Source organism: Paenibacillus sp. cl130 (assembly GCF_900116035.1).
In the GTDB taxonomy this organism is placed as follows: domain Bacteria; phylum Bacillota; class Bacilli; order Paenibacillales; family Paenibacillaceae; genus Paenibacillus; species Paenibacillus polymyxa_B.
Genome location: NZ_FOYG01000009.1, coordinates 173,014 through 230,684, shown reverse-complemented (window position 1 = coordinate 230,684; position 57,671 = coordinate 173,014). Strand labels below are relative to the sequence as shown.

51 protein-coding genes, 3 tRNA genes and 1 other RNA gene (1 of these 55 running past the window's edge) are annotated in these 57,671 nt (G+C 44.9%); 49 read left to right on the top strand and 6 right to left on the bottom strand.

Annotated features, from left to right (window positions below; translation table 11 throughout):
• From BM358_RS22315 to BM358_RS22185, 27 genes are all read left to right on the top strand, one after another.
• Positions 1 to 72: transfer RNA gene (locus tag BM358_RS22315), tRNA-Tyr, on the top strand; it begins 14 nt to the left of the window's first position.
• A gap of 7 nt (positions 73 to 79) precedes the next feature.
• Positions 80 to 152: transfer RNA gene (locus tag BM358_RS22310), tRNA-Lys, on the top strand.
• A gap of 159 nt (positions 153 to 311) precedes the next feature.
• The gene (locus BM358_RS22305) at positions 312 to 1,454 is read left to right on the top strand and encodes a PucR family transcriptional regulator (RefSeq protein WP_028541866.1); all 1,143 of its coding nucleotides are present in this window, start codon (positions 312 to 314) and stop codon (positions 1,452 to 1,454) included.
• A gap of 102 nt (positions 1,455 to 1,556) precedes the next feature.
• Positions 1,557 to 2,681 carry an ABC transporter ATP-binding protein gene (locus BM358_RS22300; protein ID WP_028541867.1) on the top strand — a complete coding sequence of 375 codons (1,125 nt, stop codon included), beginning with the start codon at positions 1,557 to 1,559 and terminating at the stop codon, positions 2,679 to 2,681.
• Positions 2,682 to 3,030: 349 nt separating this feature from the next.
• Positions 3,031 to 3,969, top strand: coding sequence for an HPr(Ser) kinase/phosphatase (hprK, locus tag BM358_RS22295; protein WP_013308232.1), 939 nt, complete (start codon positions 3,031 to 3,033; stop codon positions 3,967 to 3,969).
• 43 nt (positions 3,970 to 4,012) lie between these two features.
• Positions 4,013 to 5,068 carry a prolipoprotein diacylglyceryl transferase gene (gene lgt / locus BM358_RS22290; RefSeq protein WP_023986466.1) on the top strand — a complete coding sequence of 352 codons (1,056 nt, stop codon included), beginning with the start codon at positions 4,013 to 4,015 and terminating at the stop codon, positions 5,066 to 5,068.
• A complete protein-coding gene (gene ppaX, locus BM358_RS22285; RefSeq protein WP_028541868.1) occupies positions 5,065 to 5,718 on the top strand; it encodes a pyrophosphatase PpaX in 654 nt (217 codons plus the stop codon). Before lgt ends, ppaX begins: the two co-directional genes overlap by 4 nt.
• Complete coding sequence (locus BM358_RS22280) at positions 5,715 to 6,212, top strand: acyltransferase (RefSeq protein ID WP_028541869.1); 498 nt, start codon at positions 5,715 to 5,717, stop codon at positions 6,210 to 6,212. Before ppaX ends, BM358_RS22280 begins: the two co-directional genes overlap by 4 nt.
• A 142-nt stretch (positions 6,213 to 6,354) precedes the next feature.
• On the top strand, positions 6,355 to 7,506 hold the full coding sequence (locus BM358_RS22275) for an acyltransferase (protein WP_028541870.1): 1,152 nt from the start codon (positions 6,355 to 6,357) through the stop codon (positions 7,504 to 7,506).
• A gap of 337 nt (positions 7,507 to 7,843) precedes the next feature.
• Positions 7,844 to 9,049, top strand: a complete 1,206-nt coding sequence (locus tag BM358_RS22270) for an ATP phosphoribosyltransferase regulatory subunit (RefSeq protein WP_028541871.1) — start codon at positions 7,844 to 7,846, stop codon at positions 9,047 to 9,049.
• Positions 9,046 to 9,690: an ATP phosphoribosyltransferase gene (gene hisG / locus BM358_RS22265; protein ID WP_023986475.1), complete on the top strand. Its 645-nt coding sequence runs from the start codon at positions 9,046 to 9,048 to the stop codon at positions 9,688 to 9,690. Before BM358_RS22270 ends, hisG begins: the two co-directional genes overlap by 4 nt.
• Positions 9,691 to 9,758: 68 nt before the next feature.
• Positions 9,759 to 11,072, top strand: coding sequence for a histidinol dehydrogenase (gene hisD, locus BM358_RS22260; protein WP_028541872.1), 1,314 nt, complete (start codon positions 9,759 to 9,761; stop codon positions 11,070 to 11,072).
• On the top strand, positions 11,056 to 11,664 hold the full coding sequence (gene hisB / locus BM358_RS22255; protein WP_013308245.1) for an imidazoleglycerol-phosphate dehydratase HisB: 609 nt from the start codon (positions 11,056 to 11,058) through the stop codon (positions 11,662 to 11,664). The genes hisD and hisB overlap by 17 nt, the downstream gene beginning before the upstream one ends.
• A gap of 3 nt (positions 11,665 to 11,667) precedes the next feature.
• A complete protein-coding gene (gene hisH / locus BM358_RS22250) occupies positions 11,668 to 12,297 on the top strand; it encodes an imidazole glycerol phosphate synthase subunit HisH (protein WP_028541873.1) in 630 nt (209 codons plus the stop codon).
• Positions 12,298 to 12,392: 95 nt separating this feature from the next.
• Entirely contained in the window at positions 12,393 to 13,124 is a 732-nt protein-coding gene (gene hisA / locus BM358_RS22245; protein WP_023986478.1) for a 1-(5-phosphoribosyl)-5-[(5-phosphoribosylamino)methylideneamino]imidazole-4-carboxamide isomerase, read from the top strand.
• A gap of 11 nt (positions 13,125 to 13,135) precedes the next feature.
• Complete coding sequence (gene hisF, locus BM358_RS22240) at positions 13,136 to 13,894, top strand: imidazole glycerol phosphate synthase subunit HisF (protein WP_013308248.1); 759 nt, start codon at positions 13,136 to 13,138, stop codon at positions 13,892 to 13,894.
• Positions 13,891 to 14,622: a bifunctional phosphoribosyl-AMP cyclohydrolase/phosphoribosyl-ATP diphosphatase HisIE gene (gene hisIE, locus BM358_RS22235; RefSeq protein ID WP_028541874.1), complete on the top strand. Its 732-nt coding sequence runs from the start codon at positions 13,891 to 13,893 to the stop codon at positions 14,620 to 14,622. The genes hisF and hisIE overlap by 4 nt, the downstream gene beginning before the upstream one ends.
• A 36-nt stretch (positions 14,623 to 14,658) precedes the next feature.
• Positions 14,659 to 15,483, top strand: coding sequence for a histidinol-phosphatase HisJ (gene hisJ / locus BM358_RS22230; protein ID WP_023986481.1), 825 nt, complete (start codon positions 14,659 to 14,661; stop codon positions 15,481 to 15,483).
• Positions 15,484 to 15,720: 237 nt separating this feature from the next.
• Positions 15,721 to 17,490 (top strand): tetratricopeptide repeat protein, encoded by a 1,770-nt coding sequence (locus tag BM358_RS22225; RefSeq protein WP_023986482.1) that lies wholly within the window; start codon positions 15,721 to 15,723, stop codon positions 17,488 to 17,490.
• Positions 17,491 to 17,529: 39 nt separating this feature from the next.
• Positions 17,530 to 18,483, top strand: a complete 954-nt coding sequence (gene trxB / locus BM358_RS22220) for a thioredoxin-disulfide reductase (protein ID WP_013308252.1) — start codon at positions 17,530 to 17,532, stop codon at positions 18,481 to 18,483.
• 406 nt (positions 18,484 to 18,889) lie between these two features.
• Complete coding sequence (locus tag BM358_RS22215; RefSeq protein ID WP_023986484.1) at positions 18,890 to 19,840, top strand: ROK family glucokinase; 951 nt, start codon at positions 18,890 to 18,892, stop codon at positions 19,838 to 19,840.
• A 72-nt stretch (positions 19,841 to 19,912) separates the two neighbouring features.
• Entirely contained in the window at positions 19,913 to 20,812 is a 900-nt protein-coding gene (gene rapZ / locus BM358_RS22210) for an RNase adapter RapZ (RefSeq protein ID WP_013308254.1), read from the top strand.
• A gap of 12 nt (positions 20,813 to 20,824) precedes the next feature.
• A complete protein-coding gene (gene yvcK, locus BM358_RS22205) occupies positions 20,825 to 21,811 on the top strand; it encodes a gluconeogenesis factor YvcK family protein (RefSeq protein ID WP_023986485.1) in 987 nt (328 codons plus the stop codon).
• Positions 21,812 to 21,816: 5 nt separating this feature from the next.
• Complete coding sequence (gene whiA, locus BM358_RS22200; RefSeq protein ID WP_013308256.1) at positions 21,817 to 22,761, top strand: DNA-binding protein WhiA; 945 nt, start codon at positions 21,817 to 21,819, stop codon at positions 22,759 to 22,761.
• Positions 22,762 to 22,897: 136 nt separating this feature from the next.
• Entirely contained in the window at positions 22,898 to 23,167 is a 270-nt protein-coding gene (locus BM358_RS22195) for an HPr family phosphocarrier protein (protein WP_013368811.1), read from the top strand.
• A 272-nt stretch (positions 23,168 to 23,439) separates the two neighbouring features.
• Positions 23,440 to 24,201, top strand: a complete 762-nt coding sequence (locus tag BM358_RS22190; RefSeq protein WP_013308258.1) for an SIMPL domain-containing protein — start codon at positions 23,440 to 23,442, stop codon at positions 24,199 to 24,201.
• A gap of 239 nt (positions 24,202 to 24,440) precedes the next feature.
• The gene (locus BM358_RS22185) at positions 24,441 to 25,550 is read left to right on the top strand and encodes a PdaC/SigV domain-containing protein (protein WP_028541875.1); all 1,110 of its coding nucleotides are present in this window, start codon (positions 24,441 to 24,443) and stop codon (positions 25,548 to 25,550) included.
• A gap of 126 nt (positions 25,551 to 25,676) precedes the next feature.
• On the opposite strand, the gene clpP is transcribed toward BM358_RS22185, so the two are convergent.
• Both clpP and BM358_RS22175 read right to left on the bottom strand, forming a co-directional pair.
• Positions 25,677 to 26,273, bottom strand: coding sequence for an ATP-dependent Clp endopeptidase proteolytic subunit ClpP (gene clpP, locus BM358_RS22180; RefSeq protein WP_013368815.1), 597 nt, complete (start codon positions 26,271 to 26,273; stop codon positions 25,677 to 25,679).
• Between the two features lie 210 nt (positions 26,274 to 26,483).
• Positions 26,484 to 26,558: transfer RNA gene (locus BM358_RS22175), tRNA-Arg, on the bottom strand.
• 269 nt (positions 26,559 to 26,827) lie between these two features.
• Here BM358_RS22175 and BM358_RS22170 point away from each other — a divergent pair.
• From BM358_RS22170 to ssrA, 10 genes are all read left to right on the top strand, one after another.
• A complete protein-coding gene (locus tag BM358_RS22170; protein WP_023986487.1) occupies positions 26,828 to 27,865 on the top strand; it encodes a sugar-binding transcriptional regulator in 1,038 nt (345 codons plus the stop codon).
• 94 nt (positions 27,866 to 27,959) lie between these two features.
• Positions 27,960 to 28,970, top strand: coding sequence for a type I glyceraldehyde-3-phosphate dehydrogenase (gene gap / locus BM358_RS22165; RefSeq protein WP_023986488.1), 1,011 nt, complete (start codon positions 27,960 to 27,962; stop codon positions 28,968 to 28,970).
• 120 nt (positions 28,971 to 29,090) lie between these two features.
• Positions 29,091 to 30,272: a phosphoglycerate kinase gene (gene pgk / locus BM358_RS22160; RefSeq protein ID WP_025722932.1), complete on the top strand. Its 1,182-nt coding sequence runs from the start codon at positions 29,091 to 29,093 to the stop codon at positions 30,270 to 30,272.
• A gap of 59 nt (positions 30,273 to 30,331) precedes the next feature.
• Positions 30,332 to 31,084: a triose-phosphate isomerase gene (gene tpiA / locus BM358_RS22155; RefSeq protein ID WP_023986490.1), complete on the top strand. Its 753-nt coding sequence runs from the start codon at positions 30,332 to 30,334 to the stop codon at positions 31,082 to 31,084.
• Between the two features lies 1 nt (position 31,085).
• Positions 31,086 to 32,630: a 2,3-bisphosphoglycerate-independent phosphoglycerate mutase gene (gene gpmI / locus BM358_RS22150; protein ID WP_028541876.1), complete on the top strand. Its 1,545-nt coding sequence runs from the start codon at positions 31,086 to 31,088 to the stop codon at positions 32,628 to 32,630.
• A gap of 63 nt (positions 32,631 to 32,693) precedes the next feature.
• A complete protein-coding gene (gene eno / locus BM358_RS22145) occupies positions 32,694 to 33,980 on the top strand; it encodes a phosphopyruvate hydratase (protein ID WP_013308266.1) in 1,287 nt (428 codons plus the stop codon).
• A 339-nt stretch (positions 33,981 to 34,319) separates the two neighbouring features.
• Complete coding sequence (gene secG / locus BM358_RS22140) at positions 34,320 to 34,553, top strand: preprotein translocase subunit SecG (protein WP_013308268.1); 234 nt, start codon at positions 34,320 to 34,322, stop codon at positions 34,551 to 34,553.
• A gap of 188 nt (positions 34,554 to 34,741) precedes the next feature.
• Entirely contained in the window at positions 34,742 to 37,366 is a 2,625-nt protein-coding gene (gene rnr / locus BM358_RS22135) for a ribonuclease R (RefSeq protein WP_028541877.1), read from the top strand.
• A 279-nt stretch (positions 37,367 to 37,645) separates the two neighbouring features.
• On the top strand, positions 37,646 to 38,125 hold the full coding sequence (gene smpB / locus BM358_RS22130; protein ID WP_013308270.1) for an SsrA-binding protein SmpB: 480 nt from the start codon (positions 37,646 to 37,648) through the stop codon (positions 38,123 to 38,125).
• Between the two features lie 248 nt (positions 38,126 to 38,373).
• Positions 38,374 to 38,738, top strand: a transfer-messenger RNA (tmRNA) gene (ssrA, locus tag BM358_RS22125).
• Positions 38,739 to 38,874: 136 nt separating this feature from the next.
• On the opposite strand, the gene BM358_RS22120 is transcribed toward ssrA, so the two are convergent.
• The gene (locus BM358_RS22120) at positions 38,875 to 42,318 is read right to left on the bottom strand and encodes an nSTAND3 domain-containing NTPase (RefSeq protein WP_028541878.1); all 3,444 of its coding nucleotides are present in this window, start codon (positions 42,316 to 42,318) and stop codon (positions 38,875 to 38,877) included.
• Positions 42,319 to 42,672: 354 nt separating this feature from the next.
• Here BM358_RS22120 and BM358_RS22115 point away from each other — a divergent pair, with 354 nt between their 5' ends.
• The 3 genes from BM358_RS22115 (at position 42,673) to BM358_RS22105 (ending at position 44,391) form a co-directional block, all read left to right on the top strand.
• Positions 42,673 to 42,900 carry a DUF896 domain-containing protein gene (locus BM358_RS22115; RefSeq protein WP_028541879.1) on the top strand — a complete coding sequence of 76 codons (228 nt, stop codon included), beginning with the start codon at positions 42,673 to 42,675 and terminating at the stop codon, positions 42,898 to 42,900.
• A 67-nt stretch (positions 42,901 to 42,967) separates the two neighbouring features.
• Complete coding sequence (locus BM358_RS22110) at positions 42,968 to 43,366, top strand: DoxX family protein (RefSeq protein ID WP_028541880.1); 399 nt, start codon at positions 42,968 to 42,970, stop codon at positions 43,364 to 43,366.
• A gap of 74 nt (positions 43,367 to 43,440) precedes the next feature.
• Positions 43,441 to 44,391 (top strand): ring-cleaving dioxygenase, encoded by a 951-nt coding sequence (locus BM358_RS22105; protein WP_028541881.1) that lies wholly within the window; start codon positions 43,441 to 43,443, stop codon positions 44,389 to 44,391.
• A gap of 238 nt (positions 44,392 to 44,629) precedes the next feature.
• Here the strand turns inward: BM358_RS22105 and BM358_RS22100 are convergent, their stop codons facing one another.
• Positions 44,630 to 44,977: a winged helix-turn-helix transcriptional regulator gene (locus BM358_RS22100; RefSeq protein ID WP_028541882.1), complete on the bottom strand. Its 348-nt coding sequence runs from the start codon at positions 44,975 to 44,977 to the stop codon at positions 44,630 to 44,632.
• Positions 44,978 to 45,152: 175 nt separating this feature from the next.
• On the opposite strand from BM358_RS22100, the gene BM358_RS22095 reads away from it, so the two are divergent.
• Complete coding sequence (locus tag BM358_RS22095; RefSeq protein ID WP_049828444.1) at positions 45,153 to 45,800, top strand: NAD(P)H-dependent oxidoreductase; 648 nt, start codon at positions 45,153 to 45,155, stop codon at positions 45,798 to 45,800.
• 295 nt (positions 45,801 to 46,095) lie between these two features.
• On the opposite strand, the gene BM358_RS22090 is transcribed toward BM358_RS22095, so the two are convergent.
• On the bottom strand, positions 46,096 to 46,569 hold the full coding sequence (locus tag BM358_RS22090) for a tautomerase family protein (RefSeq protein WP_023986499.1): 474 nt from the start codon (positions 46,567 to 46,569) through the stop codon (positions 46,096 to 46,098).
• 284 nt (positions 46,570 to 46,853) lie between these two features.
• Between BM358_RS22090 and BM358_RS22085 the strand changes: the two genes are divergently transcribed.
• Positions 46,854 to 47,411: a PadR family transcriptional regulator gene (locus tag BM358_RS22085; RefSeq protein WP_023986500.1), complete on the top strand. Its 558-nt coding sequence runs from the start codon at positions 46,854 to 46,856 to the stop codon at positions 47,409 to 47,411.
• Between the two features lie 222 nt (positions 47,412 to 47,633).
• On the opposite strand, the gene BM358_RS22080 is transcribed toward BM358_RS22085, so the two are convergent.
• Positions 47,634 to 48,785, bottom strand: coding sequence for a glycosyltransferase family 2 protein (locus tag BM358_RS22080; RefSeq protein WP_028541883.1), 1,152 nt, complete (start codon positions 48,783 to 48,785; stop codon positions 47,634 to 47,636).
• Between the two features lie 352 nt (positions 48,786 to 49,137).
• On the opposite strand from BM358_RS22080, the gene BM358_RS22075 reads away from it, so the two are divergent.
• From BM358_RS22075 to BM358_RS22045, 7 genes are all read left to right on the top strand, one after another.
• Positions 49,138 to 49,860, top strand: coding sequence for a GntR family transcriptional regulator (locus tag BM358_RS22075; protein ID WP_023986502.1), 723 nt, complete (start codon positions 49,138 to 49,140; stop codon positions 49,858 to 49,860).
• A gap of 294 nt (positions 49,861 to 50,154) precedes the next feature.
• Entirely contained in the window at positions 50,155 to 52,539 is a 2,385-nt protein-coding gene (locus BM358_RS22070) for a phosphoketolase family protein (RefSeq protein ID WP_028541884.1), read from the top strand.
• Positions 52,540 to 52,814: 275 nt separating this feature from the next.
• The gene (locus BM358_RS22065; RefSeq protein WP_023986504.1) at positions 52,815 to 53,657 is read left to right on the top strand and encodes an aldo/keto reductase; all 843 of its coding nucleotides are present in this window, start codon (positions 52,815 to 52,817) and stop codon (positions 53,655 to 53,657) included.
• A 183-nt stretch (positions 53,658 to 53,840) separates the two neighbouring features.
• Positions 53,841 to 54,500 (top strand): PspA/IM30 family protein, encoded by a 660-nt coding sequence (locus tag BM358_RS22060; RefSeq protein WP_028541885.1) that lies wholly within the window; start codon positions 53,841 to 53,843, stop codon positions 54,498 to 54,500.
• Between the two features lie 26 nt (positions 54,501 to 54,526).
• A complete protein-coding gene (locus BM358_RS22055) occupies positions 54,527 to 55,561 on the top strand; it encodes a TFIIB-type zinc ribbon-containing protein (RefSeq protein ID WP_023986506.1) in 1,035 nt (344 codons plus the stop codon).
• The gene (locus BM358_RS22050; RefSeq protein ID WP_028541886.1) at positions 55,558 to 56,352 is read left to right on the top strand and encodes a TPM domain-containing protein; all 795 of its coding nucleotides are present in this window, start codon (positions 55,558 to 55,560) and stop codon (positions 56,350 to 56,352) included. The genes BM358_RS22055 and BM358_RS22050 overlap by 4 nt, the downstream gene beginning before the upstream one ends.
• A 140-nt stretch (positions 56,353 to 56,492) precedes the next feature.
• A complete protein-coding gene (locus BM358_RS22045) occupies positions 56,493 to 57,485 on the top strand; it encodes an SPFH domain-containing protein (RefSeq protein WP_028541887.1) in 993 nt (330 codons plus the stop codon).
• Positions 57,486 to 57,671 lie beyond the last annotated feature (186 nt).

Here is a 57,671-nt window from a genome sequence, read left to right as displayed (position 1 = left end):
GTGGCCAAACGCATCAGACTGTAAATCTGCTCCCTTACGGGTTCGGTGGTTCGAATCCATCATCCTCCACCAGTTTTACGAGCCATTAGCTCAGTTGGTAGAGCACCTGACTTTTAATCAGGGTGTCGAAGGTTCGAGTCCTTCATGGCTCATCAGAAGTCATCAACTATAGGTTGATGGCTTTTTTTGTATTGTTTTAAGTTATGTTTTTATATAGCTTTTTTATTTTACGGTATCGACAGGTTATAATGAGTTCATTATGTTCGCTCAGTGCTTATTCTATATTCTAAAAAAAGTGAAGTGGTGATCGCGTGACTCTGGATACAGAATGGATTCAGCAACAGCTTCAGAATATTATTCAAGCGCCTTTTACCATAGTGCCTTGGTGCCCGGAAGTGATGGCAGAGGGAGAGACAGCCGATTCAGTTATTCCGGATAGATCGTTTGTCCGTGACAACAAGTTATATTTTCCGTTTCGTGCGTCGGCAGGTGAACTGGCTGCCTTTGTGGTAGAGGCCAGATATTTGACGGATCGAGAACGGAAACTGGTAGAAGCGCTATTGGGGAACATGGAGCAGGTCTGGCAGAACGGTCCACAATTGTCGGACAACCCGATTTATAGCGAGGAAGAGCGGATGAATCGTTTTGGACAATGGCTCATACAGCAGGCTGCCAATTTAAACAGGGAAGAAGAGGTTCCTGATGAATTGCAGCTTCGTGATTCGCTATCAGCGTGTATGGTTCCGATTTTACTGAATGGCGAGGGAACACAGGAGGGGGCTATTACTTATACGCAGCTTCATCGATTGTTCGCGAGCTATTTTGGAGGGGATGTGTTACTTACTCCATTGGACGAACAGTCTTGGCTGATTATGGCTAAAAAGGAGCTTTTATTAGGAGCTGACGATGAACGGGATAAAGACACTGAGTCCAGGGATGCAGATTTTACGGAATCGCTGGAGGAGGTTCTTACGGCTTTTAGCTTGGGCCTATATGAGCTTATTGCGAATGAGTGGGTGGGTGTATTCCATTTGGCGGTTTCTAAGCCTTCGATCCCTTTGCAAAGTCTTCCCCAAGAGCTGAATTTGTTATGGGAGACGATACATCTGGGCAAGATTTTTCATGTAACAGAGCACATCCACTTTTCATGGGAGCTTCATTTAGAAAGGCTGTTAAACCGCATTCCCAAGGAACAACGCGTACTATTTTTAGAGCAGGTAATGAAATCATCTGTCATACTGGAAGACTCAGAAACGATGGCTACATTAGATATCTTTTTTCAATTGGATTGTAATGTGAGTGAGACAGCTAAGCGTCTGTATGTGCATCGAAATACGTTGATTTACCGTTTGGATAAGATCAAACAGGAGACCGGATTGGACGTGCGGACGTTTAATGATGCGGTTTTGGTCAAGCTCTATCTCCTATTGTACAAAGTGACAAAAAGGAAATAGCATCTTTGTGCAGTTTGCGAATAGCCACGCTACAAGGACTAGGGTAAGATACAAGTAAGAAATGTATTCGATTTCATAACTCGATCTTAGGAGGCAAAAGCTATGGCTGGTGTACGTTTAGAGCATATTTTCAAGCAATATCCGGGTGCAGATAAAGCTACGGTTGTTGATGTCAATTTGGACATTCGAGATAAAGAATTCCTCGTATTGGTTGGTCCCTCCGGTTGCGGGAAGTCTACTACACTTCGTATGATTGCTGGTCTGGAGGAAATTTCAGATGGTAAATTGTACATTGGGGATCGTGTTGTGAACGACGTGGCTCCAAAGGACCGCGATATCGCGATGGTATTCCAATCCTACGCCCTGTATCCGCACATGAGCGTGTACCAGAACATGGCGTTCGGTCTGAAACTGCGCAAAGTTAAGAAAGAAGAAATCGACAAGAAAGTACGCGAAGCTGCCAAAATACTCGATATCGAGCACTTGCTGGAACGTAAACCTAAGGCGCTGTCCGGTGGTCAACGCCAACGTGTCGCTCTGGGCCGTGCGATTGTCCGCGATCCTCAAGTCTTCCTGATGGATGAGCCGCTCTCCAACTTGGATGCTAAACTTCGTGGTCAAATGCGTGCTGAAATCACTAAACTGGTTAAACGCCTTGAAACCACTTGTATCTATGTAACACATGACCAAATTGAAGCCATGACGATGGGTGATCGGATTGTCGTTATGAAGGATGGTATCATTCAACAAGCTGCATCCCCGGATGAACTGTACAACCGTCCAGTGAATCTGTTCGTTGCTGGTTTTATCGGCTCTCCTACGATGAACTTTATCACAGGTCAGCTGGTTGAAAAAGAAGGTGCATTGCATTTTACTGCGCCGGGTCTGGATCTGTTCGTACCAGAAGGTAAAGGACAGATTTTAAAAGCGAAGGGCTATATCGGCAAAGATGTGATCTTGGGTATCCGTCCTGAGGATATTCATGAAGAGCCTGTATTCTTGGAGGCTTCTCCGAATACAATCTTTACATCCACTGTGGATGTAACAGAAAATCTCGGTCATGAAATGCTGTTGTACCTGAGCGGTGCCGGAAATGATACGATTATTGCCCGTGTAGACGGACGTTCCAATACTCGTGATGGTGTCAAAGCGAAGTTGGCTGTTGATATGAACAAGGTTCATATTTTTGATAAGGAATCGGAATTGAGTATTCTGGTTGGCGAATAAAATTTGCCTCTGGAAGAGAGTCGCAGTTTTCCCCAAGCGGAGAACTGCGACTCTTTTTGTATATCGCATACGGCTACTAGCTTCGGCATTGCATTCATTGGAAAATTCCGATACGATGGGTACAATGGTACAGGTCTAGATGCAGGCAAGGTTCGTTGGCAAGGGTCCTAGATGGGATCAATCCAGCTGTCGGAATAGAGTTAGCCTGGAACCATAGTGTTAAATCAAATGGAGTGTGGATTGATGCAGTGCAGCATAGACTGGCGTTGGGCTGTATGGTTAATAGGGTAAAGCTACATAAATCAAATGACGTATAGAATCCGGTGTTGCAGATGAAGGGGAGAATACAATGGCTAAACAGGTAAAGGTATCCGAGCTTGTACAGCAGTTTCAAATGGAAGTTATTTCTGGTGAAAAAGGTCTGCGAAGACTGATCACAGTGGATGATTTGAATCGCCCAGGTCTGGAGATGGCCGGGTATTTTGAATATCATACACAGGAGCGGGTACAGCTTCTGGGAAGGTCTGAGTTGGCTTTTCTGGGGATGCTGCCTCCTGAGGAGCGACGGGATCGGATGGAGCGTCTGTGTACAGAGCTGACTCCATGTATTATCATCACACGTGGTCTGGAGGTACCGGCTGAGTTAGTGGAGGCGAGCGCAGAGCGAGATATTCCTGTACTGCGTACTAATATGGCGACGACGATTTTATCAAGCCGCATCACAGGCTTTCTCGAAAGAAAGCTGGCTCCTACGGCGACCATTCATGGTGTACTGTGTGACGTGTATGGCGTGGGAATGCTTATCACAGGAAGTAGCGGAATTGGTAAAAGTGAAACGGCACTGGAACTTGTTAAACGTGGACATCGCTTGGTAGCAGATGATGCGGTAGAAATTCGGCAAACGTCCGATTTTCAGCTGCATGGTACAGCACCTGAGCTGATACGTCACCTGTTGGAAATTCGTGGCGTGGGCATTATTAATGTGATGACGCTGTTTGGGGCCGGTGCAGTTCGTAATAACAAGCGGATTACATTGGTTGTTCGTCTGGAGGCATGGCAGCAGGACAAGCAGTATGATCGTCTTGGTCTCGATGAGGAAACGACACGCATTATTGATACAGATGTTCCACTGGTTACAATCCCAGTTCGTCCGGGCCGAAACTTGGCTGTTATTATCGAGGTGGCGGCGATGAACTATCGTTTGAAACAAATGGGCGTTAATGCAGCCCTGCAATTTACAAACAAGCTGACTGCTACGATTTCTGAAGATATGGAAGAGATGGATTAAGGTTTGTTCGTTTGCAAGGAAGAACGAGGAGTGAGAGAAACATATGTCAACGGCAACATTACTGCTGAATCCGATCGCTTTTTCAATCGGGGCAATCAAGGTCCACTGGTATGGGCTTATTTTGGGGCTGGCGGCGCTTGTGGGTTTATATCTCGCCATCCGTGAAGGAAAAAGATTCGGTATTCCGCAGGACTTTTTTATGGATATGCTGCTTCTGGGTGTTCCATCAGCTATTATTGGAGCGCGTATTTATTATGTAGCCTTCAAATGGGAAGACTACCGAGATAATCTATGGGATGTTTTCAAAATTTGGAACGGCGGTATTGCGATATACGGTGCCTTGATCGGGGCCATTATATGTGCGGTCATTTATTTCCGGTATAAAGGGTATAACTTCTGGCGTATCGCTGATATTTGTGCACCAGGCCTACTGATCGGTCAAGCGATTGGACGCTGGGGTAATTTTGTCAATCAGGAAGCCTACGGTGGACCGACGGAAGAAACATTTTTGCGAAATCAGCTCCATCTGCCGGATTTCATTGTGAATCAGATGAACGTTAACGGGGTTTTCCATCACCCTACATTTTTATATGAATCACTGTGGAGTATTGTCGGTGTGATTTTGCTGCTCGTCATTCGTCGTATGAAATTTGTACGTGCAGGCGAAATGTTTGCGTTTTACTTCATTTGGTACTCGATTGGCCGCTTTTTCATCGAGCGTGTACGGACGGATAGTTTGGCTTTTCAGGGACCAGATTGGCTGGCTTCCTTTGTGAATGCTTTGTGGTCTCCTATGGTGTGGTTAGGGTTTGAACCAGGGCATCTGGACCCGAGTTACGGTAATGTACGGATCTCGCAATTGCTGCCTATTTTCATTGTGGTAGCCGCCGTGATTTTCATTTTGGTTCGTCGCCGGAAGGGCACATCTGTTGCTCGGTATAGCGATCCGATTATCTCCAGCAAAGCGGGGATTGATCAGGTACCTGACGTGACGCCAGAACAGGTATCCCGTCCAGGACAGGGCGCGGTTCCTCCAACAGCTACGACGGATAAGCTACCTAAGGAAGACACGGACGAGGACAAGAAGGAGCATCTATGATAAATACGATTTTGTTTGATTTAGACGGCACCATCATGGATACGAATGAGTTGATTATCAGCACATTTCTACACATTTTGAATCATCCGGATGCTGATCCGCTGACGCGGGAGCATATTATTCCTCATATGGGTGGAACGCTGGACGATCAACTCCGTACTTTTTCGGGATTAACGGATGTATCTGGGTTAGTTAAGGACTACCGTGCTTATAATCAGATTCATCATGATCAAATGGTGAAGCCATTTCCATATGTCATTGAGGTTATTCAGGAGTTGCGTGCGCGAGGAATTAAGCTGGGGGTTGTGACAACCAAAATACGACCATCCACGTTACGTGTACTTAACCTGTTCAATCTGACCTCCTCTATGGACTATATTGTGACGGTAGACGATGTGGAGCATCCAAAGCCACACGCTGAGCCAGTGCTCAAGGCATTGGCAGGTTTGAATGCTGAAGCAGAGCATACATTGATGGTCGGAGACAGTTCTTTTGATATTTTGTCAGCTCAGGCAGCAGGTGTGAAATCGGCTGGTGTAGCTTGGTCGCTCAAGGGTGAGGAAACTCTGCGCGGATATGGGCCAGACTACATGTTGCATGATATGCGGGATTTGCTGAAGCTGGAGCTTCAAGGTGTCAATGTATCGTGAGAAAGGTGAACCGCTATCCTGTAGAAGGTCCCAATGCGTTGTGGCAGATTTATCGGACGGTGAGCCGCTGGAAAGGCATTAAGAACTTTATTTTTATACAGATTGCCCGGTATTGTCCTGTGCTTTCTCTGAAAAACGTCATTTACCGCAGAATGCTGGGGATGAAGGTGGGGCAACATGCGGCCTTCGGCCTGATGGTGATGGTAGATGTTTTTTTTCCGGAGCATATTACGATAGGGAACAATTCGGTCATTGGATATAACACGACGATACTGGCTCACGAATACCTCATAGAGGAGTATCGTATCGGTAAAGTGGTGATTGGTGATCATGTGTTGATCGGCGCCAACACAACCATTTTGCCGGGTGTGACCATCGGTGACGGAGCTATCGTAGCGGCCGGAGCGGTCGTGCATAAAGACGTGCCCGCAGGTGCATTTGTGGGTGGCAATCCGTTACGTGATTTAAGACGCTCTGGTGTGAATGAGCAGTAAATAGCACAATAGAAAGGCCCCTTATGTATTAAGGGGTCTTTCTTGCATTGTTTTTCTGTATAATAAGTGGGGTAATGCATGTTAATTATGTTTAAAAATTGATAACAGACATATTTGCAAGGCGATATGGGAGCGTGTTGATTTGGTCAAAAAAGAACGTATACCAGAGCTTGATATTTACCGGGGAATATTAATTGCAGCCGTTGTTACCATTCATGCGACTTCAATGGCTTTAATTGATGCGCGTCATTCTCTATTGTTTTATCCTTTTTTATTTTTAAATGTGTTTAGTAGCTTTGCAGTGCCCGTATTTATTTTTGTGAGCGGGTTTGTTTTATTTTACAATTATGTTGATAGGCCGCTTCGTGGTAAGAATATGCTTATATTTTTCCGAAAAAGACTGATGTTTATTGTGTTACCGTACGTTTTGTTTTCTCTTGTGTATTATTTGACCTTGGTAACACGTGGGTTGATGCCGCTCAGTGATCTTCCGCTCGTGCTGTTAACGGGAAAGGCATACACGCATTTGTATTATGTCATCATCATCATCCAATTTTATTTGGTCTTTCCGCTGTTGCTGTGGGGAGTGCAGCGTTTACGCCATTCGATATCGAGCCCACGGAGAGCGGCCTTTGTCATTTTGATAGTAGGGTTAGTCATTCAATGGGGGTTTGTATTGCTGAACAAATACGTTTGGCAAGAGGAAAGAGGAAGTCTTGCGATTACGTATATCAGTTATTTTGCCTTGGGTGCAGCTGTAGCAATTGGATATGAAGGGTTTAAAAAGTGGCTTTTACCGGTGTCAGGTACGGCAATTAGTCGCAGTCAGTTGATCAGTTGGTGGGGCTTGTGGGTGGCTTGGCTACTCCTGGGTATAGCTTATGTGCAAATATGGTTTGTAGCATACCGCAAAGCCATCTATGCAGACTCGCTGATCTATGAACTGCTCCATAATGCATATGCCCTCGTCTCTGCGCTGGTGCTGTTTCAGTTCTCGGTCTTATTATATCGTCATACTAACGATAGGCTGCGAATGTTAATCAGTTGGCTGGGGGCATGCTCATTCGGCATTTATTTACTTCACCCAGCGTTATTGCGGGTGTATCGCAAGTTGGATTTCCAAGGAACGCCGGTAGAATATATCTTCTCTGTTGCGGGTGGATGGTTGTTGGCGCTGTTTGGCTCATGGCTGATTGTGACGTTGTGTTTTCGATATGTACCATTTGCATGGATCGGTTTGGGCACGGTTCCAAAGTTTCCTTCCCGGAGTAAAGATGAACAGATAAATAGCTAAATATTTTGATTTGGACTGTTAGCTTAAAGCTGGCAGTCTTTTTTTAGAGTACAGAATTTATAAGTTTTCAGTGGAGCTGAACAACTCTATATGCACAAAAATTACCGTAAGCGCGGTCTTGCTCCGGAGAATACGTTGATAGATGTTTTTCATATAGGATTCATGTATTTTGCATTGGATAAAATATAGAGAGGGGCAGCCACTTGGCTAATCCGTAAAAAAGGGCTGCGCCGTTCGGTTGACGTTCACAAGTAGGGCATGATAATATATCGAATATACTTTAGTTTGTTAGCACTTTACCATGATAAAGATATTGTGAAATCATGAGGTGATAGAGATGTCTAAGCCAAAAGGATTTGAGATCCCTGTAGGGGTTCGAGATTATCTTCCGCGTGCAGTGTCGAAGCTGCGGGCCATTGAACTGAATGTACTCGAATGCATGGAGCGTTGGGGTTACCGCCAGATTATGACGCCTACGATGGAATACTACGATACGGTGGGAGTGGCTAGTTCTACTTCCGATCGGAAGCTGTTTAAATTGCTCAATAACCGGGGAACCACGTTGGTGCTGCGATCGGATATGACCGCTCCGATTGCACGGGTGGTATCTTCGTTGCTAAAGGAAGAGGAAGTACCACTCCGACTTTCCTATCACGCAAATGTATTTCGGGCGATTGAGGAAGAAGCAGGAAGAGAAGCGGAGTTTTTTCAGACGGGTGTGGAGCTGGTGGGTGATGATTCGCCTGAGGCTGATGCAGAAGTTGTAGCATTGGCAATTGCATCATTACAGGCAGCAGGGGTGACCTCTTTTAAAATTGCGATGGGACATGTGGGATTCCTGAACGGCTTATTTGAGGAAATCATTCCAGGCCGTCAGGCTGAACAACAAGCGCTAAAGGAACTGTTGCTCAGTCGTGATGTAGTGGGCTACCGAACAGCGATTGAAGCTTTGGGCTTGGCTCCCGAACATCGGGATAAGCTGGAAGCTATTCTTCGGTTGCGCGGTGGAAAAGAAATTTGTGACCAGGCTACCCGTCTTAGTGTGGAGCAGCAGACGATTCAATCCATTGCACATTTGTGCGAGGTGTGGGAAGTGCTGGAGGCTTACGGCGTATCTGAGCATGTGTTAATCGACCTTACCATGATCGGGGATTTCTCATATTATACAGGAATGACTTTTGAGGGCTATGCAGCGGAGATTGGGTTCCCGGTATGCAACGGAGGCCGCTATGACAATCTGCTTCAGCAGTTTGGTCGATCCGTACCTGCAACGGGATTTGCATTGAAGACGAACCGGATCGTCGATGGTGTGGATGGTATCCAAATGGAGACGAAGCTTCCTGTACTTATCCGTTATGACGCACAGGGACGCCAAGAGGCGTTATCCGCAGCGGCACAGCTACGCGCAATAGGCCTTACGGTAGTGACAGGGCTCACGGGCGGAACGGAAGATCGACGTCGTGAACAGCATGGCCTGTACGCAGAGGTATACAGCTATACAGCCGAAGGAAGACAGCCAGTACAAAGGAGAGAATTGCCATGACGGAAACGTTGAAGGTAGCCATGCCAAAGGGACGGATTTATAAGCAGGCTTCCGAGCTGTTTCGCCAAGCGGGGGTTCCGATTCCACTGGATGTGGACGAAACGCGTAAACTGGTCATTCCACTGCCTGAGCTAGGCATGGAATTTATTATGGCGAAGCCCGTCGATGTTCCTACGTACGTAGAGTATGGGGCGGCGGACATCGGCATCGTGGGCAAGGATGTTTTGCTGGAAGAAAACAAGGATGTGTATGAACTGCTGGATCTCGGGATTGCCCGTTGTCGGATGTCGGTGATTGCTTTACCAGATTGGCAGCCAGGTATTCGTCAGCGGGTCGCTACAAAATATCCGAATGTGGCTTCCCAGTATTTTCGGGAGCAAGGCCAGCAGGTGGAGGTTATTAAGCTGAATGGCTCCATTGAGCTGGCGCCGTTAATTGGTCTGGCAGACCGTATTGTTGATATGGTGGAAACGGGGCAAACCTTGCGGGAGAACGGATTAGTCGAGCAGATCAGCATACTGGATATTACCAGTCGTCTGATTGCCAATCGGGTCAGCTACCGGATGAAAAACGGCCCGATTCAGGCGTTGTGTGACCGATTGCATCAGGTGATTCCAAATGCGGTGGCACCCCGTGAATAAATGAACTAAAGGAATAAGCCAATGGTTACAGGGCATTCTGCAAGCTGCAAGTAAGGGGGAATGGACAAATGAAGATCGTATCAGCCCGTGATTTCAGCCTCCAACGGGAGGTGGATTACGGCACACCTGAGCAAAATGAGGCTGTGCGTACCATTATTCATTCGGTACGCCAAGAGGGGGATGAGGCTGTCCTGCGGTATACGCAATCGTTTGATGGTGTATCGCTGGTAGCAGAGCAACTTCGTGTGACGGAGGAAGAATTGAAGGCGGCATATGACAAGGTAGAGCCTTCTTTTTTACAGGCGATTCGAGAGGCGGCGGATAATATCCGTGCTTTTCACATGAAGCAAAAACGTAATTCGTGGATGGATTTACAGTCGGATGGTAGCTTGCTCGGCCAAATTATCCGACCGTTGAAACGTGTAGGCGTGTATGTTCCGGGTGGTAAAGCAGCCTATCCATCCTCGGTGCTGATGAATGTCATTCCCGCTCAGGTGGCTGGTGTACCGGAGATTGTCATGATGACACCCCCGGCGACAGGCGGCAAGGCAGGGATAGATCCATATACACTGGTAGCTGCGGCAGAGGCTGGTGTAACGGAAATATATAGGGTTGGCGGAGCGCAGGCGATTGCCTCTCTCGCTTACGGAACACATAGCATTGAACCAGTCGATAAAATTTGCGGTCCCGGCAACATTTATGTAGCGCTAGCGAAGCGCGAGGTGTACGGCGCGGTGGATATCGACAGTATAGCGGGACCAAGTGAAATTGTCGTGTTGGCTGACGACACGGCGAATGCCTCTTATGTAGCGGCTGACCTGCTTTCACAGGCGGAACATGACGAAATGGCCTCAGCCATACTGGTTACGCCCTCGCAACGCTTGGCCAAAGAAGTATCAGCTGAAGTACAGCGCCAATTGGCAGAGTTGCCGCGTAGAGATATTGCTGCTGCATCTGTGGAGGCATACGGGGCTATCATTGTCGTCGACACTTTGGAAGAGGGTATCCATATTGTAAACCAACTGGCACCAGAACATTTGGAAATTATGACAGAGCAGCCGATGGAGCATGTGGGTCTGATCGAAAACGCGGGAGCTATTTTCCTGGGAGCGTACAGCTCGGAGCCGGTAGGCGATTATTTTGCTGGACCTAACCACATTATCCCGACGAATGGAACGGCGCGGTTTTCTTCGCCAGTGGATATTGATGATTTTATCAAGAAGTCGAGTATGATCTATTACAGCAAGGAAGCACTGCTGCGCAATGGAGAGACGATTATGCAGCTTGCCCGCCATGAAGGACTGGAAGGTCACGCACGGGCGATACAAGTTCGATTGGACAATGAAAAGAAGGCGGTGGATGGCGATGGGGAACGAAAATAACGTAACAGGACGTACAGGCAGCGTCAGCCGGAAGACGAACGAAACGGATATTCAGCTATCTTTTGCAGTAGACGGCACAGGGCAAGCTGAGATTGAAACGGATGTTCCTTTTCTGAATCACATGCTGGATTTGTTCACCAAGCACGGACAATTTGATCTTAATGTACAGGCCAGAGGGGATGTTGATATCGACGATCATCATACCGTGGAGGACATTGGTATTTGTTTGGGGCAAACCTTACTGGAAGCGTTGGGTGATAAAAAAGGAATTAAGCGCTATGCCAGCGTCTTTGTACCGATGGATGAGGCGCTCGCGCAAGTTGTCATTGATCTGAGTAACCGACCCCATTTTGAGTATCGTGCGGAGTATCCATCACAGCAGGTAGGGAGCTTTTCGACAGAGCTGGTGCATGAATTTCTGTGGAAATTTGCGTTGGAGGCTCGCATGACGCTACACGTCATCGTTCACTACGGGCAAAATACCCACCATATGATTGAGGCGGTGTTCAAAGCACTGGGACGTGCACTGGATGAAGCGACCTCCATTGATCCGCGAGTGACGGGAGTGCCTTCAACGAAGGGAGTGCTGTAGTCCATGTCCATTGCCATTGTGGATTACGGCAGAGGCAATCTGCATAGTGTGAGCAAGGCGGTTGAGCGTCTTGGCTATGAGGCTGTAGTAACGGGAGATGCCCAAGTGATTCGTTCCTCCAGCGGTGTGATTTTGCCGGGTGTAGGGGCATTCGGGGACGCTATGGAGCATTTGCGTTCCAGCGGATTGGATCGGGTGATTCAGGAGGTTGCAAGCGCTGGACAACCGCTGCTCGGTGTTTGTCTAGGAATGCAACTGTTATTCACTCGTGGTGAAGAATACGGCAGTCACGAAGGGCTTAATATTTTACCAGGCGAGGTTATTCGGTTTGCTCCTGATCTGGGGGTTAAAGTGCCGCATATGGGCTGGAATCGTCTGCGTATGACTCAGCCGGATCACCCGATGTTACAGGGCTTGGAGGAAGGACATGTGTATTTTGTGCATTCCTATCATGCGAAGCCGGAGGTCGAAAGTGACCTGCTGGCGGTGACCGACTACGGTGGGCCCGTAACGGCTATCGTGGGCAGAGGCCATGTATATGGCATGCAGTTCCACCCAGAGAAAAGCGGGGAAATGGGGATGCAACTGCTTCGTCAGTTTTTGGAACTAGCGGAAGCGGAAAAGCGAGCGTAACGATTCGTGAGTCTGCAGTTGGAGGTACGCCAACTTTGGTCGTTGATTGATGTAAAGGCATATAGATGTTGAATAGCTCACAAGGGGGTCATACTTTGTTCACGATATACCCGGCGATTGATATTCGCGATGGCAAATGTGTACGACTGGTACAAGGAGATTATAACCAGGAGACGATATACAACGAAAACCCGGTGGAGGTTGCCCAAGAATGGGAGCGTTTGGGCGGCTCCTACATTCATTTGGTTGATTTGGACGGTGCTAAAGCAGGTCAACCGGTGAACGATGAACTCATTGGGCGCATCGCTTCTGCGGTGCAAGTGCCTGTACAAGTGGGTGGCGGCTTGCGTACACGAGAACATGTGGAGCGGCTGTTGTCGCTGGGCGTGAGCCGTGTGATCTTGGGCACGGCAGCGATTGAGGATCGTGCTTTTACGGAAGCGGTATTGGGTACCTACGGTGATCGGATCGCCATTGGTCTGGATGCACGTAATGGCTATGTGGCCACGCGCGGATGGCTTGAAACCTCGGAGGTTCGAGCGGACGAATTGGCTGCTGAGTTGGCCTCCAAGGGAGCGGAAACGTTCATTTTCACAGACATTTCCCGCGACGGAATGATGCAAGGCCCGAATGTGGAGGCAATCGTAGCGCTTGCGAAAAGCAGTGGACGAACCGTGATCGCTTCCGGCGGTGTCAGCAAGATGGACGATCTAATCACGCTGAGCACCTATGCGAAAGAGGGTGTAGGCGGTGCTATTGTGGGTAAGGCATTGTATACAGGCAGCATTGATTTACAGGTCGCCGTACAAGCTGTAGCAAAGGCATAGGGGGAGTAGGCATGCTGGCTAAACGTATTATTCCCTGCTTGGATGTAAAGGATGGCAGGGTGGTTAAGGGCGTTAATTTTGTGAACTTACGCGATGCAGGCGATCCGGTGGAATTGGCGGCGCTTTATGACCGGGAAGGGGCGGACGAAATCGTATTTCTGGATATTTCTGCTTCAGTTGAAGGGCGTGCCACCATGGAAGAAGTAGTTCGTCAGACAGCCGGGGAAATTGCCATTCCTTTCACCGTAGGTGGCGGGATATCTCATGTCGATGATATGAAACGCATTTTGCGTGCCGGAGCTGATAAAATAGGCGTAAATACGGCGGCTGTCCGTAACCCTCAGCTGATTGCGGAGGGTGCGCGCAGCTTTGGCTCACAATGTATCGTTGTTGCCATTGATGCCAAGTACAACGAGGCGTGGGGCGAGTGGGAAGTGTATACGCACGGAGGCCGCACGCCATCTGGTATCCGCGCCTTGGCCTGGGCCAAGGAAGCTGAGCAGTTGGGAGCCGGTGAGATTCTGCTGACCAGCATGAATGCGGACGGAACCAAGGACGGCTTTGACCTGCCACTGACTTCCGCGGTGTCGGATACCGTCGGGATTCCAGTTATCGCTTCTGGCGGAGCAGGCAAACAGGAGCATTTCTATGACGTGTTTACGGCGGGCAAAGCGGATGCTGGATTAGCAGCAACGATTTTTCACTATAAAGAAATAGGAATCCCTGAGCTAAAACGGGATTTGAAGCGCAGAGGAGTGGAGATACGATGAGCAACGAATTGAACCAACAGCTATCTCTGGAGCAGATATTGGATAATGTCCGCTGGAATGAGGCAGGTCTTGTCTCGGCGATTGTGCAGGATGATGCTACGCTTCAGGTGCTGACGCTGGCCTATATGAACCGCGAGTCGCTGAAACTATCTTTGGAGTCGGGAGAGACCTGGTTCTGGTCTCGTTCCAGACAGGAGCTGTGGCATAAGGGGGCTACTTCGGGGAATACGCAAAAAATCACCTCCATCCAGCTGGATTGTGACGGTGATGCCCTGTTGGTACGTGTCATTCCGAGTGGTCCTGCCTGTCATACAGGAGCAACGAGCTGCTTTTTTCGTGATATTTCCGCGCCAGGAACGGCTGTAGCACCTGTTGCAGGAAATGCAGGAGACCACACGCTGGTAAATGATGTTTCCAATGCTTCAGCAGACCGCTTTGAGGTGCTTGCCCAGCTGGAGGCGATTATTAAGGAGCGCGAAGAGACACGTCCTGAAGGGGCCTATACGACTTATCTTTTTGATAAAGGTGTAGATAAAATCTTGAAAAAGGTTGGCGAGGAAGCATCCGAGACAATCATTGCCGCCAAAAATAAAGATAATGACGAACTGCGCCTGGAGGTCAGCGATTTGATTTATCACCTGCTGGTGCTGTTGCAGGAGCGCAAGCTACCGCTCGATGACGTGCTGGCTGAGCTGAATCGCCGTCATGAACGTCCTCGTCGTGATTAGTACGGTTTGTTGTAGTGTTGAAAGGGGGAGGGTCGCATGAAAATCGACTATCATACGCATCACGCCCGCTGCGGGCATGCCATAGGGAGTCTGGAAGAGTATGTACAGCAGGGAATTCGGCTGGGTCTGGATCAGCTCGGCTTGTCCGATCACATGCCACTACTGCATGTAAAACCGGCTGACTATTACCCGGAAATGGCGATGCCTATGGAGGAGCTGCCCCGCTACGTGGAAGAATGTTTGGAACTGAAGGAACGTTTTAAAGGACAAATTGATATTCGTGTTGGCTTGGAAGGCGACTACATCGAGGGCTGGGAACGAGAAATCGAAGACATCATCACCGCGTATCCCTGGGATTATGTGATTGGTTCCGTCCACTTTCTCGGTGAATGGGATGTCACGGACTTCCGTCAGGTACACCATTGGGAAGGCAAAAATGTGCTTGAGGTGTACCGCACATATTATGATGCGGTTTCTAAGGCGGCAGCTACCGGTTTGTATGACATCATGGGTCATCTGGATGTCATTAAGCGCTTCGGCTATCATCCGAAGCCGGAGGAAATGGAGGAGCTGCGTGAACTGGAGCGCTCCGCACTCTCAGCCGTTGCCCGTAGCGGTCGGGCGATGGAACTGAATGCATCAGGGCTTTCGAAGCCCTGTGCCGAGATGTTCCCGAGCCGCCGCATGCTGGAAGAAGCTTTTACGCTAGGCATCCCGCTGACCGTAGGATCGGATGCTCATGATCCGGCGAAGCTGTCCGAGCACTTGGAGAAGGCACGCGCGCTTCTATATGAAGTCGGCTATCGCGAGCTTGCCGTATTTCAGCATCGCGAGCGCTCGCTGGTGCCGCTGACGCTTTAATTATTACGTTTATTGGGTCTAAGTATCATATCCAGTGGCTAGCCGAACGCTCCCTATTTATACAGGGAAAAAGCGCTCGGCTATTTAGCGTATTCTTGTATCTATATCTATCGGTATACGAGCATATATCCGTTTTTTGGAATGAGGTAGGATCGACTGTCAAGTCGTTTTGAAGTTGTGGTATACTGAAGGGTATGAACATGCCAGTTACTTTTAAAGGAGGTGCCTTGGTTATTTATGAAAGGGAAACATCTGCGAGTATCGGAACCTAGCCCTAAAATTATTGCTTTGCGTTTCGACGCATCTTTCTTTTTTGAGAAAGCTGTGCGCTCGCTTGATCGCAATCATTATGACAAGGCATTGAAATATTTTCGCAAAGCCGTTGAATATGAACCGGATAATCCGGTGAATCATTGCAATATGGCGGGTATATTATCAGAGATGGGGGATTATGCAGGTTCGAATGAGATCCTGTCCTCTGTTCTAAGTGACGTAGACTCGTCGATGACAGAGTGTTATTTCTATATGGCGAATAATTACGCTAATATGGAGCAGTTTGAAGAAGCGGAGAAAGCATTGGTCACGTACCTGGAGGAGGACGAAGAAGGCCAGTTTCTTGATGAAGCGGAGGAAATGATGGAGCTGCTCTATTATGAGCTGGACCGTCCAACGAAGCTGAACCGCATTAAGGCCCGGCAGGGAGTAGTAGAGCATGATCAGGCTCGTGTCCTGCTGGAGGAGGGGAAATTTGCTCAGGCAGCCCAGTTGCTCAAGCAAATTTCAGAGGAACAACCGGATATGTTCGCTGCGCGGAATAATCTGGCGCTGGCGTATTACTACATGGGATTGTTCCAAAATGCTAAGGCTACCATTATTCAAGTGCTGGAAGATGAGCCGGGTAATTTACACGCATTGTGCAACTTGGCGATCTTTTATCAGCACGAGGGCGGCGGCCCGGAATTGGATCGTCTGGTGCAGACTTTGGCGGTTACTATACCGTTTCAGGAGGAGCAGGTATTCAAGCTGGCGACCACTATGGGGATTCTCGGACGCCACGAGGAGGCCTACAGACATTTCCGCAGGTTGCTTCATGGCGATGGAGAGAACAATGCGGACGCTTCTTTGTACCATTACACGGCGGTAGCTGCCAGCAATACGGGAAGATATGCGGAAGCTCGGCGGTTGTGGAGTCATTTGCAAAAGCAGGATGCTTCCTCGGAAGTTCCGCGGTTTTTCCTGTCCCGACTGGAGGAACTCCAGCAGGAGGGTACACCGCTGCAAGTGCTCAGCTATCATTATCATCTCCCGTTTGAGGAGCAATTCCGCATGTGGGAGAAGTTTGGTGCTGACCAGGTGCCTGACAGCATGAAGAAGGACCCGCTAATCCGATCATCCTTCTTCTGGGCCTTGCGCCACGGGGACCGGGCGACTCAGCTTCAGGTCATTCAGGCGTTAAGCCTGATCGGTGATGATGAGGTGCGTCAGGCACTGGAGTCCTTCGTAGAAGACCCGGACCAGGAGGATGAGCTGAAACGTCGTGCCTTGCAAGTATTGCAAGAGCTGGCGGAGCAGGGTGAGCAGAAAATGTACCCGGAAACGGAACATTCTGATCAGTCGGAGGTTGAGAACGATCCGCATACAATTGAAGGTGATGTATCTGCTTCCCCAGTCGATCCACAATGGCAGGCAGTGCTGGATAAGGTACTGACCGTCATGAGCAAGCCATCAGATCCGGCCATGCAGCACGATTTGAAATCGCTTTGGCTGGAGTATTTGGATCGGCTCGCCCCGGAAGTTCCGATGGTTCAGCATACTGAGGGATGGGCAGCGGCGCTGGAATATTTGACAGCCAAAATGCATCATCATTCAGTCACCTATCAGGAAGTAGCCGATCGTTATGGTATTTCCGTATCGACCGTAAGCCGCTATGCACGCCAGATTGACAGCGTGTGTGGTATCAAACAGAAGCTGAAGCAGCCGCTCTCCACGTTTAAAAAGCAGGTCTGAGACCTGCTCCAAACATCACTTAAAGGAGGCAACAAACGTATGTATAAATCCATAATTATTGGTACAGGTCCTGCAGGCTACACAGCGGCTATTTATTTGGCACGCGCTAACATGAATCCGCTGATCATTGAAGGGATGCAGCCCGGTGGGCAGCTTACTACAACGACCGAAATTGAAAATTTCCCGGGTTTTGAGCAAGGTATCCTCGGGCCTGAACTGATGGATAATATGCGCAAGCAGGCTGAACGTTTTGGCGCTGAATTTACTTCCGGATGGGTAGAGGAAGTAGATTTCAGTAAACGCCCTTTTAAAGTGAAGGTAGAGGGTAAAGGTATCATTGAGGCGGAGTCGGTCATTATTGCTACAGGTGCGTCCGCCAAATATCTAGGCATTCCGGGTGAGCAGGACAATGTAGGTCGCGGAGTCAGCACGTGCGCAACTTGCGATGGCTTCTTTTTCCGCGGGAAAAAGATTGTCGTGGTTGGCGGTGGCGATTCAGCCATGGAGGAAGCGAGCTTCTTGACCCGTTTTGCTTCCAGTGTAACCTTGGTCCATCGTCGCGATGAGTTGCGGGCATCCAAAATTATGCAAGATCGTGCGCGTGAGAACGAAAAAGTACATTGGGCATTAAACCGGACTCCTCTTGAAGTTGTGACGGGAGAAGCAGGCTTAAAAGGTTTGAAGGTACACAATAATGAGACCAATCAGGATGAGCTGATTGAGGTAGATGGCGTGTTCGTAGCCATCGGGCATACACCGAACACAGGTTTCCTGAACGGACAAATTCATACCGATGAACACGGCTATATTGTAGTAAAGCCAGGCACAACGGAAACGAACATCCCCGGAGTTTTTGCCTGTGGGGACGTACAGGATAACCGTTACCGTCAAGCTATTACGGCTGCGGGAACGGGCTGTATGGCGGCTATGGACTGCGAGAAGTATCTCGAAGGCAGTGCTGTTCACGACTGGAGCGAAACACTGGATCAATAAAAGCGTGTCTATGGTACACAAAAAGGCTAACGGGAGAGCGAAGGAAACCTCTGTTATGCCGCATCTTTTGTTCAGGAAGAGAAAGCCTGCTGCGTTTGCACAGGCTTTCTCCTTTTTATGATTATAGAATTTATAAGTTTTCAGCGGAGCTGAACAATCTATAATCGCAAGAAAAATTTCCGTTAAGCGTGGTCTGGCTTCCTTGAAAGTACGTCAATAGACGTTTTTCTTATGGGTGCATGAGGTTAAAAATTCCGCTAATCGTACACTTTTCAACAAGGAAGTGTCCTTGACCGTAACGGGGGCTTCAATTATAGTTGGAACGTAGGATTACTATTATGAAGTAGGAATTGTAAGCGTATATTTCATACCAGGTTTTTAAGTAAACATAAAGGTGGCTTGGAACATGTCTGAAAGTATCTATGTAGGTGTCGATTTGGGCGGTACCGCGATTAAAGTCGGCATTTGTAATGAAAACGGACAGCTTTTGCACACATATGAGGGACCAACCGAAACCGATAAAGGTGTAGACGTTGTCATCGGTAATATCGAAAAATATGTGCGGCATATTGTTGAGCAATCTCCTTATGAGTGGGATCAACTAAAGGGTGTCGGTGCAGGCGTTGCAGGTTTTACGAATGTTCGTGATGGTATTATTGTCCTCGCTCCTAATATTGGCTTTCGTGACGTACCGATCCGTGCGCTCCTAGAGAACCGGATTGGCAAGCCTGTGAAAATAGACAACGATGCGAATGTTGCTGCGCTGGGTGAGGCTTGGGCTGGTGCAGGCAAAGGCATAGAAAACTGCGTATGCTATACCCTGGGAACAGGAGTAGGTGGCGGCATTATTATAAACGGTAAAATATACCAAGGTTCTTCGGGCATGGCCGGAGAAATTGGCCATATCAGTGTCGTACCTGATCTGGAGGCTATTCAGTGTGGATGCGGCAAAATGGGTTGCTTGGAAACTGTATCTTCCGCAACAGGCATCATTCGTATGGCCAAGGACGCTGTGGAACGTGGCGACCGGACCTCTCTGGCGCTGGAAGATCAAATTGCTGCCAAGGAAGTATTTGATGCTGCTAAAGCCGGGGATGAAGTCGCTCTGCGTATCGTGAACCGTGCTGCTTTCTATTTGGGGAAATCTATGGCAGCAGTTGCCGCTGTGCTTAATCCAGAGTTGTTTATCATAGGTGGCGGTGTTTCCAAAGCAGGCGACTTTTTGTTTGAAGAGATGCGTCGCGTGTACACCAAACTGGCACCTGAGCCCCTTCAAAAAGGGGTATCGATTGTTCCAGCTGTGCTGGGCAATGACGCAGGTATCGTAGGGGCAGCTGGTTTGTTGCTACGTTCCTGATCCTGATCCACAGGTTACTGATAATACGGGTACTGGCATAGAGCGAAGAAGCAAAAGGAGAGGGAAGTCCATATGACAGATAACCTAAAAAATGCTGCGCCGTGGGCAACGCTCATTATTATTACGGGGATGTCAGGCGCAGGGAAGACCATTGCGGTTCAGAGCCTGGAAGACTTGGGCTTCTTCTGCGTTGATAATTTGCCTCCTGTACTGATTCCCAAATTTGCCGAGTTGATTGAGCAGTCTAACGGTAAAATAGGCAAGGTGGCACTCGTAATTGATTTACGCGGACGAGAATTTTTCACCGCCTTGTCTGAATCGTTGAATTATATTAAAGATCATTTTACGATTCATTGTGAAATTTTATTCTTAAATGCGAATGATGGCGTTCTCGTACAGCGGTATAAGGAAAGCCGTAGACGTCATCCGCTGGCTCCAGACGGCATGCCTTTGGATGGGATTCGGTTGGAGCGCAAGATGTTGGAAGAATTAAAAAGCTCGGCTACACAGGTTATTGATACAAGTGTGATGAAGCCTGCAACCTTAAAGGCGAGGATTATTTCACGATTTTCTCATCTGGAGAGCAGTATGCTTTCCGTGAACATTACTTCTTTTGGCTTCAAGTATGGTATTCCCATTGATGCCGATCTTATATTCGATGTGCGCTTCCTGCCTAATCCCCACTATGTGGACCAACTACGTCCCCACACGGGACAGGATAGCGATGTATATGATTATGTCATGAAATGGCCCGAGACTCAGGCATTCTTGACCAAGTTGCTGGATATGTTACACTTTTTGATTCCGCAATATCGCAAAGAAGGCAAAAGCCAGGTCATTATCGGCATTGGCTGTACTGGCGGTAAGCATCGTTCTGTTGCAATATCGGAGTATTTAGGAAAAATGCTGGGTGCCAGCGAGACAGAATCTGTTTCTGTTTCGCATCGGGATGCTGATCGGGACCGGCATTAATGAGGTGAAATCATGAAAGAGACCGGATCACAACGGGAGCGCCCACGTATTGTTGTTATGGGCGGCGGAACCGGCTTGTCCGTCATGCTGCGGGGCTTAAAGCAAAAGCCGCTAGATATTACGGCTATTGTTACAGTCGCTGACGATGGCGGAAGCTCCGGGATTTTGCGCAGTGAGCTGCAGATGCCCCCTCCAGGGGATATTCGCAATGTGCTGACTGCCTTGGCTGACGTGGAACCAGTGATGTCAGATATGCTGAAATACCGTTTCGGTGCGGGATCAGGATTGTCAGGCCACAGCCTGGGTAATCTGATTTTAGCAGCGATGACCGATATATCGGGAGATTTTGTAACGGCGGTGCGTGAGCTTAGCCGTGTATTTGCTGTCCGGGGACGCGTGCTGCCGGCAGCTGAGGAAGGCGTTGTGCTAAGTGCCGAAATGGAGGATGGCACGGTGATTACCGGAGAGTCCAAGATCCCGGAAGCGGGCGGACGAATCAAACGCGTCTTTCTTGAACCGACTCACGTGGAGCCGTTGCCTGAGGCTGTAGAGGCCATTAATGAGGCTGATGCGATTTTGATTGGCCCCGGCAGTCTATATACCAGCATATTACCGAATCTGCTTGTACCTAAACTCGCTGAAGCTGTAGTAAAATCAGACGCTATCAAAATATTTGTCTGTAACGTTATGACCCAGCCTGGAGAAACCGATGGCTATACGGTAGGAGATCACCTGCAAGCTATTTTTGAGCATGTAGGGCATCATCTCTTCGACTATGTCATTGTAAATAACGGAGAAATTCCACCCCAAGTACAGGAAATGTATGCCGAGCAGGGCGCTAAGCCAGTTCAAGTAGACATGGGCGAGCTGACCGATCGGGGATATAAAGTGGTGGCAGATACATTAGTTCTGTTCCGTACGTATCTACGGCATGATGCCGACAAATTGAGCCAGCATATTTACCAATTGGTACAAAACTGGATATTAAGAAGGAGGTGAGTCCCTTGTCCTTTGCGGCACAAACGAAAAAAGAGCTTACGATGATTGAAAGCCAGTCCTGCTGTGAGAAAGCGGAACTATCTGCGCTCATACGTATGCTCGGATCCGTACAACTGTCGAATAAAAGGGTGATATTGGACGTGTCCACAGAAAATGCCGCGATTGCAAGGCGGATTTACTCCTTGATCAAGAAGCATTTTCAACTTCATATCGAACTGCTTGTACGGAAAAAAATGCGCTTGAAAAAAAATAATGTGTACATTGTCCGTATTCCCAATGGTGTGCAACAGCTGTTAAAGGATCTTTATATCGTTTCAGAAGGTTTCTTGTTCACTGACGGGATTAATCGGGATATCGTTCGGAAAAACTGTTGTAAGAGGGCTTATTTGCGGGGCGCCTTTATGGCAGGTGGCTCTGTCAACAATCCTGAAGGATCGTCTTACCACCTTGAAATTTCTTCGATGTATGAGGAGCATTGTCAGGCACTCGTTGATCTTGCGAATGAGTTTCACCTAAATGCTCGCTGTATTGAGCGAAAAAAAGGTTTTATTCTCTACATCAAGGAAGGCGAGAAGATCATTGAGCTGCTTAGCATCATTGGGGCGCATCAAGCCTTGTTCAAATTTGAAGATGTACGCATTATGCGCGATATGCGCAATTCCGTAAATCGCATTGTCAATTGTGAAACGGCTAATTTGAACAAGACGATCGGAGCTGCTGTCCGGCAAATTGAGAATATTAAGTTGCTGGAGAGGGAAGTTGGTTTGGAGACCTTGCCGGATAAACTGCGTGAAGTGGCAGAAATTCGACTCGCTCATCCCGATTTGAATTTAAAAGAAGTCGGGGAAATGCTCAAAGGGGTCGTGAGTAAATCGGGTGTAAATCATCGGCTTCGCAAAATTGATGAGATGGCTGACAAAATCAGGGGCGAAAATGGCCTGATTCCGTAAAAAGAATGTCCGTGGGGCTTTCAGCCCCGGTTTTTTTAGTTTTTTTTCTAGTGTCTGTCCCGGGTTAATGTTATAATGTGATAAATAAAATGGAGTAAGTAGTGTCCAGATTTATTTGATGAGGGGGTAAGCTGACATGTCAAAACATCCGGTAGTCGTACGCTTGAAAACAGGACTGCACGCCAGACCTGCTGCGTTGTTCGTACAGGAAGCGAATAAATATTCATCTGAGATTTTTGTGGAAAAAGAAGACAAAAAGGTTAATGCCAAGAGCATCATGGGTATTATGAGTCTTGCCATCAGTACAGGTACTGAAATCAATATTAGTGCTGAAGGTGCGGACGCCGAACAGGCTGTAAACGCTTTAGTAAGTCTGGTTAGTAAGGTAGAGCTGGAAAATCAATAAACAAAGATTTGCTTTGTGATATGGTGTATGCTCTTAGTGAAAAGCCCCTTTGGGGCTTTTTTTGTATCCAGAAAAAAGTCTTCGAAAACTCCTCCGTTAACTGTTTTATGGATGGATTTGTTGAATATAGACACCGTATTAAGTTCAAACTATAAATAATTAAAATCCCCGTGGTCATGCTCTGTTTCGGAAATTTGTACGCTTGGCTGCAACCTTTTTCCGTCTTTTCCGTCTGGAAGGTACAAACATTTTCAAGAAAGAGGTTGAATTCAATGAGACTTTGGACAAAAACAGTAGCCACGGCAGTTCTCGCAGGAGCATTAATGGCAGGGGGAGTAGCAGGAGGATTATGGACGGGGGCAGATCGTGCTTATGCTGCGTCAACAGCTTCGACGGTAAACGGTGTAATTAATGTGACTGGAAGCGGGGAAGTATTGGCGAAGCCCGATATTGCTTATCTCTCTATCGGTGTACAATCGGAAGGGAATACGGCAGCCGCTGCTCAAAAAGCCAATGCTACAAAATTGAACAAGGTTACACAACTGCTGAAAGAAAAGTGGAGCATTAGTGCAGATGACATTCAGACCAGCCAGTTTTATGTACAGCCTAACTACACCTATAACGAAAAAGAAGGGCAGAAGCTCAAAGGCTACACTGCCAACCATACACTTTCCGTCAAATACCGCGATTTGGATAAAATCGGTCAGTTGTTGGATGAGGCGACCAAGTCCGGAGCCAATAACGTAGATAATGTACGTTTTTCCGTGGAAAATCCTTCGACTTATGAAGAAGAAGCCATTACTAAGGCATTGGGAAGCGCACAATCTAAAGCCAGTGCTGTAGCTAAGGCAGCCAAACGCGGGTTAGGTGCTCTTGTGAGTGTGACGGTAGATGGCGGAGAAGCACAAATCTTTACACAACGTGAAAATGCCATGTCAAAATCGCTCTTGGACGTAGCAGGTGGCGGGACAGAGATACAATCGGGGCAAGTAACAGTGAAAGTTCAGGTGTCGGCTCAATACGAAATGAACTAATATAGATCATCAAACGAAGCCACAAGCGGCCAGCATCATGTGCAGGCTGGCTTGCTGGCTTTTTTTGTATACCGAAACCTTTTTGTAATGAGTCTGTCATAGCTAAGGGTTATTAGGTGTACATATTGAAATCGGAGAGTGTACAGATTGTAAACTACATACAATAGGGTATAGATATAATAATAAAAGTAGTTATCACACATAGACAATACAGATCATTAACAGGAGGAATATTTAATATGAGTAAGCATGCAAAAAAATGGGGTTCAGCACTGCTGGCGGCAGGGATTTTCGCAGGAGTCACAGCTGTTCCCGTTTCCTATATCCAGGCAGCATCGACGAAACAGCAGCAAGCGACAACACAGCAACCAGGAATCACCATCCAATGGAATGGTAAAACGTTGCCCGCTAAAGGTGTGCAAGTGAACGGGAGTACAATGATTCCGGTGGCCGCACTGCGCGACAGCTTGGGGATTCCAGTAAGCTATGATGCGAAAACAGCGACATATACCGTAGGTAGCGGGTACAATAAACTTTACATTATGGCTTCTTCCTCGGATGCCTACGTCAACGTCAATGGAATCAATACACGTAGTATGGATGCCAAACAGATCGCTGGGAAGCTATATATTCCTATGAGTTTGCTGAAAGACTATCTGGGCATAGATGCTCAATGGAATGCAGCTCAGAAAACAGTAACGCTGAGTAAAAGCCAGCTAAATCCGATTACAATTGCGTCTCAAACACTTCCAGCTTCGAGTAGTGCGAAGGTGTCCTACAAAATTAAGTACCCGCAAATCAGCGGTAGCCAGCTGAATTCTGAGGCTCAACAGGCCATTAACAATGTGCTTAAAAAGCATGCAGAAGGTATATTGGCAGCAGGCAAAAAGATGATGGCTGAGGGAGAGGCTACAACAGAAAGACCGTATGAGTTCGGAAATGATTTTGTGATTGCCTATAACAAAGATGGTATTCTGAGTGTGATTATGCAGGACTACTCGTATACGGGTGGCGCGCATGGCATGACGGCACGTAAAGGATATACGTTCTCGCTCGCTGATGGTAAACTGCTGCAATTGTCTGACGTATTGAAGGCAAATCCGAACTACAAAAAGTTCCTCAATGCTGATTTGAAGAAAAAAATCGATGCACTTCAGGCTGGCGAAGGATTCGGCAAATTTAAAGAGCTGGCGGCAGATCAGAATTTTTATGTGACGAACAGTGGAGTAACAATCGTGTTTGATTTGTATGATTATGCGCCATACGCGTATGGAATTCCGGAGTTTACCTACTCGTTCGGTCAATTTCTGCCTCAAGGCGGAAAGCCTTTTGCGGGACAGAATGAATAGTAGAAATAAATAAGTCCAATTGTCTATAACCTAAAAAACAATAAAGCAAAAAAGCTGCCTACCGGATAAGAAAGTCCGGAGCAGCTTTTTCATTTACCAGTTATCGAAAGAGGTAAATTTCTTCTCTTATACACCTTCTGGAGAGGAGCTAGTTAGCACTTTATCAATAATACCGTATTCCTTGGCATCATCAGCAGACATGAAGTAGTCACGGTCTGTATCTTTTTCAATGCGCTCCAGTGGTTGGCCTGTGCGATCTGCGAGAATGCGGTTCAGTTTATCACGCATTTTCAGAATGCGGCGTGCGCGGATTTCGATATCCGTTGCCTGGCCTTGTGCACCACCCAGGGGTTGGTGAATCATAATTTCACTGTTTGGCAAAGCGAAACGTTTACCTTTGGCGCCTGCATTCAGCAAAAACGCGCCCATGGAAGCCGCCATACCTACGCAAATCGTAGATACGTCAGGTTTAATGTATTGCATCGTATCGAAAATGGCCATGCCAGCTGTAATGGAACCGCCAGGGCTGTTAATATACAAGTGAATATCTTTTTCAGGATCTTCGGCAGCCAAAAACAGCATTTGCGCAATTATAGAGTTGGCTACAACGTCATTGACGTCCGAGCCTAACAAAATAATGCGATCCTTTAACAGTCTGGAATAAATGTCATAGGCGCGTTCGCCGCGGTTACTTTGTTCTACTACCATAGGAACATAGCTCACGTCAAAAAACCTCCCTTAAATATCGTTAGTGGATTTGGTGGACATGCCGATTACACGTCCCTTATTTATAAACTGTTACCGTATTAACCACATGATAAACAATTTCAAACAAAAAGTCAAAGAAAGTCAAACTAATGATTAAAAAAAAGAGCCCTCAGCGCTCTTATTGGTTAAAACATTATATAGAAGCATCTAAGCGTTCATTTAAAATGGCGCGCCCGCGAGGAATCGAACCTCGATCTCAGGCTCCGGAGGCCTACGTCATATCCGTTGGACCACGGGCGCATAGTTGATTCAATGCAAACAACTAACTAATTAAACAGCTAATTGGAAACAAAGATGATTATATGATATACAGCAGTGAATTGCAAGCTTTTATTAAATGCGCATATTCAGATAAATGGTTGAGAAATATAGGTTCAGATAGACTTGCATATGGAGCAAATATTGGTTAAGATATACGTGGGACTTAAAAAGTTATCCCGGGACGTTTTGAGACCAGTTAGAGATAGAGCATTAGAGACAGAACTTAGAAGTGTGCGGGAGTGGAAAGCATGCGAAAGATATTAGAAATACAGAAGCAGCTTCTGCCCGACCTCATGGATGTTTTGAAAAAAAGGTACACGATCCTGCATCAGATTATGCTGTCCGATGTTGTTGGACGCAGAACACTGGCAGCTTCACTGAACATGACTGAGCGCGTGTTGCGCGCCGAAACCGATCTTCTTAAAGCTCAGGGGCTAATTGAGATTGAGAGTGTAGGCATGAAGGTGAGCAAAGCAGGACTGGATCTGCTGGAACAGCTGGAGCCGATTGCGAACAACTTGTTCGGCCTGTCCCAATTGGAGGACCAGATTCGTCAAGCCTATGGTTTGAGGAAGGTGGTTGTCGTTCCAGGGGATTCGGATGCTTCTCCGTTAACAAAGCAGGAGCTGGGGCGCGCTGGAGCAAAAGCGTTGCTGAGTGTTATGGACGACGAGGATGTGGTCGCTGTAACAGGTGGCACGACAATTGCCGACGTGGCGGAACAACTGGCACTACCTTCTAATGGCCCACTTAAGGGTGGGTGGTTTGTACCGGCACGCGGGGGTTTGGGAGAAAGCATGGAAATGCAGGCCAACACAATTGCTTCCACAATGGCTCGCAAGGTAGGCGCTCAATACCGTCTGCTCCATGTACCGGATTTGCTCAGCAATCATGCTTACAACTCCTTGCTTGAAGATACGAACATTCAGGATATATTGAACCTGATTCGCGAGAGTCGTATCATCATTCACGGGATAGGCAACGCCATAGCGATGGCACATAGACGTAAACTTGATCCCGAAACCTTTGCCCAGATCAGCAGTGAAGGAGCGGTAGCCGAATCGTTTGGTTATTACTTTAACGAAGATGGCGTCGTTGTTCACAGAATGCTGACGCTTGGACTCCGATTGGAGGACATTAGGCGTACCGATACGGTTCTAGGTGTAGCTGGAGGCAAAAACAAGGCGGCCGCTATTCATGCGGTACTGCGTTTCGGGCAAGAGGACATTCTAGTCACCGACGAAGGCGCTGCTGTTGAGATTGTAAGTCGTTATTTAAATGATTAATATAGGATTTATGAATAATGTTGTCTTGACGGGCTTTCGGGTCTGTCTTGAATATATAAAACTAAACTAAACGAACTTTGGGAGGAACTCACTCATGACAGTTAAAGTTGGTATTAACGGTTTCGGACGTATTGGACGCCTTGCTTTCCGCCGGATTCAAAACGTGGAAGGTATTGAAGTAGTAGCAATCAATGACTTGACAGATTCCAAAATGTTGGCACATTTGTTGAAATATGATACAACACAAGGTAATTTCCAAGGACAAGTAGAAGTACATGACGGCTTCTTCAAAGTAAACGGTAAAGAAGTTAAAGTTTTGGCTAACCGCAACCCTGAAGAACTGCCTTGGGGAGACCTGGGTGTAGACATCGTTCTGGAATGTACAGGTTTCTTCACAACTAAAGAAGCTGCTGAGAAACATTTGAAAGGCGGCGCTAAAAAAGTTGTTATCTCCGCTCCAGCTACTGGCGACATGAAAACTGTCGTTTACAACGTAAACCATGAAATTCTGGACGGAACTGAAACTGTAATCTCCGGTGCTTCTTGCACAACAAACTGCCTGGCTCCTATGGCTAAAACACTGCAAGATAAATTTGGTATCGTTGAAGGCTTGATGACTACAATTCATGCTTACACTGGCGACCAAAACACTTTGGATGCTCCACATGCTAAAGGAGACTTCCGTCGTGCTCGTGCAGCAGCTGAAAACATCATTCCTAACACAACTGGTGCTGCTAAAGCAATCGGTTTGGTTATCCCTGAGTTGAAAGGTAAATTGGATGGCGCGGCTCAACGTGTTCCAGTACCTACAGGTTCCCTGACTGAGCTGGTAACAGTTCTGGAGAAAAACGTAACTGCTGAAGAAATCAACGCTGCGATGAAAGAAGCTTCCGATCCTGAAACTTATGGATACACTGAAGATCAAATCGTTTCTTCCGACATCAAAGGTCTTACTTTCGGTTCTTTGTTTGATGCAACTCAAACTAAAGTTCTGACTGTTGGCGACAAACAACTGGTGAAAACTGTAGCTTGGTATGACAATGAAATGTCTTACACTGCACAATTGATCCGCACGTTGGAATACTTCGCAAAACTGGCTAAATAAGAACAGTCTTATTGAGCAACATCATAGAGCGGAAACAGGTTATTGTTTCCGCTCTTTATATATCAAATGTGCCTTGAATTCCTGATTCGTAAAATTATAAGGGTGCGGAGGAATATGGAGATGAACAAAAAGAGCGTACGTGATATAGAACTGAATGGAAAACGGGTGTTTGTTCGTGTAGATTTTAACGTTCCGGTTGAGGACGGTAAAATTACGGATGACAAGCGTATTCGTGAAACCTTGCCAACCATTAACTACCTGATTGAAAAAGGTGCAAAAGTTATTTTGGCGAGTCACTTTGGACGTCCAAAAGGTCAGGTTGTTGAATCCATGCGTCTGACTCCTGTTGGCGTACGTTTGTCTGAGCTGCTGAAAAAACCAGTAGTTAAAGTGGACGAATCGGTAGGCGAAGCTGTTAAAGCGAAAGTGGCTGAACTGCAAAACGGCGACGTGCTGTTGCTTGAAAATGTACGTTTCTATGCAGGGGAAGAAAAGAATGATCCTGAATTGGCGAAGCAATTTGCTGAATTGGCCGACGTTTTCGTGAATGACGCATTTGGTGCAGCACACCGTGCTCATGCTTCCACAGAAGGTATCGCGCATCTTCTTCCGGCTGTTTCCGGCTTGCTGATGGAGAAAGAATTGTCTGTAATCGGTAAAGCTCTTTCAAACCCAGATCGTCCTTTTACAGCCATTATCGGCGGTTCCAAGGTAAAAGACAAAATCGACGTGATTGACAACCTGCTGAACATTGCAGATAACGTAATCATTGGCGGTGGTTTGGCTTATACATTCTTCAAAGCTCAAGGTCATGAAGTGGGTCAATCCCTACTGGATGAATCCAAACTGGACGTAGCTCTTGGATTTATCGAAAAAGCGAAGAAGCTCGGCAAAAACTTCTACCTTCCGGTTGATATTGTTGTATCTGACGATTTCAGCGCTACGGCGAACACAAACATTGTGGATATCGACGGCATTCCTGCAGATTGGGAAGGCGTGGATATCGGGCCGAAAACACGTAAAATCTATGCAGATGTGATCAAAAACTCCAAATTGGTTGTTTGGAATGGACCAATGGGTGTATTTGAAATCGAACCTTTCGCTGGTGGTACTCGTGAAGTAGCGGAAGCTTGCGCAACAACTGAAGCATACACCATCATTGGTGGCGGTGATTCAGCGGCTGCGGCTGAAAAATTCCACTTGGCTGACAAAATGGATCATATCTCCACTGGCGGCGGCGCATCTCTGGAATTTATGGAAGGCAAAGCACTTCCGGGTGTCGTTGCACTGAACGATAAATAATCAAACGCAATATGCGTGAATAAAGCTTTAGGGCACCTAATAGTTAGGAGTTGAAACCATTGAGAACACCGATTATCGCGGGTAACTGGAAGATGTTTAAAACCGTACCAGAAGCTAAAACTTTCATCGAAGAGATCAAAGGCAAAGCAGAGGTTGCAGGAGTGGAAAGCGTGATTTGCGCACCATTTACGAATCTTCCTGCTCTGGTTGAAGCAGTAAAAGGCACGTCTATTAAAATTGGAGCACAAAACCTGCACTTTGCAGAAGATGGCGCATTTACAGGTGAAATTAGCGGTGGAATGCTGAAAGATCTGGGCGTAGACTACGTTGTGATCGGACACTCCGAGCGTCGTGAATATTTTAATGAAACAGACGAAACGGTGAACAAAAAGGTTCATGCAGCATTCCGTCATGACCTGACTCCAATCGTATGTGTAGGCGAAAAGCTGGAAGATCGTGAAGCTGGACAAACCAAAGAGGTTGTAAAAGTGCAAACTGTAGCAGCTTTTGCTGGTTTGGCTAAGGATCAGGCTGCACAAGTAGTTGTTGCTTATGAGCCAATCTGGGCCATCGGAACAGGCAAATCCTCCACTTCGCAGGATGCGAATGAAGTGATTTCCTATATCCGTAGTCTGATTAAAGAGCTGTATGATGAAAATACAGCAAATGCTGTACGTATTCAGTATGGTGGCAGTGTAAAACCTGAAAATGTTACTGAGTACCTGGGTCAAAGCGATATCGACGGCGCGCTTGTGGGCGGTGCCAGTCTTCAACCGGCGTCGTACATCGCGCTTGTTGAGGGGGCGAAGTAAGATGACAGCACCAAAACCGGTAGCTTTAATTATTATGGACGGGTTCGGATTGCGTGACACCGTAGAAGGTAATGCGGTTGCGCAGGCCAACAAACCGAATTACGACCGGTATTTACAACAGTATCCTCATACAACGCTGACGGCTTCTGGCGAAGCAGTGGGTCTGCCTGAAGGACAAATGGGTAACTCCGAAGTAGGTCACTTGAACATCGGCGCAGGCCGAATTGTATATCAAGACTTGACTCGTATTTCGAAGTCCATTCGTGACGGTGAGTTCTACGACAATGAAACACTGGTTAAAGCAGTGCAACATGCTAAGAAGAACAACACGAAACTTCACCTGTACGGACTGTTGTCTGACGGCGGCGTGCATAGCCATATCAGCCATCTGTTCGCTATGCTGGACTTGGCGAAAAAAGAAGGCTTAACTGAAGTGTACATTCATGCTTTCATGGATGGACGCGACGTTATGCCTGACAGCGGCGTAGGCTTCATGCAGCAACTGATCGCCAAAATTCAAGAAGTGGGCGTAGGCAAAATTGCGACTGTACAAGGACGCTATTATGCTATGGACCGCGACAAACGTTGGGAACGTGTGGAGAAATCTTACCGTGCAATCGTATACGGAGAAGGCCCTCAATACACAGATCCAATGGAAGCATTGAAAGAATCGTATGAAAAATCAGTGTTCGACGAATTTGTGGAGCCAACGGTTATTGTGAAGGCTGACGGAAGTCCTGTAGGGCTGGTCGAAAGCAATGACTCTGTTATCTTCCTCAATTTCCGTCCTGACCGTGCGATTCAACTGTCTCAGGTATTTACAAACGCGGACTTCCGTGGTTTTGACCGTGGCCCGAAATTGCCTAAAGATTTGCACTTTGTTTGCCTGACGTTGTTCAGCGAAACGGTTGAAGGCTTTGTAGCTTACGAACCGAAAAACCTGGATAACACGTTTGGTGAAGTGTTGGTTCAAAACAACAAAAAGCAATTGCGTATTGCTGAGACTGAAAAATATCCGCACGTTACTTTCTTTTTCAGTGGCGGACGTGATGTGGAGCTTCCTGGCGAAACTCGTATTTTGATCAACTCGCCTAAAGTGGCTACATATGACTTGCAGCCGGAAATGAGTGCGTATGAAGTAGCGGATGCTGCTGTTAAGGAAATCGAAGCCGACAAGCATGATGCGATTATCCTGAACTTTGCCAATCCGGATATGGTTGGACACTCCGGTATGCTGGAGCCAACGATTAAGGCGGTAGAGACGACGGATGAATGTGTTGGACGTGTTGTAGATGCGGTTAAAGCCAAAGGCGGCGTGGTTATTATCATTGCTGACCATGGTAACGCGGATATGGAAATTGATGAGCAGGGACGTCCGTTCACAGCTCACACAACTAATCCGGTTCCGTTCATTTTGACTGACGAAAATATCGTTTTGCGTGAGCATGGAATACTGGCTGACGTAGCTCCAACGCTTCTGGATTTGATGCAACTTCCGCAACCTGCGGAAATGACAGGAAAATCTATGATTGCATCCCGCAAGTAAGCTTGATTTAATAAGTATAGGCTTGACCAATAAATCATGATTCACAAAGGAGATTAAGTACAAATGACTATTATTTCTGACGTGTACGCTCGCGAAGTCCTCGACTCCCGTGGTAACCCAACGGTTGAAGTTGAAGTATATCTGGAATCCGGTGCTATCGGTAGTGCTATCGTTCCTTCCGGTGCCTCCACAGGCGCTCACGAAGCTGTAGAGCTTCGTGATAACGATAAATCCCGTTACCTGGGTAAAGGCGTTCTGCAAGCTGTTAAAAACGTGAACGAAATTATTGCTCCTGAAGTAATCGGCTTGGATGCTGTGAACCAAGTAGAAATCGACACGCTGATGATCAAATTGGATGGTACACATAACAAAGGTAAATTGGGTGCAAACGCAATTCTGGCTGTATCCATGGCTGTAGCTCGCGCTGCTGCTGAAGCTCTGGGCTTGCCACTGTACACTTACCTGGGCGGATTCAATGCTAAACAATTGCCAGTGCCAATGATGAACATCGTTAACGGTGGCGCTCATGCCGACAATAACGTTGACGTACAAGAGTTCATGGTTCTGCCTGTAGGCGCTCCTACATTCAAAGAAGCTCTGCGTGTAGGCGCAGAAATCTTCCACAACCTGAAATCCGTACTGAACTCCAAAGGTTTGAACACAGCTGTTGGTGATGAAGGTGGTTTTGCTCCTAACTTCAAATCTAACGAAGAAGCTCTGTCCACTATTATCGAAGCGATCGAAAAAGCTGGTTACAAACCAGGTGTTGACGTATTCCTCGGTATGGACGTTGCCTCCACTGAGTTCTTCAAAGATGGAAAATACACTCTGGAAGGCGAAGGCAAATCCTTCACTTCTGCTGAGTTCGTTGACCTGCTTGCTTCTTGGGTTGATAAATACCCAATCATCACTATTGAAGATGGTTGCTCCGAAGATGACTGGGAAGGTTGGAAATTGCTCACTGAAAAATTGGGCAACAAAATCCAATTGGTTGGTGACGACCTGTTCGTAACAAACACAGAGCGTCTGGCTAAAGGTATCGATGAAAACATCGGTAACTCCATCCTGATCAAAGTAAACCAAATCGGTACGCTGACTGAAACTTTCGATGCTATCGAATTGGCTAAACGCGCAGGATACACAGCTGTTATCTCTCACCGTTCCGGTGAATCCGAAGACAGCACAATCGCTGATATCGCTGTTGCAACAAATGCAGGCCAAATTAAAACAGGTGCTCCTTCCCGTACTGACCGTATTGCGAAGTACAACCAATTGCTCCGCATTGAGGATCAACTGGGTGAACTGGCTCAATACCACGGCCTGAAATCTTTCTACAACCTGAAAAAATAATATTGCGCAAAAATGCTGATGGCGCCTCTGACTCATGGTTCATGATCACGAAGTCTCAACGCTCAAAGCTTTTACGCATTAAAAAACAGACCTACTCGCCACCGCGGGCAGGTCTGTTTTTTTGTTATTATGGATGTGTATGAGAATACATAACTTTGCAAAGGCTTAATGGCTGAGTGACTTGTATAACTGTTGTTATCTACTGGAAGCTGTGGTAGAATAAAAATAGTGTTTTGCGTTAATTTCCGGCTATTTATAACATGATATGTACATGTTTTCATAAAAGAGGCTGTGTTGTTTTGCAAAACAGATGTATAAGCTCAGGAGGTGGGATTTTTCATGGAAATCTTTTTGAAAGTGCTGCTCGTTGTGTTCTCGATTGCTGTTATTGCGGTTGTTTTACTGCAAAAGGGGAAAAGCGCAGGTTTGTCCGGTGCCATCTCTGGCGGTGCTGAGCATCTGTTCGGCAAAACAAAAGCTCGCGGTATGGATTTGATTTTACAACGTGCAACTGCTGTTTTGGGTGCGGGTTTTATGATCGTTTCTGTTTTAGTTGCATTTTTTGCAAAATAAGATAAATATGTACCTTAAGCCTTCGTTTCGCGGGAAACGGGGGCTTTTTTTAGATTTTGGACAGGCAGGGATGCCGTCGATTAAATTCGTGTATACTAGGGTATGAGTATATTAAGAGCCTTGTATCAGGAACAAGGACATGCGGATTTATTACTGAAAATTAAAGGTCACCCGAGGTGGACAATATTATGATAACAGAGCAACAACTACTCGATTTTATGCGCGAGACTGCATACAAACCCATGACTTACCAGGAGCTGGAGCAGCACTTTGATATTAAGGATGCGGAGGATTTCCGTGAATTTCTTAAGCTCTTGAATTCCTTGGAGGAAGAGGGGAAAATCCTGCTGACCAGCACAAACCGTTATGGCGTGCCGGAACGGATGGATTTGCAGCGTGGGCGTTTGCAGGCTCATGCCAAGGGATTTGCCTTTCTGATTCCAGAGGACCGGGAGCACCCGGATGTATATATTCATGCGAACGACTTAAAAAGTGCGATGAATGGAGATACGGTACTGGTAAGAGTGTCCTCGAAGGGACCTGCGGGCGGTCGATTAGAAGGTGAAGTTGTACGGATCGTGAAGCGTGCAGTGCTTCAAGTAGTAGGCGTGTTTCAGAGCCACGAAGCATATGGTTTCGTTCTGCCGGATGATAAGCGTATTAACCGGGATATTTTCATTCCAAAAACAAGCTTCAATGGAGCCGTAAACGGTCAAAAGGTCGTTGTGCGTATTGTGAGCTATCCAGAAGGACGAGCAGCGGCGGAAGGCGAAGTGTTGGAAGTTTTGGGTCATAAGGATGATCCGGGCGTCGACATTTTGTCAGTTATTCGCAAGCATCAGCTTCCGGAAGCTTTTCCAGATGAAGTTACAGAGGAAGCGGAGAATGCTCCCGACGCGATTACGGAAGAAGAGATTGTACGTCAGGGACGGCGCGATTTGCGTGATAAGATCATTGTTACCATTGATGGTGAGGATGCTAAAGACCTGGATGATGCTGTAAATGTAGAGCGCTTGCCGAACGGGAACTACCGTCTGGGCGTTCATATTGCCGACGTAGGGTATTATGTGCGTGAGAACTCTAAGCTGGATCAGGAGGCATATAACCGCGGTTGTAGCGTGTATTTGGTTGACCGTGTCATTCCTATGCTTCCACATCGACTTTCGAACGGAATATGTTCTTTGAATCCACAGGTGGATCGACTGACTTTATCCTGTGAGATGGAATTCAATGAGCATATGAAGGTTGTAAAGCATGATATTTTCACCAGTGTGATTAAAACGAAGGAACGGATGACGTACACTAACGTTCGCAAAATCCTCGAAGAGGAAGATGCTGAACTGATGGAACGGTACAAGGATCTCGTTGATGTATTCGGCACGATGAAGGAATTGGCATTGAAGCTGCGTGCTAATCGAATGCGCCGAGGTGCGGTTGATTTTGACTTTGATGAAGCTAAAGTGATTGTGGATAATGAAGGAAAAGCTGTAGATATTGTGAAGAGAGAACGTACGATAGCTGAACAAATTATTGAAGAGTTTATGTTGGCGGCCAATGAAACGGTAGCCGAACATTTCCATTGGCTCAAAGTACCTTTCTTGTACCGGATTCATGAGGACCCAGATCCGGAGAAGCTGCAAAACTTTATGGCTTTCGCGGCTAATTTTGGGCATCAGATCAAAGGTAGAGGAAATTCCATTCATCCGCGTGCACTGCAAACGTTGCTGGAAGATATTCAGGGTACGAAGGAGCAAACCGTGCTTAGCACGATGATGCTGCGTTCGATGAAGCAGGCAAAGTATGATGCGGAAACGACAGGACATTTTGGGCTAGCAGCGGAGTATTACTCTCATTTTACATCGCCGATTCGTCGTTACCCTGACTTGGTGATTCACCGTGTCATTCGTGAGGTATTGGAGAACGGCGGGGCTTTAACAGCCGAGCGTCAGGAATATTTGACTGCACGTATGCCTGATATTGCGCAGCAATCTTCCGAGCGTGAACGTGTGGCTGTGGATGCAGAACGTGATACAGAGCAGATGAAAAAGGCTGAATACATGCTGGACAAGGTCGGCGAGGAGTTCGAAGGCATCATCAGCAGTGTAACCAGCTTTGGGATGTTCATTGAGCTGGACAATACAGTGGAGGGTCTGACGCGTCTGAGTGCGCTTACGGACGACTATTACCACTTTGACGAGCAGCATATGGCTTTGATTGGCGAACGCACCTCCAAGGTGTTCCGCATTGGGGATGAGGTTAAGGTTCGCGTCGCGCGTGTGAACATGGAAGATTACACAATTGACTTTGAACTTGTCGATATGAAGCAACGGCAACGCCGTGAACGGACGGGCGGTTCAGGACAGGGCGGAGGTTTTGCGCGTGGCGGTGAGGGCCGAGGTAAAGGCAAACCCCATGAAGGGCGCGAACGTAAGGGTGGTAAAGACAAGGCTGGCAGGGAGCGTAAAGGCGGTCGTGATGCTGCCGGGAAGCCTAAAGAAGCCGGTTCAGGCGTAGGTGGCGGAGGTATTAGCACCGCAGGTCGTTCAGGGCGCGGCGGTGGAAACGGAGCTGGAGCCGGCTCAGCTAGCAGCTTCGGCTTTGGCAGTGGCAAGGGCGGGTATAACTCGCCAGCATCCGGGGCAAGCAAGCGACGGAAGAAGACGTCTGCCAGCGGTATTTTCATCGGCGGAGCAGCTACACCAGGTAGTGATGCCAGACCAAACGGTGAAGGCGCAGCACGTCGCAAGCGGAAGAATAAGGGCGGAAGTGGCGGCAATAGCACCGCGGGCTTTGTGCGGAAAAAGAAGAAGTAGGTAGCTAGAGCTTACTTACTTTGAAGGCTGGAGCTTTCATTGCAGTGTATGAAGCTGATTTGAAGCATAGGTATACGTGCGGTTTCTGTCTGCTGTATTGGATGGAAGCCGCTTGGTTTTAAGTGTGATATAAGTGCAGTTAGAAATGTAGAAGGCTTGACCTTTCTTGCTTTTACCATCTGAAATTTGTTACAATATATTTCTAGGTGGCTCTTTGTAGCCGGATTTTGATGCCTGGATTTCAAGAGTGAATTACGTTATTCATAAGGAGTGGTATTCATGGGTAAGAAGGCAGACGGGAAAGTGCTCGCCCAGAACAAAAAAGCTTCCCATGACTATTTTATTGAGGACACTTACGAGGCGGGCATGGTGCTAACGGGAACAGAAATTAAGTCTCTACGGAATGGTCGTTCTAATATAAGTGATGCATTTGCTACGATCCGTAATGGCGAAATTCATATTCACAATATGCATATCAGTCCTTTTGAGCAAGGCAATCGTAATAATCCTACTGATCCGACGCGTACGCGTAAGCTGCTGTTGCATAAAGAGCAGATTCGCAAACTTATCGGATTGTCCAAACAGGAAGGCTACACGATTGTTCCGTTAAAGATTTATGTTCGCAATGGTTATGCCAAGCTTTTGCTCGGACTGGGTAGAGGTAAAAAGCAGTATGATAAACGTGATGCTGCCGCTAAACGTGATGCACAGCGTGATATCCAGCGCGCTTTGCGTGAGAAACAGAAAATTGCGAGATAAGTTGCTGTATTATTGTATGGTACAAATTACGTGGAGAAGTTACTTGTTCCTGTAATGGTGCTATTTTATAAGGCTTAAATGGCTTCATTTCGTTTCGTAATGACCTGTAATATGCTATACTAACGAAGTAGTCAGTTTTAAAGCTTTTAACTTTGTTCGAGTGTTGAATCTTAGAATTCAGCTTTTGATATTATGCATGCTTATGCTCCGGTATTTCCGGATTTATCCGTGGAGCCCTTTTATAATAAGGGGGCGTTTATGGATTCGACGGGGATAGTTCGAGCATGGGTAGCGGGTAGTGGGGACGCGTCCGCTTCATCAACGCTAAAGCCTATTAAACGGCAAACAACAAAACAACTACGCTTTCGCAGCCTAAGAAACTGTGTGCGTGCTTCTACCCAGCATCGTCCATGTGACTGGGATAGGGGCTAACAAATAGTGGAATACGCTGTCTCATCTCCGCCTGGGGTGAGCTGAAGAAGATAATCAGGCTGACCCGAAGGGAATCCGGTGACAGGGAGTTTCTAGGGTGACATCAAAACTGTCACTACACCCGTAGAAGCTTATGTGTCGTTATCTTCGGACAGGGGTTCGACTCCCCTCGCCTCCATTATGTATTATGAAAAAAGCGACCATAATTGGTCGCTTTTTTTTCCCAACTGATGTTGAAGCTATGCTGGATTAATTCAATGCTCAAGTATTGGGGTAGCGCTCTACTAAAGAAAATAAATAAATTCATCTGTACCGTATCATAGAATCGATGAATAATCCCCAGAACAAAATTTAACATGAACTTTCTCTAACTCCTGTATTAAACCTAATGTTTCTTCGTAGGCTCCGATCTCTTTCAACAGTTCAACGTCCTTGATTTTATAGACTGCAACTGACCAATTTTCGTTATGCTTATTGCAAATATCGCTATTATTCTTCAATTCCTTAAACTTACTTTTGCTTAGTTGTTTAGGATATGGGTCCAAATTTTTAGTAAGATTTAGATGCTCAAACATCGATAACTCATCAGAAATGAAAGCAGTCGAAGAATGGGGAGTTCCGGAATCATCATAATAAAATTCGTATTTACAGAGATCAAGATGATTTTTCACTCTGCTTTCTTCACTTTCATAATTAAGTTGATTTAAGTAACCTTCAATTTTGGGGCTAACATATAGTCGATTAAATTGGAAGGGGTCTAATTCTTGATACATTCTGTACATGCGCCCCTCCCAATCATAATTTTTAAAATAGTAGATTCCGAATTCAGCATAATAAATACTATTCTGAGTTCCTTTATTGTATTTAATTGTACGTTTTAATTTGTCAAAATTATTACCCCACACCTCTTTCCAGAACTCTTGACGGGATTCTCCACCGGAATCTTCTTCATTCCTGTACTCCATGCATGTTGTAAAAGCATAACAGAAAGTGTAAATAGGAATGTGAAGGAAACGGACCCATTGTGAATCTTGGAGGACAAGATTTCCAAAGACAATCTTGCAAAGAATAGGATCGTTTTTCAAATAGTGATTGTATATATCGCTTGATAAAAATTCCGAGGCACGGATCACGGGTTCATCTAAATACATGAATGAACCAAAAGTTTCAGCACAGAAACCGATTAGGTTAATAATTACTGAATTTGTGTTTTGTTGGAGTAAATGTTGAATTACTATTATACATAAACTGCTTTCCACATCAGGAAGATTCCCAAGTTCATGCAATGCTGCGAGAGACAGTGTAATTGATTCCCTTGTGTGTAAATAGTCATGAATATAGTGATGGCGATTGTTTTTAAGTATTTTTCGTAGTTCTTTTTTTAGAGAGGGTTGAAGATCGCTCTCAGTTATAAATTCTGAAATCTGCTCATCATCGAGGGGGATTTCATTTGGACCGAAAAGCCAATTTTCTGCATCTTCTTTTACAATTTCTAATGATTGTTCTTCTTCATCTATATATATATTGTTGTCAGTTTTAACTATACTTTCTTCTTGCACTAATATCGGCTTTCGGCCGCATAAAGAGGCTATCTTTTCTCCAAATTGATTGGTGTATCGAAGGCCAAAATGATTGAGTATTTCTGGAATATTATCAACAAGCATATCAAGTTCAATTTCCATACATAAATCATCAAGTAATTCTATTTCGGTCAACAAGATAGCTTTTAATTCTTTTTTTATTTTTGGGGAATAATTCTCATGGTAAATGCTATACTCATCTGGAAACACTTCCTGAAATTTTTCCATAGCCATGTAATGATACACACTAAATGCTTCTTGGTAAAATTGATTTATAATATTTCTGCCATTGAAATGCATTCCTTTTTTTATGCATCGAAATATAATATCAGGTAAGTTATGAAGATCCATATACTGCGCTTCTATATTTCCATGCCCCATAGTTAAACAATAATTATTAATTTCACTTTTCAAAAAATTAAAGAGTGTGGGATGGAAATGAGGATCACAATAATGGAGCATTTGAAAGAACCTATGAAGTTCTTCTTCCCCATTAGGTAAATCATCTAATCCATCAGATTCCCAATTCCAACTGCCATCAGGTTCGGTATAACAATAAGGATAATCTACATAATGTAATATACATTGTTGCTCTAGCATTTCCGTAATTTGTTTGCTAGATCTCTTAGAGAAATGTTCGAGTAGAAACTGAAGTTGATTGTAATAAGCACAGCATTGTATAAGCTCAGGAATAAACTGTTCAGTATTTTCTTCAATATAATAATATAGAAAATCTTGTACAGAGGGCATATTGAACTTCAATAAAATTTCGTCTTCTTCATCACTATAAAAGGACTTAATCATTGTTTTTTCAAGTTCGGAGATACTGTCACTTAGCTTCTTTATCCCCATCCGGTTTGAACGAGTAGCTATATATTGTGCATAGCAGCGTTTCATATCTTCCAGATTCATGGGTGTTGAAGAAATTAGCAAAAGCAGAGCTACAATCTGTGCCTCTTGACTAAGTTCTAAAAAGATATCCTCCCAGAATGCACCAGGGTTATCGAAATAATCACATAGTTCAATAAAACACTCTTCTGCGGAAGTCACTTTATCGGGTTCTTTATTTAGATAGAGTGCAAGTACCCGTGGGTTATAATTATCATGGTTTATTATTTGACTACAATTGTGAAAAAGATAAGTAACATGTTCATGTTCTAGGTTTGAGGCGTAGAGATGTTGAAATAAAATGTTGGCCTTTTCAGCATTACTATATTTCTCCATCGTACATATCAGAGCATATTTTTCTAACGTTCCCTTCAACATAGGTTGTTTTTGAAGCCCTTGACGAAGAATGTATTCTCTTGTTGTTAAGATGAGACGCTTGTTCTCTCCATAGTCTATTATACGTTGGATCAGTTTAATAAGCCGACTTTCATCTTTCCTACTAGTGTTTTCATTATGAAAAATACTTCCCCAGAAATCATCTAAAATAATGACTTGTTTCCTATCGTCCTCTAGCATATTATAAATATCCTCAATAGAATTTCCCCATATAAATCCGTCTAGATCCTCTGGTTGCAAGTATGCCAGTGCCATTAGATAAGCTATCGTGGTCTTTCCGACACCTGGTTCTCCAGAAATTACAATTACATGATTCCGTGACCATTTTTGTAATGCTTCGCGATAGATTTGCGTAGGGGCGAATTTAGTAGATGCCTTTATTGCTTCTTTAAGCTCTTCAGCCGATTCTCTGTATAATGAGCGGTGTATGGACTTTAGAAGGATTTTTTCTAATACATTAATGCTTGGTGACCAAAGTTTAGGATGTGCCCACTCTACCCAATGATAATTAGGTTCTTCCAATAGCCGATTAATATCTGTCCTGCTCAAAATATCATCCTTATCTTGAATAGACTCTTCAAACAAATCTATAATTTGTTCTTTTTCGCCAGGCTGAAAATCAAATGACACCCCTAAAATATATCGGTCAGGATTTAACTTACGCACCTTTGGTAGCTCGGAATTTTTTAAACTACTGAAAAGTTGTTTGAAATTTTTGTAGCGTTTTGCCTGAATAATAGTCTTCTTGCCCTGATTTATATAGGAACCATCAATGCCTGAATCACGCCCTTCCTTGTACATTTCTACAAAAAAGCCTTCCCTGACTTGAACGACATCACAAACGAGCTTTTCAAATTCGAGTGGTTCTAACAGTTCATGAAAGTCATATTTCGGCATAATTACTCCTCCAGTTTCCTTGAGCACCATATATATAGTAATTTTACATTTATGAATTCAACTTTCAACCTATGTAGAATATACAGACATAGATTATGTGATGGGTTTTGGCTTTCTTGCCTATGCAATAATACACCTTCAAGATTGTCTCAATATCTAACGATATGGTTGCACTCTCTTGCGATTGTTTTAGTTTTTCTCACGTTATAGGGAAAGTCCCCAGTCCATTCAGCATAAGTTTGTCTTTTCTTTCGAAAAAGTATTGACACGGATAAAAAAGTATTATATCTTTATATCAAGATAAATAAATTAAAGATAAAACAACCAGAAAATTTTGAATAGGGAGGTATACACATGATCACCATTTTAGAAAGAATTAATCAGCTTGCAAAAAAAGCAAAAGAAGTTGGGTTGACTGAAATCGAAAAAACGGAACAAACGGATCTTCGCAAAGAATACCTTCAAATCTTTCGGGGTTCTGTACAAAGCCTTCTCTTGAATGCTACGATTTATGATCCGAATGGAGACGATGTTACGCCTGAGAAACTAAAAAAAGAACAGGCTCAAATCGCTAAACGATGAATTTAATTTTATCTAATATCTCTAATTTAATAATCTTTAAGTAAATATAATATGGAGGGTGATTTTTATGTTGGCAAGTGGATTGTTACTGATACGTTTGGTGGTTGGATTGTTATTGGTGGGGCACGGAGCTCAGAAGCTTTTTGGTTGGTTTGGTGGCTATGGTCCAAAGGGTACGGGCGGTTGGATGGAATCGATTGGCATTAAGCCCGGAGTGTTCATGGCAGTGTCTGCTGGGTTGATGGAATTGTTGGGAGGAGCTCTATTTGCTTTAGGACTGCTCACTCCACTGGCTGCATTGTTGATTACGGTGACTATGCTCGGAGCGATTTTCAAAGTACATGGCCCAAACGGGATCTGGGCAACGGCTAACGGCTATGAATATCCACTAGTTCTTATTGCAGTCGTAATTGGTATTGCGTTGACAGGAGCAGGTTCATATTCTATCGATGCATTACTTAGATAAAACATGATATTTAGGTCATTAAAAGCCATCAACAACAAAAAATAAAGGTTCCTACGATTAAAGGAGGGTTTCATATGTCACTGCAAACTACAGGTATCCATCATATTACAGCTTTTGCCGGTAATCCGCAGGAAAATGTCGACTTCTATGCCGGCGTCCTGGGACTTCGGTTAGTGAAGAAAACAATCAACTTCGATGCTCCTGAGGTTTACCACTTGTACTTTGGTAACGAGGCAGGAGGTCCTGGAACGATCATTACATTTTTCCCTGCACCAGGAACTCCCAAAGGGCGAATCGGAGGTGGCCAGGTGGGCATAACCTCGTATGTGGTCCCACCAGGTTCACTTGATTTTTGGCGGCATCGTTTAGAAAGCTTTGATATTCAAGTTACGAAAACGAGCCGTTTTTCTGAACAATATCTTCAATTCGAGGATAATGAGGGCTTACGACTTGAGCTTGTTGAACGTGAAGCGGGAGCGAATAGTACTTGGTCTTACGGTGGCATTTCGGCTGATAAAGCAATTAAGGGGTTTGGAGGTGCTGTGCTATTTAGCGTCAATCCACAGAGAACGATGGATGCATTGGAGAGCATACTCGGATTTACGAAAATCGCTGAAGACGCCGAATATGCCCGTTATCAGTCCGTAGGAGAAATCGGCAACATCGTAGATGTTCCGCTCGCCAAAATGGGTCTAGGCTTTGGTGGAGCAGGCACGGTACATCACATTGCATGGCGTGCAAAAGATTTCGAACAACATGAAGAATGGAGAAGCGCAGTCCAGCATTATGGCTATCAGCCGACTCCAATCATAGACCGCCAATATTTTAATGCGATATATTTCAGAGAAGCGGGCGGCATACTATTTGAAATTGCTACAGATCCACCGGGATTTGCTAATAATGAACCTGCTGAATCTTTGGGGCAGAAATTAATGCTGCCAGAGTGGTATGAACCGCAGCGGGCTCAAATTGAGGCGAATCTGCATCCTATTGAAGTGAGAACATTAACTGGAAAACAACAGTAAACGAAACGGCAGCTGTTTTGCCTCCAGAGGAAAAGGTGAAGCCACGTTGATGGGAACTGCCAGGTTTAGAAAAACGGTACATGACTGAATATAAACATGACAAGATGAATATCAACAGGATTAAACCCACTTTGACAAAATTGGTCATAGTGGGTTTTCATTATGCACTTGGTATGGACTTATAACATAGGGATGAAAGTCTGATCACGCTAGGCAGGAAGGGATGTATATTTAATCGCTATTTTTCAACGAATCTAATTTTCGAGTGCTCCAGATGAACCTCCCCCCAATCATACATACTGCGCAATATGGGGACGAAATTTGCTCCGTGAGCTGTTAGCGAGTATTCAACCCGGGGAGGGATTTCTCTGAATATTTCGCGATGCACAAACCCGTCTTCTTCTAATTCTCTTAGCTGCTTGGTTAACATCGCTTGTGTGATATCAGGAAAGGCGCGTTTAATTTCACCGAATCTTCGGGTACCACGGGACAGAAACCATAAAATCACTATTTTCCATTTGCCGCCAATGATTTTCTGAACCTTTGTTAAGGGGCAATCTGTAAAATAATTCAGATTTTCACTCATTTGTGCCATCTCCTTATCGTTTGTATTCCAGAAAGTCCTATGAAATCAATTAGTATGATTTTTGATAGTATATACTATAAATATGCCTACTTGTTGTTTCGATACCATTGGCTTAACATTACATTAGCATTAAAGCTTTGACAAGCCATCTGAAAATATTCTGGGGGCGAAGAAGATGAACATTAATATTTTATACGGTCACCCTTATGCTAAGAGCTTTAACAAAGCGATTTTGGAGCAAGTGATCGCTCATTTAAACGTACGAGGGGCGAATGTTAAGGTAAAAGATTTAATTCAAATGTCATTTAATCCGATGGTAGGCTTAAAGGATTTAGAGGCTAAGGTCACTAACGCATTGCCAGAGGAGATAGTAAAAGAACAGGAGGATTTATTGTGGGCAGATGCCTTGATTATTATTTCACCGGTATGGTGGGGCGGATTTCCCGCTGTTATTAAAGGATATATAGATAGAGTGTTCACAACAGGACTCATACGCTCTTCTGATGGTGTATATGGGCTTGAGGGCAAGAGAGCCTACTCGATTTTTACAACAGGATCTTCAGAAGATTATATTCGCATATCACGTCAGAAAGATATGCTCTACGCGGCTAACGATAATTTGTTTGGGTTCGCCAAGTTTTCGGATGCCGAGATTAAGCTTCTTTACTCGGTGCCGCGTGTAACCTTGGAGGAACGAAAAGCAATGCTGCTGGATGTCAATCGATTTGTCGATCGTATTTTTGATATGAGACCGGGAGAGGGAGGCAGTACGAGGGATAGCCTTTCTCTTCAAGCTTTGGAGCATGATTTGGCTAGCCATTAAGATTACGTAAACTGCAGGATGTTTCTTTGGAAAAATGAAGAACACCCTTATGGGTGTTCTTTCGTTTGGACATATGGACATATTACACTGTGCTAAGTTATAAGCTTGTTACTGCTAAAGATATAACCTTTTGGATGGTTCTCCTACTGGATACCGCAGAAGGTTTAAGACGTCAGTTGCCGGTTTGTAAATTGCCTTAGCCACCACGTCAGGAGATTTCCCGGTGTTTCCCGTATCCTCTAGCCGACAAGATATGAATGTTCCTCCAATCTTTAGAAATGCCAAATTCCACGCATTACCGTGTAATATTTTGCTTGATAGCCTTAATTTTCTCCTCAGTAAAGACTCCTGAATCCAGCAGGTCTAGAATGGAGAGCACGCTGCCGCGAGAACCCCAGCTGCCTTCTTCAATGACCTGAAAGGATACCCACCAAGTTGGGGATGGTTCCGGTACACCAAGTACTTTAGTCAAACTGCCAAGAATATTCTCAAGCACTTTTTTGCGAACGTCGTTAGGCCAGTCACCATCCATCACCAGAACATTGACAGTAATTACATCACGTTCTGGCTGATCCGACAGCAATTGCCCACCAATTGCCATGTAATCTATTGGACGTTCGTTGAAATGGACCTGAAACCCTTCTCTTGCTGGCGGACAATATTGACCTACCTCTGGAACGAGAACTGCATCCGTCAAACCTTCTGCCAAAAGACGGCGCTGTTCAAGCGTTATGCGGCCTGCGGGATAATTTACACTGATCATGGTCATGGTCTGATATCTCCTTATTAAGATTTAACCAAGCGATGTCTTGGAATTCTTTATGATATCTGTATCCAAGGCTTCAGCTTGGCAAGCTCATTGGTATTTTGTTGATATCGTTAATATAAAACGATGATAAACCCCTGTCAACACTAATTATTATAATAATATATATTTAAATAATATATAGAGAGATGTGAAGCTAGTTTAAATGGGCTATAATTATGTCTAGTCTAATGAAAGCATGACATACTACGGAGATTTGCTAGAGGTAACAGGAGGCACAATATATAATGGCGAGACAGTCAGGAAAAACCAATACAATGTTTGCGGTATTAGGCATTCTGAGTCTGGGTCCTCATACCGGTTATGATATAAAGCAACATATGGAGCAAAGCACTAGTTACTTTTGGAATGAGAACTATGGTCAGATCTATCCCAGCCTGGCAGAGCTACTGGATCGAAAAGATATTGCAGTCGAGGTTATTCGACAGAAAGGAAAGCCTGACAAGAAACTCTACAGCATTACCGATCAGGGAAGGCAGACGTTGTCAGACTGGCTTTCTCAGCCCATGGAGCATGTGGTGATGCTTAAAAAAAATGAGCTGCTGTTGAGGGTGTTTTTTGGCGGGAATTCTTCGCCTGAAACGATTATAAAGCACATACAGGAGTATAAAGAAAAGCTAGTGGAAAGCTTGCATATTTTTGAAGAACTTGAACGTTGGCTTATCAACGTAGAGCATAAAGACCATAATCACAAATATTGGATGATCACAATGAGCTATGGTAAAAGTCAGTTTAGCAGTTTAATTAGCTGGTGCGATGATAGCATTAAAATATTGAGTTCTTAGCAGTTGGTAAAATTCATATGTAATGAATAATCAGAAAGCATGCTGGACTATCAGAGGAATAGTAAACTAGTAACGACAATTCTTGTCGTTATCTCCGGACATGGCGACTCCTCCTTCATAAAGCTGCTTGCCAAGTTGGGCTCGCACCTTTATGGAGGAGTTTTTTTATCCCGTAAGGAGGATGCAATACACACGATTTTGTACGCTGTAAATGAGTAACTATTATTCCACCAGCTTTTCAGACTTCACCAGCATTTCTCGTAACACGTGAGCGACTCGACTTTTCCGGTTCTCTGCTTTCTTTTTTATCAAGTGTAATGATTTTTTGTATGCATGAGTATGGCTTTGATCGTAGAACTGTTTGGCTGCAATGCGTAATGTTCTTCTTAATAACAGTGCTGATGAGCGTGTTAACCTAGAGCGGAATCCCCTGCGCAATACCCGCAACGTATTTTTGTAGGTCTCAAAATCCTCGGATGGAGGGATAAGGGCAAATAAATTTAACGAGGAGTCATTGAATCCGTAGGCTTCATACATGATTCTCAGATTTTCTGTATTTAAAACGTTACCTCTGAGATAGGTTGGATGTTCCTGATGATATCCGACCACCTCTTTGATGCAATAAAAAGGGATCTTCAAGCGATGCAGTCTATAGCCAAGGTCCCAGTCTTCGAGTCCATACAGCACAAACCGTTCATTAAAACCTCCAATACGAATCAAGTGACTGCGTCTGATGGCTACACAACGAGTAACCAGCAGCATCCAGGGGGCGACATCCGTTGTGGCAAATTGTTTCTGCGTATTGGGGGGGACTCTTGTGGGACTAACTACTTTAGACAGTGCACCCGTTTGGTGAAGGATATCTTCAGGGGTTATGATTGGAGTAATTTCGTTCGCTGCTTCATAGTCAGCATTCCATAAGTTGGACTGCGTAAGTATGTTGCGACATTGTTCTTTTTCTTCAGGAGAAAAGTCAGGGTAATAATGGGTAAAAGCATCGTCCCATGAGTGAGGAATGCCTGAGAGCACAGACTTGGGATATTTACGGTGATAACGGCTCACGATCCTAATGAATTCCGGTAATACTACAAAGTCAGCGTCGCAGAAGATGATGTATAGCCCTTTTGCACGGCGCAGTCCCAAATTTCGAACGGCAGATCGACCGCGTTGTTCCTGATGTGACACATAGATAAGAGGATAGGATGCTTTGAAGCCTTCGACCATTTCTTTCGTTCCGTCTGTAGAACCGTCATCAGCTACAATGACTTCGAATAGTTGCTTTGGATAGGTTTGTGTCTCAAATGAAGCGAGTGTGAGCAACAATTGCTGGGCTCGATTATAGGTTGGAATGATGACGCTGTAGCGGATAGCCAATATGATCTCCCCCCCACCATTCTTATTAGAAAACGTTTGAACAAGATGAATAATAACAATGTATTCAAGGATTTTAGCCTGGTCTAGTCAAACATCCCTCAAGGTTCGAAACAGGCTTGGTCTTATTACTGATGCTAAGGTGGGGGTTCTGTATTTTCTGCTGTTTTGCAGGTACGTTCAGTGGTGTTATATATGTGTAATCATGGTATTATGCATAGAGATGTAAAGTAAAAGCGACGGCGCTTCCTATCCGCTGAAAGCCCGCTCAGCAAACAGAAACAAACATGAGATGAAATGGGCAAGTTATGGTAAACTATATAGAGTTATAGAAGACCTGAAAGAGGAGTACTTTATGACACAATTTGTCTATAAGCAAATTATTGACGATCTCAAGATGAAAATTTTTGCGGGAAAGTTTGCGGATATGAGATTGCCAGATGAACGTAGTCTTAGTGAGACTTACCAGGTTAGTCGTAGTTCAATTAAACGTGCTCTGACTAAAATGGAGAATGTCGGAATTATTTTCAAAAAACAAGGTTCCGGGACATTTATTAATCCATTATACATAAGAAATGAATCTATCTTTAACTACGAAGGCTCTAATCTAGGGGTCACTGATAATTTTCAAATGCATGGTAAAAAGCCTAAGATCAAAGTATTGAGTTTTGAGGTCATTCCGCCAACAGAAGAATTACAGCGCGATTTGTTCTTGGAGACTCATGATTTTGTTTACAAAATTGTCCGCTTACGTCTGTTTGATGATGATCCATTTATGATTGAAACGGGCTATATCCCCATTAAAATTGTCCAGAATTTAAATCAGACAATTATTGAGGGGTCCATTTTTAATTATTTGGAAGACTCCCGGAACTTGGCCGTCACCAAATCTTTTTTATCCATTTTTGCAGAACCGTCTCAAGAGAATGATCAAAAGCTGCTACATTTAAATGAAAATGAGCCTGTAGGTATTATGGAAGGTGTGTTCTTTTTAGATAACGGTACGCCATTTGAGTTTTCTCATATGCGATTTCATTACAAATATTTGAAATTTAATACTTTTGTATCGGTTCACTAATGATAAGACTGGAGAATTCTCCGGTCTTTTTTTTATGGTTTTGAAAAAAGGATTGAAGCCTGCAATTACCTCGTTTATTACAAATTTTATTGGTTTATACTTCTATATATTTTAATGTAAGAGCTTTTTTACTGTCTTTTTAATTTATATTTCATAGTATGTTCAAAATTTCACAAAATTGGACCGTATCACTTGTGAAAAAGGTTGAATTAAATTGGCATAGCGTTATGATGGACATGTAGATGAAATTTCCGGAAATAAATTACAAACAAAACTACTTAGGGAGTGGACACAATGTCATTATCACCCGTGTTAGCAGATTATTCATCTAAAACATATTTGGAAAAACTTGATGCATATTGGCGTGCAACGAACTACATTTCGGTAGGTCAGCTTTATTTAAAAGATAATCCTTTGTTGAGAGAGCCTTTAAAAGATTCAGATGTGAAAGTTAAGCCTATTGGACACTGGGGCACAATTCCGGGTCAAAACTTTATTTATGCACATCTAAATCGTGTTATTAATAAATATGATTTGAGCATGCTTTACATTGAAGGTCCTGGTCACGGCGGCCAGGTTATGGTTTCAAATTCTTATCTGGATGGAAGTTACACTGAAATCTATCCGCAAATTACGCAAGATATCCCAGGTATGAAGAAATTGTTCAAACAATTCTCTTTCCCTGGCGGTATTGCTTCACATGCTGCTCCTGAAACACCTGGATCTATCCATGAAGGTGGAGAATTAGGTTACTCCCTTTCTCATGGTGTAGGTGCCATTCTGGATAATCCTGATCTGATTTCGGCTGTTGTTATTGGTGATGGCGAAGCTGAAACGGGCCCATTAGCCGCTTCGTGGTTCTCTAACAGATTTATCAACCCCATCACGGATGGTGCAGTGCTGCCAATCTTGCACTTGAATGGCTTTAAGATTAGTAACCCAACGATTATGTCTCGTCAATCGAAAGAAGAATTGACCTCATACTTTAAAGGTTTGGGTTGGGAGCCGTTCTTTGTTGAAGGTGAAAATCCGGATCACATGCATCCAGAAATGGCGAAAGTATTGGATACAGCCATCGAGAAGATTGAAGCTATTCAGAAGAATGCGCGTGAAAATAATGACCTTACTCGTCCGGCGTGGCCGATGATTGTATTCCGTTCACCTAAAGGCTGGACAGGTCCGAAGGAATGGGACAACGTGCCGAATGAAAATTCATTCCGTGCCCATCAGGTTCCAATTCCGGTTGATCAAAAAAATATGCAACACGCACCTGCTTTGTTAGAATGGCTGAATAGCTATAGACCAGAGGAATTGTTCGACGAAAACGGTCGTTTAAACTCTGAGCTTGCTGAAATCCTGCCTACAGGCGATAAACGTATGGGAATGAACCCTGCTGCGAATGCGGGTAACCTCATTAAAGACTTGAAATTACCGGATTTCCGTAACTATGCGCTGGATAATTCCGTACCTGGTAAAGTGATTGCGCAAGATATGTCGGTTTTAGGGAAATACGTTAAAGATGTGGTTCTTTTAAATGAAGAAAATCGTAATTTCAGAATCTTCGGACCGGATGAAACGATGTCTAACCGCTTGGCTCCTGTTTTTGAAGTAACCAAACGCCAATGGATGGACCAAATTATTGAACCTAATGATGAATTCTTATCATCCTATGGCCGCGTAATTGATTCTCAATTATCCGAACACCAAGCTGAAGGATTGCTGGAAGGTTATGTATTAACAGGTCGTCATGGTTTCTTTGCAAGTTACGAAGCCTTCCTGCGTGTGGTTGACTCGATGATCACCCAACACTTTAAGTGGCTGCGTAAAGCAACGGATCAAGGATGGCGTGCAGATATCCCATCATTGAATGTCGTAGCAACCTCAACAGTGTTCCAACAGGATCATAATGGGTATACACACCAAGATCCAGGTTTGTTAGGTCATTTGGCTGATAAAAAACCAGAATTTATTCGGGAGTATCTGCCAGCGGATGCCAATTCATTGTTGGCTGTTTTCGACACCATTTTAAATGACCGTCAAAAGATCAATTTGATTGTTTCGTCTAAACACCCACGTCCACAATGGTTTAGTGCTGATGAAGCGAAAGAATTGGTGGACAAAGGGTTGAAGATTATTGATTGGGCAAGTACAGATCAAGGTGGGGAACCTGACCTTGTCATTGCTTCTGCTGGTACAGAGCCAACTATTGAAAGTTTAGCTGCGATTTCCATTTTGCATGAAAAACTGCCTGACTTGAAGATTCGGTACATCAACGTGGTAGATTTGCTGAAACTGAGAAGTCAAAAACTAGACCCGCGTGGATTATCCGACGCCGAGTTTGATCATTTTTTCACAAAAGACAAGCCAGTTGTTTTCGCTTTCCATGGTTACGAAGGTCTGATCAAAGATCTGTTCTTTGATCGTCACAACCATAACTTGCATGTACATGGTTACCGTGAGAATGGCGATATTACGACACCATTTGATATGCGCGTATTGAATCAGATGGATCGCTTCGATCTAGTGAAGGAAGCTGTTCTAAGCTTACCTGACGCTGAGAAGTACACCAACATTGTGGATGAAATGGATGCTACGGTTAAGAAACATCATCAATTCATTCGCGAAGAGGGTATTGATTTACCAGACGTAGAGAACTGGGTATGGAAAGGCTTGAAATAAAAACACAGACACTTCAACTTTGTGTTGGACAACCAAGCCATCAAGCATGAAGTGGAATATATGATTTGGTAGTGGTACAAGTGCCTGACCCCTTGACTTCAAGTATGATTTCAATGGGGATCAGGCGCTTTTTGATTTAGCACACAGAGAACTTGGTAGAGAATTTACAAGCTAGTGGGTATATACATATATAGGGAACGAAATGAATTTCTATATTTTGCCTGAGGATTAAAGAGGTGTTATGGTATATGAGAATAGTAAAGGAGGCTGTTAATATGAACCATCAAATTCCGGAGAAGGTATTGAATGATGGCACTAAAGTGCCCGTCATTGGATTTGGGACTGTTGGATTTAAGGGTGCAGATGGAGTACAGGCGATTACCGGCGCAGTTGATGCAGGTTACCGTCTGATCGACACAGCGTTCAACTATGAAAATGAGGGGGCTGTCGGGAAAGCGGTCCGGCAGAGCTCTGTGCCCAGAGAAGAATTGTTGATTTGCTCCAAACTACCGGGTCGCCGACATGCTTACCAAGAAGCCATTGTAACGATCGAAGAGTCATTATATAGAGGAGGTCTGGACTATTATGATCTTTATCTGATCCATTGGCCGAATCCCCAAATTGATCGATATGTTGAAGCCTGGCAGGCGTTGATTGAGGCGAAGAAAAGGGGCTATATTCGTTCCATCGGGGTCTGCAATTTTCTGCCCGAGCATAATGAACGTTTAATTCGGGAAACAGGTGTCGCCCCGAGCATCAATCAAGTTGAATTGCATCCATTGTTTAATCAGGAGCACCAGCGTGCAAAAGATGCTGAACAGGGCATCGTGACCGAATCGTGGAGCCCCTTGGGGCGTGGTCACAGCATACTGGAGAATGAAAAGATTGGGGAAATTGCTGCTGCTCATGGTAAAACGACTACACAAGCGATTTTACGTTGGCATATCCAACTTGGAGCGATCCCGATCCCTAAGGCCTCTTCTTTAAAACACCAAACGGAGAATCTGGATATTTTTGATTTTGAGTTGTCTCCAGAGGAAATGAACGTGATTTCGGCATTTAGCAGTGAGGATGGGCGGATATGGGGTCAGGACCCCAAGTCCTATGAAGAACTATAATCAGGAACAATAAATAGAAGGGTTCAAAAATCTGTCGCGGGTTTTTGGACCCTTTGCTTTTATAATAAAACGAACACACATCCGAAAGTGATCAGTGGGCCAGTATATAGAGCTATGATGAACATTTTTTACCGGATTTGATGTATGATATGGTGGAATGTAGTCCTTTCGAAGGAGGTCATCATGGGAATTTTGTCGAGGTTTAGGGATATTATGAAAATGAATGTTAACGCCTTAGTGGATAAGGTGGGAGACCCGGAGAGAACCATTGACGATTATATGCGGAATTTAAACAGTGATCTAGGCAAGGTGAAAGCGGAGACGGCCTCAGTGTTGGCTGATGAGAGAAGGGCAAAAAGAGCACTGGATGAATGCAAAGCCGAAATCAAAAAGCTCCAGCATTATGCCAGTAAGTCTGTGGAAGCTGGTAATGAAGAGGAAGCTCGAAAGTTTCTGGAGAGAAAAGGTTTGCAGGCGGAGAAATTGGAACAATTACAAACGTCCTATGATTTAGCTTCGACAAACGCCGTAAATATGAAACAAATGCAGGAGAAGTTGGTGTCCGATATGGGACAACTAGAAGCGCGGCGCGCTGAACTTAAAGGGAAGATGGCGATTGCCAAAGCACAGCAAACCTTGAACTCTATGGGCAGCAAGAATTCTGCTTTCGAAGTTATGGAAGAACAGGTGAACAGAGCGTATGATGAAGCGATGGCTATAGCCGAGCTTCGGGCAGGAACGAAGGACGACCTGGATGTTTTATTTGCACAATACGAGAAGAGTACGAATGCAGAGGATGAACTGGCTGCGATCAAAGAAAAAATCAACCATAAGGAATCATAACAGTATCTACATGAAGAGGTGAGCAGATGCCGGTTATCGAATACAAATGCCCAAACTGCGGCAGCGGCATGGTCTTTGACGGTGAGACAGGGATGTTATCCTGTCATAGTTGCGGAAGAGAGGACAATATCGAATCTATTCCTGATCCTCTGATAAATCGTATTTTTTCAGAAGATGAGGCCCATGAGTATCATTGTAATAACTGCGGAGCAGTGATTATGACCGAAGTGGAGACGAGTGCAACGGTGTGCAGCTTTTGTGGTTCTGCCGTGGTTCTCGGGGATCGACTGACTGGGAAGCTGGCTCCAGCGCAGGTTATTCCTTTTTCAATCAGTAAGGAAGAAGCCATAGCTGCTTTCAAAAAATGGTGCAAGAATGGCCGTCTGACGCCGAACCGGTTCATGATAGCAGACCGAATCAAGGGAATAACCGGGATGTATGTGCCCTTCTGGTTATATGAATTACATAATAAAATTGAGGTTCAAGGTGAAGGTACCCAAGTGAGAACCTATACGAGCGGAGACTACGAATATACGGAAACGAAGCATTTCGATGTATATCGGAAAATTCGTTTGAATTATGTAAAGGTTCCAATTGATGCTGCGGAGAAAATGAACGATGAGCTGATGGATAAATTGGAGCCTTTTCCATACGATCAGCTAAAACCCTTTAAAACGCCATATCTAGCGGGTTATATTGCGGAGAAGTATAGTTATAACGAAGAAGAGCTTTTCCCGCGAGTTAAAGAAAAAGTGAAGGAATATATTGATGCTTATATTCATTCTACGGTGTCAGAGTATACGGCCGTGAGTTATACGGAAAAGCAAATTGATACTACATTAAAACAAGCGGATTATGTCCTGCTCCCGGTGTGGGTCATACACTATGATTATAATCAATTGGAGCATACGTTTGCTATGAACGGACAGACGGGCAAGGTAGTCGGTAAGCCTCCGATTAGCAAGTTCAAAGTGACGGCTTGGTTTGCAGGCATTTTCGGCATTACTCTCTTTTCATTGAGGTTAATCACTTGGTTGATGATGGGAGGGGGATTTTATTGAAAAAGTATAGAGCGATTATAGCCGTTTTGTTGTTCTTTGCTGTTTTTCTGGCGCTTCCTATGGAAATGAAGGGCGAACCAGCAACGACAGAAATGAAGCCATTGATTTATGATGAAGCGGGTCTGCTCAATCAGGAAGAGTATGATGTGTTGAACGCTATGGCTAATCAATACGGAGCGGAAAGAGAAACGGACATTATTATTTATACTACTCTCAATCCCGACAATATGGATGTTATGAAAATGACGCAGGACTTTTATGATGACCATGGCCCTGGGTATGACAGATCTCATGGGAACGCGGTCATTTTAACGATGGATATGAGAAATAGAGAAGTGTACTTGGCCGGATTTTATAAGGCAGAACGGTATCTGGATGATGACAGGCTTACTAAAATACGCCATGAGATTAGCCCGGATCTGACGAACGGTAACTATGGGCTGGCATTTCAAAAGTATATTCTGAGTGCGCACAAATATTTGGCCATCCGTCCAGGGGTGAATCCAGACAGTATATTTTTTAAAGGCTGGCTTCATTTGGCGGTTGCGCTGGGATTGGCGGCGTTGATCGTGGGCAAGATGGTTTCCAATTCTGGCGGTCGGGTTACGGTAAATCGGCAGACCTACGAGGATGCGAACGCTTCAGGAGTTCTGGAACATCGAGATCAGTATCTTCACACAACGACAACGAAACGGAAGATTGAAAAGAGCAGCAGTAGCAGCAGCTCAGGCGGTGGTGGCGGAACGACCAGCGGCGGTCATTCGCATAGCGGCAGCAGAGGATCATTTTAACTGAGGATTTTGTAAAAATCCAATAAGCACTTTCAATGAACAATATATAGATCGAAATGGTCTAGTTCGTCTATATATTGCACTTTGGAGCGACTGGAATCGAATTTTGCAAAATCCTAAATTGAAAGGATGGATACAGTATGGGGTTCTTCAGAAATCAATTTGCAAATGTTGTAGAATGGGAAGAATTTAGAGATGATATGATTTTCTGGAAGTGGAGCAACCGTGAAATTAAAAAAGGCAGTAAATTAATCATCCGCTCCGGTCAAGATGCGATTTTTGTAACTAACGGCAAAATAGAGGGGATTTTCGAGAATGAAGGGTCGTATAACATGGACTCTGACATTATTCCATTTCTATCCACATTAAAAGGGTTTAAATTTGGTTTTAACAGTGGTATGAGGGTAGAGGTCTTATTCGTTAATACGAAGGAGTTTACGGTCAAATGGGGGACGCAGAATCCAGTGCTGATCCCGACCCCTCAGCTGCCAGGCGGTATGCCGATTCGTGCCAATGGCACATTTAATTTTAAAGTGAACGATTATGTTACGCTCATCGATAAGATTGCCGGAGTGAAGGACAGTTATCTCGTTGAGGATGTGAAAATTCGGATTACTTCGGTGTTGGATCAGTTATTGATGAAGTGGATTAGCAGAGAAGGAAAGGACATGTTCAATCTGCAGGCGAATGCTTCTGACATTTCAAAAGGTATTCAAGAAGATCTGGATATGCAAGTGATGGACAACGGTATGACGATTACTGGCTTTCATGTGATGAGCTTCAATTATCCTCAAGAAATCCAAGATATGATCACGAAGACAGCCTCTCATGAAATGATCGGTAATCTGCAAAAGTACCAACAAGTGACGATGACGGACGGGATTGCATCGGGTAATGTAAAAGGCGGCGGTGCTGCTTCGGATATGGCGAGTATGATGATGGGGATGAATATAGCAAATGAAATGATGAAAAATTTGAACCCGAACCCAAAGCCCTCGGCTGAGACTCAGCCTACACCTGCTGCCCCCGCTCCATCTGGAGACGGTAATAAGCCCAATTTTTGTCCGAATTGCGGTACAAAAAACGAAGGAGCTAACTTCTGTCCGAATTGTGGACAAAAATTGAACGGATAACATAGCTACGGTCAAACTTCTTTATTTCAGAAAAGTTCCGACTGGGTCAAGTAATCCTGTAAGCCAAAAGGCAGTTATCGCAGAGTATCTTCTGTGATGGCTGCTTTTTTATGTAGTTCGTTCAAGTATTTTCTTCATAAATCCGATTTATTGGATTGAAAAAGGTACTCAGGATAAGGTACTATA

Bases quoted from the DNA above. Each gene is read 5' to 3' on its own strand.
- BM358_RS22300 (WP_028541867.1), top strand. From the start codon at position 1,557: ATGGCTGGTGTACGTTTAGAGCATATTTTCAAGCAATATCCGGGTGCA.
- hprK (WP_013308232.1), top strand. From the start codon at position 3,031: ATGGCTAAACAGGTAAAGGTATCCGAGCTTGTACAGCAGTTTCAAATG.
- lgt (WP_023986466.1), top strand. From the start codon at position 4,013: ATGTCAACGGCAACATTACTGCTGAATCCGATCGCTTTTTCAATCGGG.
- ppaX (WP_028541868.1), top strand. From the start codon at position 5,065: ATGATAAATACGATTTTGTTTGATTTAGACGGCACCATCATGGATACG.
- BM358_RS22270 (WP_028541871.1), top strand. From the start codon at position 7,844: ATGTCTAAGCCAAAAGGATTTGAGATCCCTGTAGGGGTTCGAGATTAT.
- hisG (WP_023986475.1), top strand. From the start codon at position 9,046: ATGACGGAAACGTTGAAGGTAGCCATGCCAAAGGGACGGATTTATAAG.
- hisD (WP_028541872.1), top strand. From the start codon at position 9,759: ATGAAGATCGTATCAGCCCGTGATTTCAGCCTCCAACGGGAGGTGGAT.
- hisB (WP_013308245.1), top strand. From the start codon at position 11,056: ATGGGGAACGAAAATAACGTAACAGGACGTACAGGCAGCGTCAGCCGG.
- hisH (WP_028541873.1), top strand. From the start codon at position 11,668: ATGTCCATTGCCATTGTGGATTACGGCAGAGGCAATCTGCATAGTGTG.
- hisF (WP_013308248.1), top strand. From the start codon at position 13,136: ATGCTGGCTAAACGTATTATTCCCTGCTTGGATGTAAAGGATGGCAGG.
- hisIE (WP_028541874.1), top strand. From the start codon at position 13,891: ATGAGCAACGAATTGAACCAACAGCTATCTCTGGAGCAGATATTGGAT.
- hisJ (WP_023986481.1), top strand. From the start codon at position 14,659: ATGAAAATCGACTATCATACGCATCACGCCCGCTGCGGGCATGCCATA.
- BM358_RS22225 (WP_023986482.1), top strand. From the start codon at position 15,721: ATGAAAGGGAAACATCTGCGAGTATCGGAACCTAGCCCTAAAATTATT.
- trxB (WP_013308252.1), top strand. From the start codon at position 17,530: ATGTATAAATCCATAATTATTGGTACAGGTCCTGCAGGCTACACAGCG.
- BM358_RS22215 (WP_023986484.1), top strand. From the start codon at position 18,890: ATGTCTGAAAGTATCTATGTAGGTGTCGATTTGGGCGGTACCGCGATT.
- rapZ (WP_013308254.1), top strand. From the start codon at position 19,913: ATGACAGATAACCTAAAAAATGCTGCGCCGTGGGCAACGCTCATTATT.
- yvcK (WP_023986485.1), top strand. From the start codon at position 20,825: ATGAAAGAGACCGGATCACAACGGGAGCGCCCACGTATTGTTGTTATG.
- BM358_RS22195 (WP_013368811.1), top strand. From the start codon at position 22,898: ATGTCAAAACATCCGGTAGTCGTACGCTTGAAAACAGGACTGCACGCC.
- BM358_RS22190 (WP_013308258.1), top strand. From the start codon at position 23,440: ATGAGACTTTGGACAAAAACAGTAGCCACGGCAGTTCTCGCAGGAGCA.
- BM358_RS22185 (WP_028541875.1), top strand. From the start codon at position 24,441: ATGAGTAAGCATGCAAAAAAATGGGGTTCAGCACTGCTGGCGGCAGGG.
- BM358_RS22170 (WP_023986487.1), top strand. From the start codon at position 26,828: ATGCGAAAGATATTAGAAATACAGAAGCAGCTTCTGCCCGACCTCATG.
- gap (WP_023986488.1), top strand. From the start codon at position 27,960: ATGACAGTTAAAGTTGGTATTAACGGTTTCGGACGTATTGGACGCCTT.
- pgk (WP_025722932.1), top strand. From the start codon at position 29,091: ATGAACAAAAAGAGCGTACGTGATATAGAACTGAATGGAAAACGGGTG.
- gpmI (WP_028541876.1), top strand. From the start codon at position 31,086: ATGACAGCACCAAAACCGGTAGCTTTAATTATTATGGACGGGTTCGGA.
- eno (WP_013308266.1), top strand. From the start codon at position 32,694: ATGACTATTATTTCTGACGTGTACGCTCGCGAAGTCCTCGACTCCCGT.
- secG (WP_013308268.1), top strand. From the start codon at position 34,320: ATGGAAATCTTTTTGAAAGTGCTGCTCGTTGTGTTCTCGATTGCTGTT.
- rnr (WP_028541877.1), top strand. From the start codon at position 34,742: ATGATAACAGAGCAACAACTACTCGATTTTATGCGCGAGACTGCATAC.
- smpB (WP_013308270.1), top strand. From the start codon at position 37,646: ATGGGTAAGAAGGCAGACGGGAAAGTGCTCGCCCAGAACAAAAAAGCT.
- BM358_RS22120 (WP_028541878.1), bottom strand. From the start codon at position 42,318: ATGCCGAAATATGACTTTCATGAACTGTTAGAACCACTCGAATTTGAA.
- BM358_RS22115 (WP_028541879.1), top strand. From the start codon at position 42,673: ATGATCACCATTTTAGAAAGAATTAATCAGCTTGCAAAAAAAGCAAAA.
- BM358_RS22110 (WP_028541880.1), top strand. From the start codon at position 42,968: ATGTTGGCAAGTGGATTGTTACTGATACGTTTGGTGGTTGGATTGTTA.
- BM358_RS22105 (WP_028541881.1), top strand. From the start codon at position 43,441: ATGTCACTGCAAACTACAGGTATCCATCATATTACAGCTTTTGCCGGT.
- BM358_RS22100 (WP_028541882.1), bottom strand. From the start codon at position 44,977: ATGAGTGAAAATCTGAATTATTTTACAGATTGCCCCTTAACAAAGGTT.
- BM358_RS22095 (WP_049828444.1), top strand. From the start codon at position 45,153: ATGAACATTAATATTTTATACGGTCACCCTTATGCTAAGAGCTTTAAC.
- BM358_RS22090 (WP_023986499.1), bottom strand. From the start codon at position 46,569: ATGACCATGATCAGTGTAAATTATCCCGCAGGCCGCATAACGCTTGAA.
- BM358_RS22085 (WP_023986500.1), top strand. From the start codon at position 46,854: ATGGCGAGACAGTCAGGAAAAACCAATACAATGTTTGCGGTATTAGGC.
- BM358_RS22075 (WP_023986502.1), top strand. From the start codon at position 49,138: ATGACACAATTTGTCTATAAGCAAATTATTGACGATCTCAAGATGAAA.
- BM358_RS22070 (WP_028541884.1), top strand. From the start codon at position 50,155: ATGTCATTATCACCCGTGTTAGCAGATTATTCATCTAAAACATATTTG.
- BM358_RS22065 (WP_023986504.1), top strand. From the start codon at position 52,815: ATGAACCATCAAATTCCGGAGAAGGTATTGAATGATGGCACTAAAGTG.
- BM358_RS22060 (WP_028541885.1), top strand. From the start codon at position 53,841: ATGGGAATTTTGTCGAGGTTTAGGGATATTATGAAAATGAATGTTAAC.
- BM358_RS22055 (WP_023986506.1), top strand. From the start codon at position 54,527: ATGCCGGTTATCGAATACAAATGCCCAAACTGCGGCAGCGGCATGGTC.
- BM358_RS22045 (WP_028541887.1), top strand. From the start codon at position 56,493: ATGGGGTTCTTCAGAAATCAATTTGCAAATGTTGTAGAATGGGAAGAA.